48 protein-coding genes and 1 tRNA gene (2 of these 49 running past the window's edge) are annotated in these 56,737 nt (G+C 68.2%); 35 read left to right on the top strand and 14 right to left on the bottom strand.

All coding sequences use genetic code 11. The annotated features are described in order from the left end of the window. The 6 genes from cobN to JC881_RS20440 form a co-directional block, all read left to right on the top strand. Nucleotides 1–3,061 carry the 3' portion of a cobaltochelatase subunit CobN gene (gene cobN, locus JC881_RS20415; RefSeq protein WP_198787522.1) on the top strand. 965 nt of this gene lie to the left of the window's left edge, so the window shows 3,061 of its 4,026 coding nt (coding positions 966–4,026); its start codon lies off the left edge, out of view; the stop codon is at nt 3,059–3,061. Between the two features lie 21 nt (nt 3,062–3,082). After that, complete coding sequence (cbiB, locus tag JC881_RS20420) at nt 3,083–4,060, top strand: adenosylcobinamide-phosphate synthase CbiB (RefSeq protein WP_198787523.1); 978 nt, start codon at nt 3,083–3,085, stop codon at nt 4,058–4,060. Further along, nucleotides 4,057–5,067, top strand: coding sequence for an aminotransferase class I/II-fold pyridoxal phosphate-dependent enzyme (locus tag JC881_RS20425; RefSeq protein ID WP_198787524.1), 1,011 nt, complete (start codon nt 4,057–4,059; stop codon nt 5,065–5,067). The genes cbiB and JC881_RS20425 overlap by 4 nt, the downstream gene beginning before the upstream one ends. A gap of 4 nt (nt 5,068–5,071) precedes the next feature. After that, nucleotides 5,072–5,425, top strand: coding sequence for a CidA/LrgA family protein (locus tag JC881_RS20430; protein WP_198787525.1), 354 nt, complete (start codon nt 5,072–5,074; stop codon nt 5,423–5,425). Then, nucleotides 5,422–6,150 carry an LrgB family protein gene (locus tag JC881_RS20435; RefSeq protein WP_198787526.1) on the top strand — a complete coding sequence of 243 codons (729 nt, stop codon included), beginning with the start codon at nt 5,422–5,424 and terminating at the stop codon, nt 6,148–6,150. The genes JC881_RS20430 and JC881_RS20435 overlap by 4 nt, the downstream gene beginning before the upstream one ends. Nucleotides 6,151–6,226: 76 nt before the next feature. Continuing rightward, the gene (locus JC881_RS20440) at nt 6,227–6,703 is read left to right on the top strand and encodes an OsmC family protein (protein ID WP_198787527.1); all 477 of its coding nucleotides are present in this window, start codon (nt 6,227–6,229) and stop codon (nt 6,701–6,703) included. A gap of 53 nt (nt 6,704–6,756) precedes the next feature. Here the strand turns inward: JC881_RS20440 and JC881_RS20445 are convergent, their stop codons facing one another. Beyond that, complete coding sequence (locus JC881_RS20445; RefSeq protein ID WP_198787528.1) at nt 6,757–7,065, bottom strand: DUF3175 domain-containing protein; 309 nt, start codon at nt 7,063–7,065, stop codon at nt 6,757–6,759. Nucleotides 7,066–7,335: 270 nt separating this feature from the next. On the opposite strand from JC881_RS20445, the gene JC881_RS20450 reads away from it, so the two are divergent. From JC881_RS20450 to JC881_RS20460, 3 genes are all read left to right on the top strand, one after another. Next, nucleotides 7,336–10,296, top strand: a complete 2,961-nt coding sequence (locus JC881_RS20450; protein ID WP_332875262.1) for a type VI secretion system Vgr family protein — start codon at nt 7,336–7,338, stop codon at nt 10,294–10,296. Between the two features lie 90 nt (nt 10,297–10,386). After that, nucleotides 10,387–15,411, top strand: a complete 5,025-nt coding sequence (locus tag JC881_RS20455) for an RHS repeat-associated core domain-containing protein (protein ID WP_198787529.1) — start codon at nt 10,387–10,389, stop codon at nt 15,409–15,411. Further along, entirely contained in the window at nt 15,408–15,884 is a 477-nt protein-coding gene (locus JC881_RS20460; protein ID WP_198787530.1) for a hypothetical protein, read from the top strand. The genes JC881_RS20455 and JC881_RS20460 overlap by 4 nt, the downstream gene beginning before the upstream one ends. Nucleotides 15,885–15,947: 63 nt before the next feature. On the opposite strand, the gene JC881_RS20465 is transcribed toward JC881_RS20460, so the two are convergent. Then, a complete protein-coding gene (locus JC881_RS20465; protein ID WP_198787531.1) occupies nt 15,948–16,862 on the bottom strand; it encodes a LysR family transcriptional regulator in 915 nt (304 codons plus the stop codon). Nucleotides 16,863–17,043: 181 nt separating this feature from the next. Here JC881_RS20465 and JC881_RS20470 point away from each other — a divergent pair, with 181 nt between their 5' ends. The 4 genes from JC881_RS20470 (at nt 17,044) to JC881_RS20485 (ending at nt 24,177) form a co-directional block, all read left to right on the top strand. After that, complete coding sequence (locus JC881_RS20470) at nt 17,044–17,922, top strand: alpha/beta hydrolase (RefSeq protein WP_198787532.1); 879 nt, start codon at nt 17,044–17,046, stop codon at nt 17,920–17,922. Nucleotides 17,923–18,074: 152 nt separating this feature from the next. Beyond that, nucleotides 18,075–19,331 carry an efflux RND transporter periplasmic adaptor subunit gene (locus tag JC881_RS20475; RefSeq protein ID WP_198787533.1) on the top strand — a complete coding sequence of 419 codons (1,257 nt, stop codon included), beginning with the start codon at nt 18,075–18,077 and terminating at the stop codon, nt 19,329–19,331. Between the two features lie 40 nt (nt 19,332–19,371). After that, complete coding sequence (locus JC881_RS20480) at nt 19,372–22,656, top strand: efflux RND transporter permease subunit (protein WP_198787534.1); 3,285 nt, start codon at nt 19,372–19,374, stop codon at nt 22,654–22,656. Nucleotides 22,657–22,686: 30 nt separating this feature from the next. Then, complete coding sequence (locus tag JC881_RS20485) at nt 22,687–24,177, top strand: efflux transporter outer membrane subunit (RefSeq protein WP_198787535.1); 1,491 nt, start codon at nt 22,687–22,689, stop codon at nt 24,175–24,177. On the opposite strand, the gene JC881_RS20490 is transcribed toward JC881_RS20485, so the two are convergent. After that, nucleotides 24,140–24,388 carry a hypothetical protein gene (locus JC881_RS20490; RefSeq protein WP_198787536.1) on the bottom strand — a complete coding sequence of 83 codons (249 nt, stop codon included), beginning with the start codon at nt 24,386–24,388 and terminating at the stop codon, nt 24,140–24,142. The two genes, JC881_RS20485 and JC881_RS20490, sit on opposite strands and share 38 nt — an antisense overlap. Nucleotides 24,389–24,544: 156 nt before the next feature. Here JC881_RS20490 and JC881_RS20495 point away from each other — a divergent pair, with 156 nt between their 5' ends. The 4 genes from JC881_RS20495 to JC881_RS20510 are packed head-to-tail and all read left to right on the top strand — an operon-like array spanning nt 24,545 to nt 28,418. Further along, nucleotides 24,545–26,011 (top strand): cobyric acid synthase, encoded by a 1,467-nt coding sequence (locus JC881_RS20495; RefSeq protein ID WP_233101924.1) that lies wholly within the window; start codon nt 24,545–24,547, stop codon nt 26,009–26,011. Continuing rightward, nucleotides 26,008–27,057, top strand: coding sequence for a nicotinate-nucleotide--dimethylbenzimidazole phosphoribosyltransferase (cobT, locus tag JC881_RS20500; protein WP_198787537.1), 1,050 nt, complete (start codon nt 26,008–26,010; stop codon nt 27,055–27,057). The genes JC881_RS20495 and cobT overlap by 4 nt, the downstream gene beginning before the upstream one ends. A gap of 6 nt (nt 27,058–27,063) precedes the next feature. After that, nucleotides 27,064–27,858 (top strand): adenosylcobinamide-GDP ribazoletransferase, encoded by a 795-nt coding sequence (locus tag JC881_RS20505; protein WP_198787538.1) that lies wholly within the window; start codon nt 27,064–27,066, stop codon nt 27,856–27,858. Continuing rightward, entirely contained in the window at nt 27,855–28,418 is a 564-nt protein-coding gene (locus JC881_RS20510; protein WP_198787539.1) for a histidine phosphatase family protein, read from the top strand. The genes JC881_RS20505 and JC881_RS20510 overlap by 4 nt, the downstream gene beginning before the upstream one ends. 3 nt (nt 28,419–28,421) lie before the next feature. Here the strand turns inward: JC881_RS20510 and JC881_RS20515 are convergent, their stop codons facing one another. The 3 genes from JC881_RS20515 to nth all read right to left on the bottom strand — a co-directional run bounded on the left by JC881_RS20515 (nt 28,422) and on the right by nth (nt 30,960). Continuing rightward, nucleotides 28,422–29,333, bottom strand: a complete 912-nt coding sequence (locus JC881_RS20515) for a hypothetical protein (protein WP_198787540.1) — start codon at nt 29,331–29,333, stop codon at nt 28,422–28,424. Between the two features lie 120 nt (nt 29,334–29,453). Further along, nucleotides 29,454–30,302 (bottom strand): Ivy family c-type lysozyme inhibitor, encoded by an 849-nt coding sequence (locus JC881_RS20520; protein ID WP_198787541.1) that lies wholly within the window; start codon nt 30,300–30,302, stop codon nt 29,454–29,456. A 10-nt stretch (nt 30,303–30,312) separates the two neighbouring features. Beyond that, nucleotides 30,313–30,960 carry an endonuclease III gene (gene nth / locus JC881_RS20525; RefSeq protein WP_198787542.1) on the bottom strand — a complete coding sequence of 216 codons (648 nt, stop codon included), beginning with the start codon at nt 30,958–30,960 and terminating at the stop codon, nt 30,313–30,315. A 139-nt stretch (nt 30,961–31,099) separates the two neighbouring features. Between nth and JC881_RS20530 the strand changes: the two genes are divergently transcribed. Further along, nucleotides 31,100–32,287, top strand: a complete 1,188-nt coding sequence (locus JC881_RS20530) for an aminotransferase-like domain-containing protein (RefSeq protein ID WP_198787543.1) — start codon at nt 31,100–31,102, stop codon at nt 32,285–32,287. A gap of 4 nt (nt 32,288–32,291) precedes the next feature. On the opposite strand, the gene JC881_RS20535 is transcribed toward JC881_RS20530, so the two are convergent. Further along, the gene (locus JC881_RS20535; RefSeq protein ID WP_124461569.1) at nt 32,292–32,519 is read right to left on the bottom strand and encodes a hypothetical protein; all 228 of its coding nucleotides are present in this window, start codon (nt 32,517–32,519) and stop codon (nt 32,292–32,294) included. A gap of 74 nt (nt 32,520–32,593) precedes the next feature. On the opposite strand from JC881_RS20535, the gene JC881_RS20540 reads away from it, so the two are divergent. Beyond that, nucleotides 32,594–32,917 (top strand): DUF6172 family protein, encoded by a 324-nt coding sequence (locus tag JC881_RS20540; RefSeq protein WP_198787544.1) that lies wholly within the window; start codon nt 32,594–32,596, stop codon nt 32,915–32,917. 4 nt (nt 32,918–32,921) lie between these two features. On the opposite strand, the gene JC881_RS20545 is transcribed toward JC881_RS20540, so the two are convergent. Together JC881_RS20545 and JC881_RS20550 are read right to left on the bottom strand one after the other, a co-directional pair. After that, complete coding sequence (locus tag JC881_RS20545) at nt 32,922–33,986, bottom strand: Ldh family oxidoreductase (protein ID WP_198787545.1); 1,065 nt, start codon at nt 33,984–33,986, stop codon at nt 32,922–32,924. Between the two features lie 14 nt (nt 33,987–34,000). Continuing rightward, the gene (locus tag JC881_RS20550) at nt 34,001–34,966 is read right to left on the bottom strand and encodes a Bug family tripartite tricarboxylate transporter substrate binding protein (RefSeq protein ID WP_198787546.1); all 966 of its coding nucleotides are present in this window, start codon (nt 34,964–34,966) and stop codon (nt 34,001–34,003) included. A 144-nt stretch (nt 34,967–35,110) separates the two neighbouring features. Here JC881_RS20550 and JC881_RS20555 point away from each other — a divergent pair, with 144 nt between their 5' ends. From JC881_RS20555 to JC881_RS20585, 7 genes are all read left to right on the top strand, one after another. Beyond that, complete coding sequence (locus JC881_RS20555) at nt 35,111–35,914, top strand: enoyl-CoA hydratase/isomerase family protein (RefSeq protein WP_198787547.1); 804 nt, start codon at nt 35,111–35,113, stop codon at nt 35,912–35,914. A 23-nt stretch (nt 35,915–35,937) separates the two neighbouring features. Then, complete coding sequence (locus JC881_RS20560) at nt 35,938–37,032, top strand: acyl-CoA dehydrogenase family protein (protein WP_198787548.1); 1,095 nt, start codon at nt 35,938–35,940, stop codon at nt 37,030–37,032. A gap of 2 nt (nt 37,033–37,034) precedes the next feature. Next, entirely contained in the window at nt 37,035–38,231 is a 1,197-nt protein-coding gene (locus JC881_RS20565) for an acyl-CoA dehydrogenase family protein (protein WP_198787549.1), read from the top strand. 48 nt (nt 38,232–38,279) lie between these two features. Continuing rightward, nucleotides 38,280–39,497 (top strand): CaiB/BaiF CoA transferase family protein, encoded by a 1,218-nt coding sequence (locus JC881_RS20570; protein WP_198787550.1) that lies wholly within the window; start codon nt 38,280–38,282, stop codon nt 39,495–39,497. Nucleotides 39,498–39,516: 19 nt separating this feature from the next. Next, nucleotides 39,517–40,686, top strand: a complete 1,170-nt coding sequence (locus tag JC881_RS20575) for an acyl-CoA dehydrogenase family protein (RefSeq protein ID WP_198787551.1) — start codon at nt 39,517–39,519, stop codon at nt 40,684–40,686. A gap of 23 nt (nt 40,687–40,709) precedes the next feature. Next, nucleotides 40,710–41,738 (top strand): Bug family tripartite tricarboxylate transporter substrate binding protein, encoded by a 1,029-nt coding sequence (locus JC881_RS20580; protein ID WP_198787552.1) that lies wholly within the window; start codon nt 40,710–40,712, stop codon nt 41,736–41,738. A gap of 66 nt (nt 41,739–41,804) precedes the next feature. After that, the gene (locus JC881_RS20585; RefSeq protein ID WP_198787553.1) at nt 41,805–42,590 is read left to right on the top strand and encodes an IclR family transcriptional regulator; all 786 of its coding nucleotides are present in this window, start codon (nt 41,805–41,807) and stop codon (nt 42,588–42,590) included. 38 nt (nt 42,591–42,628) lie between these two features. Here the strand turns inward: JC881_RS20585 and serB are convergent, their stop codons facing one another. Next, a complete protein-coding gene (gene serB, locus JC881_RS20590) occupies nt 42,629–43,342 on the bottom strand; it encodes a phosphoserine phosphatase SerB (protein WP_198787554.1) in 714 nt (237 codons plus the stop codon). Then, nucleotides 43,339–46,833, bottom strand: coding sequence for a transcription-repair coupling factor (gene mfd, locus JC881_RS20595; RefSeq protein WP_198787555.1), 3,495 nt, complete (start codon nt 46,831–46,833; stop codon nt 43,339–43,341). The genes serB and mfd overlap by 4 nt, the downstream gene beginning before the upstream one ends. A gap of 114 nt (nt 46,834–46,947) precedes the next feature. On the opposite strand from mfd, the gene ispD reads away from it, so the two are divergent. Beyond that, nucleotides 46,948–47,661: a 2-C-methyl-D-erythritol 4-phosphate cytidylyltransferase gene (gene ispD, locus JC881_RS20600; RefSeq protein WP_198787556.1), complete on the top strand. Its 714-nt coding sequence runs from the start codon at nt 46,948–46,950 to the stop codon at nt 47,659–47,661. Then, a complete protein-coding gene (gene ispF, locus JC881_RS20605) occupies nt 47,658–48,152 on the top strand; it encodes a 2-C-methyl-D-erythritol 2,4-cyclodiphosphate synthase (RefSeq protein WP_198787557.1) in 495 nt (164 codons plus the stop codon). The genes ispD and ispF overlap by 4 nt, the downstream gene beginning before the upstream one ends. Before the next feature lie 18 nt (nt 48,153–48,170). Here ispF and JC881_RS20610 read toward each other — a convergent pair whose 3' ends face one another. Next, complete coding sequence (locus JC881_RS20610; protein ID WP_198787558.1) at nt 48,171–49,583, bottom strand: sensor histidine kinase; 1,413 nt, start codon at nt 49,581–49,583, stop codon at nt 48,171–48,173. A 74-nt stretch (nt 49,584–49,657) separates the two neighbouring features. Beyond that, nucleotides 49,658–50,389 (bottom strand): osmolarity response regulator transcription factor OmpR, encoded by a 732-nt coding sequence (gene ompR / locus JC881_RS20615; protein WP_007837017.1) that lies wholly within the window; start codon nt 50,387–50,389, stop codon nt 49,658–49,660. 172 nt (nt 50,390–50,561) lie between these two features. Here ompR and JC881_RS20620 point away from each other — a divergent pair, with 172 nt between their 5' ends. Together JC881_RS20620 and JC881_RS20625 are read left to right on the top strand one after the other, a co-directional pair. Then, nucleotides 50,562–50,918: a hypothetical protein gene (locus JC881_RS20620; protein ID WP_198787559.1), complete on the top strand. Its 357-nt coding sequence runs from the start codon at nt 50,562–50,564 to the stop codon at nt 50,916–50,918. Between the two features lie 59 nt (nt 50,919–50,977). Beyond that, nucleotides 50,978–51,679, top strand: a complete 702-nt coding sequence (locus JC881_RS20625; protein ID WP_198787560.1) for an SIMPL domain-containing protein — start codon at nt 50,978–50,980, stop codon at nt 51,677–51,679. 110 nt (nt 51,680–51,789) lie between these two features. Here the strand turns inward: JC881_RS20625 and JC881_RS20630 are convergent, their stop codons facing one another. Further along, nucleotides 51,790–52,560 (bottom strand): 3-hydroxybutyrate dehydrogenase, encoded by a 771-nt coding sequence (locus tag JC881_RS20630; protein WP_198787561.1) that lies wholly within the window; start codon nt 52,558–52,560, stop codon nt 51,790–51,792. 26 nt (nt 52,561–52,586) lie between these two features. Between JC881_RS20630 and JC881_RS20635 the strand changes: the two genes are divergently transcribed. The 5 genes from JC881_RS20635 to phaR all read left to right on the top strand — a co-directional run. Continuing rightward, entirely contained in the window at nt 52,587–53,582 is a 996-nt protein-coding gene (locus JC881_RS20635) for an alpha/beta fold hydrolase (RefSeq protein ID WP_198787562.1), read from the top strand. A 14-nt stretch (nt 53,583–53,596) separates the two neighbouring features. Further along, nucleotides 53,597–55,837, top strand: coding sequence for a RelA/SpoT family protein (locus JC881_RS20640; protein WP_198787563.1), 2,241 nt, complete (start codon nt 53,597–53,599; stop codon nt 55,835–55,837). 48 nt (nt 55,838–55,885) lie between these two features. Further along, a tRNA-Val gene (locus JC881_RS20645) sits at nt 55,886–55,962 on the top strand. A 171-nt stretch (nt 55,963–56,133) separates the two neighbouring features. Then, nucleotides 56,134–56,502, top strand: coding sequence for a hypothetical protein (locus JC881_RS20650; protein ID WP_198787564.1), 369 nt, complete (start codon nt 56,134–56,136; stop codon nt 56,500–56,502). A gap of 70 nt (nt 56,503–56,572) precedes the next feature. Next, on the top strand, nt 56,573–56,737 hold the 5' portion of the coding sequence (gene phaR, locus JC881_RS20655; protein WP_093433111.1) for a polyhydroxyalkanoate synthesis repressor PhaR. It continues 396 nt past the right edge of the window; only the first 165 of its 561 coding nucleotides appear in the window; it begins with the start codon at nt 56,573–56,575; the stop codon falls past the right edge of the window.

The following is a 56,737-nucleotide window of genomic DNA, read 5'->3' on the forward strand; positions in this document are numbered from 1 at the left end:
CCCGAGCGAACTGGCCGGCATGACCGACCCGATGCTCGTGAGCGCGCGCGATGCCGCCAGCGGCACGCTGCAGCCGCTGCCTGCGCAGATCGATGCGGTGGCCGGCAAAGCGGCCGCGCTGCTGCGCCTGCAGCGCACGCCGCCCGCGGACCGGCGCGTCGCGATGCTGGTCTACAACTACCCGCCGGGCGAGGCGAATTTCGGTGCGTCGTTTCTCAACGTGCCGCGCAGCGTGAGCAACATGCTCGCGGCGATGCAGTCGGCGGGCTACCGCACCGAGATACCCGGCGCGGACGCGCTCATCGCGCAGGTGCAGGCAACGATGAAGGCGTACTACCCGGTCGATGGCGGCGATGCGTTGCAGCCGCTGCTCGGCAAGGGGCTGGCCGATTCGCTGCCGCTCGCGCGCTATGTCGCGTGGTTTCGCTCATTGCCTGCCGAGACGCAGCGCCGCATCGAGACCTACTGGGGACCGCCCGAGAAATCGACCATGCTGCGGCCCGTCGCGGGCGAACCAGCTTTCATCATTCCGCGCGTGCAGTTCGGCAATGTCGTCGTGCTGCGCCAGCCGCCGCGTTTCGAGCCGGGGACGCAGGTGATCGGCAAAGCGGAGCAGGTCTACCACCGCTCGGCCATTCCGCTGAGCCACGGCTATCTGGCGACGTACCTCTGGCTGCGCACGCAGTTCGGTGCGAGCGCGGTCGTGCATGTGGGCACGCACGGCACGGTCGAATGGTCGGCCGGCAAGGAGCGCGGGCTCTCGGTGCAGGACGATCCGCTGCTGGCGCTCGGCGACCTGCCCAACGTCTACCCGTACATCATGGACAACCTCGGCGAAGCCACCACTGCGAAGCGCCGCGGCCGCGCGACGATGGTGAGCCATTCGACACCGATGTTCGCGCCCGCGGGCTTTCGCCCCGGCGTGCAAGCGATGCACGAGCGCATGCACGACTGGGAAACGCTGTCGCCCGGGCCGGTGAAGCGCGCGATGGAAAAGCAGCTCGCGGCGGAGTTCGTCGAACAGCGCTACGACCGCGACCTGAAATGGACGCCTGCACGGATTCGCGCCGACTTCGCGGGCTTCATCGCGGTGCTGCATCCGTACCTCGATGAACTCGCGCAGACCGCGCAGCCGCTGGGCCTTGCGACCTTCGGGCAGGCGCCCGATGCCGAGCGGCGGCGCATGACGATCCTGCAGATCCTCGGCAAGCCCTTGGCCGAAGCGTTGGGCGAAGACGTCGACGAGGCCTTCCTGATCGATGCGAAGAACATCGCGGCTTCGCGCCTCGCACGATGGGTCGAGGTGGCGGTCAAGGACGCCGATGCCGCGAGCGCAATGGGCGCGGATGCCAAGGCGCTGCGAACCATGGCCCTGCGCGCGCAAAAGATCGACACCGCGCTCGCTAACAACGAAGAAATCGAAGGCCTGCTCACCGCGCTCGACGGCCGCTACCTCAAGGCCAGCTACGGCGGCGACCCGGTGCGCAACCCCGACAGCCTGCCGGCCGGCCGCAACCTCTACGGCTTCGACCCGAGCCGCGTGCCGACGCGCGCCGCGTGGGACATCGGCGTCGCTGCGATGGACGCGTGGATCGCCGAGCACGCCAAGGCCCATGCCGGCAAGCCGCCAGAAAAAATCGCCTTCACCCTCTGGGCCGGCGAGGCCTCGCGCCACCAGGGCGTGCTGGAGAGCCAGGCCTTCTACGCCATGGGCGTGAAGCCGCGCTGGGACGAGGCGGGGCGCATCGCCGGCATCGAGGTCCTGCCCGCATCGGTGCTGAAGCGGCCGCGCATGGATGTGCTGGTCAGCGTCACGGGCTCGTACCGCGACCAGTTCCCGAACGTGATGCGCTGGCTCGACGAGGCGGTGCAGCAGGTCGCGGCGCTGGACGAACCGGGCAATGCGGTCGCGCAGCACAGCGCGGCGCTGGCCCGCAAGCTGCGCGCGGAAGGCGCCACGCCGGCCGAGGCCAGGCGCTGGTCGACCGCGCGCGTGTTCTCGAACGAGCAGGGCAGCTACGGTGCCGGGCTCGAAGAAGCTGCGCTCGCGAGCGACGTGTGGACTTCGCAGCGCCGCGGTGGCGGCGATGCGCAGATGGCGCAGCTCTACATGGACCGCATGGGTCATGCGTATGGCCAGGGACTCGACGGCGCGGCGCGCCCCGGTGCCTTCGCGGGCAATCTCGCGCAGGTCGATGCGGCGCTGATGGCACGCACGTCGAATCTCTACGGCGTGCTCACCAACGACGATCCGTTCCAGTACTTGGGCGGCATCGCACAGGCCGTGCGCCAGCTCACGGGCAAGGACCCGGCGCTCTACGTGCAGAACCTGCGCGACGCCGGCGCTGTGCGCACCGACACCGCAGCCGGCGCCATCGCGCGCGAAATGCAGACGCGCTACCTGCACCCGCAATGGATCGAAGCGCAGAAAGCCGAGGGCTACAGCGGCACGCTGCAGGTGCTCAAGACCGCGCAGTTCCTCTGGGGGTGGCAGGTCACCGCGCCCGCGGCGGTGCGGCAGGACCAGTGGCAATCGCTGCACGACGTGTACGTGCGCGACAAGTACCGGATCGGCACACGCGAATGGCTGGAGGGCGACAACCGCGCCGCCTTCGCGCAGACGCTGGAGCGCATGCTCGATGCGGTGCGGCTGGACTACTGGAGGCCCGATGCCGCGACGCGGCGCGAACTCGCGAAGGCCTACGACGAGGCGGTGCGCGCCACCGGGCTGCGCGAGCGCAACGCCGGGGTGCAGCGCTTCGTGCAGGCCGAGCTGGCGCCGCGGGCTGCCGCGCCGGTCGAGGTGCGAAGGGCGCCAGCCGCGGCGCCGGTCGAAGCGAGTGCCGCACAAGTGCCCGAAAAGGCAGCGGAGGCGCCCGCACAGGAAGGCACGCAGCCCGTGACCGGCCTCAAGCTCGAACCCACGCCCGACGAAGCGCCGCCGCCGAAGGCCGAGGCGGGCGCGCTGCGATTTTGGGTCGCGCTCGGCGCCGCCATGCTGGTCGCACTCGGCGCGCTGGCGCAGTGGCGGCGCGGCCGAGCATCGCCGGCCCATGCCTGATTCGCGAGAATGACGGCCCCGATGCCAGCCCTTTCCCTCGCTCACGCCCTCATCGCCGTTGCGGCGCTGTGGCTCGCGCTGGCCATTGATCGCTGGTTCGGCGAGCCCACGGCGCGCCTGCATCCGGTGGTGTGGATGGGCGCCTACCTCGGCTGGATCGGCTCGCGCGTCGCGCCCAAGGCATGGCAGGCCATGGCGCGCGACCTGCCGCTCTTCTTCATCGGTGCGTTGACGTGGTGCCTCGGCGGCATGGCGGTCTGGTGCGTGGCGTTGCTGCTGCAATCGCTCGTCACGCTGCACCTGCCCGCATGGGCCGCGGCCGTGCTGCTGGGGCTGCTGCTCAAGCCGCTCTTCGCATGGCGGATGCTGCGCGACGAAGTGCTCGCGGTCGAGGCGGCGCTGGCCGTCTCGCTCGACGCGGGCCGCGCGCAGCTGGCCCGGCTCGTGAGCCGCGACGTCGCCGAGCTCAGCGAGCGCGAGGTGCGCGAGAGCGCGATCGAGTCGCTGGCCGAGAACCTCAACGATTCGCTGGTGGCGCCGCTGTTCTGGTTCGTACTGCTCGGCCTGCCGGGCGCGGCGCTCTACCGCTTTGCGAACACGGCCGACGCGATGTGGGGCTACCGCGGCGAGCGCAAGGGCCTCGACTGGACATGGCTCGGCAAATGGGCGGCGCGCGCGGACGACGTGCTCTCCTGGGTGCCGGCGCGCCTCACCGCGCTGCTGCTGGCGCTTGCCGCGTGGCAATGGCCAGGAGGCCTAGGGGAGGAAGCGCGCCGCACGCCATCGCCCAACAGCGGCTGGCCGATGGCGGCGATGGCGCTGCTGCTCGGCGTGCGGCTGGCCAAGCCGGGCGTTTACGCGCTGAATGCCGAGGCGCGGCGCGCCGCCACGGAGGACACGCAGCGCACGGCGGTGCTGGCGGGCAGGGCGGTGCTGGCGGCGGCCGTGTGCGCATCGCTGGCGATCGCGGGCATCGCGGCATGGGTGAGGTGGCCATGAGCATCGCCAGTCTTCTCCACGGCGGCCCCGACGAGACCGGTGCTGCGCCACATGACTTTTCGACGAACGGCAACGCCCTGGGCGCGTGCCCGGCGGCAGTGGCCGCGGTGCGCGCGGCCGACGCGACGCACTATCCCGATCCGCGCTACACGGCGCTGCGCGAACGGCTCGCGGCATTTCATGGCGTGGATGCCGGACGCATCGTGATCGCGGCGAGCGCGAGCGAATTCATCCACCGCATCAGCGCCGCTGTCTCACGCGACGGAGGCCGGAAGGTCTGGCTGCCCATGCACAGCTACGGCGATTACGAGCGCGCCGCGCAAGCCTGGGGCCTGCAGGTGTCGCGCGCGCCCGCGCCGCACGACGGCGCGGCGCTGCACTGGTGCTGCGAGCCCTCGAGTCCGCTGGGGCAGGCGCAGGACGATCTCGCGCTGCATGCGCAAGTCGGCAGCACCTGCGTGCTCGACATGGCCTACGCGCCGCTGCGCCTCGAAGGCCGTGCTTCGCTCGATGCCGCGCAGCGCGACCGCGTCTGGCAACTGTGGACGCCGAACAAAGCCATGGGCCTCACCGGCATTCGTGCCGCTTACGCGATCGCGCCCGACGACGCGGCCGCCGCGCCGCTGATGCAGCGCCTCGAACAACTCGCACCGTCATGGCCTCTCGGCACGCACGGCGTGGCACTGCTCGAAACCTGGACGGGCGACGAAGCGCAAGCCTGGCTCGCCCAGAGCCTGCAGACCCTGCGCATCTGGAAGTCGCAGCAGCGCGCGCTCTGCGAGTCGTTGGGCTGGCAGTGCCTTCCCAGCGACGCCAATTTCTTCTGCGCCCGCACCGACATCCCGTACCCCAGATTGGCAACCGCCTTGCGCGCCGACGGCATCAAGCTGCGCGACTGCGCCTCCTTCGGCCTGCCGGGCCACGTGCGCCTCGGTGTGCTGCCGCCGCAGAGCCAGCAGGCGCTCAAGCAAGCCTGGACACGCGCCGCCGCTTGCACCGAAGATTGAAACCATGCTCTACGCCATCACCTCGCTTTTCCTTTGCCAATTGGCCGGCGAACTGCTCGTGCAGTGGCTGGGCCTGCCGATTCCGGGGCCGCTGATCGGCATGGTGCTGCTCTTCATCGCGCTGCTGGTGCGCGGCGGCGTGCCGCAGGCGCTGGCCGACACCTCGGGCCACCTGCTGCGCAACCTGATGCTGCTGTTCATTCCCGCCGTGACCGGCGTCATGCTGCATTTCGAGCGGGTGGGGCGCGAGTGGCTGCCGTTCCTGGCGGCCGGCATCGTCGGTGCGGCCTTCACCATGACCGTCACCGCGCTCACCTTCCGCTGGATGATCCGCATCACCGGAAAGAACGCCGAATGAGCGCGCCCGCCAAGCTCTCCGAGATCTGGGTCTTTCTTGCCCAGTCGCCGCTGCTGTGGCTCTCGCTCACGCTGCTCGCGTACCTGGGCGCGCTGTGGCTGCACCGGCGCAGCGGCGCGAACCCGATGGTCAATCCGGTGCTGATTTCCGTCGTGGTCATCGTCACCGTGCTGCTCCTCACGCGCACGCCCTACGACACGTATTTCGAAGGCGCGAAGTTCGTGCATTTCCTGATCGGCCCGGCGACCGTGGCGTTGGCCGTGCCGCTCTATGGGCAGATCGCGCGGCTGCGCAGGCTATGGCTGCCGATCGGCGTGGCGCTGCTGATGGGGTCGGTGGCGGCCATCGTCTCGGCCATCGGCATCGCGTGGGCGCTGGGTGGTTCGCACGAACTGATCATGTCGCTCGCATCGAAGTCGGCCACGATGCCCATCGCGATGGGCGTGGCCGAGAAGATCGGCGGCCTGCCATCGCTCGCTGCGGTGGCCGCCGCCGTTGCGGGCATCTCGGGCGCGATCATGGCGACCGGTCTTTTGAACCTGCTGCGCATCAAGGAGCCCGCGGTGCGCGGCTTCGCGGTCGGCATGGCGGCGCATGGCATCGGCACGGCGCGGGCCATCCAGGTGAACGAAACCGCGGGCGCGTTTTCTGCCCTCGCGATGGGGCTGAACGGCATCGCGACGGCGCTGCTGGTGCCGTTGCTGGTCAAATTGCTGGGTGCCTGACGCGCGCACCGGCGCCAGTCCATGCGAAGGCGACAGTCGGCCGCACCATCGAATCACTCTCACGGAGAACGAAGACATGTCCGAATACACCGCGCAAGTGCTCTGGCAACGAGGCGAGCAGGACTTCCTGGCCAACACCTACAGCCGAAGGCACTCGCTGCGCTTCGACGGCGGCGCGGAATGGGCGGGCTCGTCGTCGCCGCACGTGGTGCCGCTGCCGTTTTCCGATGCGTCGGCGGTCGATCCGGAAGAGGCCTTCGTCGCATCGCTGTCGAGCTGCCACATGCTCTGGTTCCTCACGATGGCGGTGAAGCGCAAGTTCTGCGTTGACCGCTACTTCGATGCGGCCAGTGGCGTCATGGAAAAGAACGCGGACGGCAAGATGGCCATGACCGTCGTCACGCTGCGGCCCGAGGTCACGTTCTCGGGCGAGAGCCTGCCCACGCGCGAGCAGATCGCGCATATGCACCACCGGGCGCACGAGGAGTGCTTCATCGCCAATTCGGTGAAGACCGATGTGCGCTGCGAGCCGGTGTACGGCGCGGGCGGGTGAGGCCCTGAAGCCTCGGGACTGCGGGCTGCGGAGCGGCGACCCGGCGTGGATTTTCAGTGCTTCGCGTGGGCCGGCTGCCGCGGCCGGCCGAACAGGTCGCGCAGTTCGTCCTTCGCGGCCTCCAGGCGGCTGCGCCGCCTGCGCGGCAGCGTGTCGCCGGCGCGGTTGAGATAGAAGGTCAGCATCGACATCGCCGAGCGGTACGGGTCGCTCTTGCGCCGTTCGCTGTGTTCGGCCGAGCGCTTGAGCGAGCGCGCGATCTTGTGCGGATCGGTGCCGGCGAAGACGCCTTTCTTCAGGTCGAGCGCATCGCTTTTCTCGGTGACGCGTTGGGACCACTTGTGGGAGGCGGTGGTGGGCATGGGGTCATCTCCTTCGAACGAGCCATCGATGCATTCAAGCTAGATGAGGGGCGCGGCGGCTGCGTCAGCCGGCTGTGGGCTCCTGTGTAGGCGCAGTCAACGGGGCCACGGTGCGGCAGAACGCCAGGCGCTTTCAGGCGCGCATTGCGTGAATTTGTCGCAATCTTTTTGAGCGTCTGCCACTACGCGGGGCGTTTGACCATTGTTTGCAACAGTGCTTGCTGCACCGGGCCGAGACTGGCCGGACCGTCGTTCATCCAGGTCCAGCGCGTGCCTCAAACCCTCACCGTCAACAGTCCCGCCATTCCAGATTCGCTCGAGCCCGTGCGCCTGTCGGGGCACGAAGGCATCAACACGCTCTTCGCGTACGAGCTGCTGCTGAAGACCCCCGATGCGCTCAACTTCAGCTTCGGCGCGGCGGCGGACATCGATCTCGACAGCTTCATCGGCTGCGAGGCCAGTTGTGCGATCGAGCTCGATGGTGCGGGCGAAATTGCGAGCGGCCAGGGCGGCGTCGGCGCGGGCGTGCGACAGATCAACGGCCTTGTCACCGACGCGCAGCTGTGGGGCGAGGAGGGGCGTCACGTCCAGTACAAGCTGACCCTTCGTCCCTGGCTGCACCTGGCCACGCTCAACAGCGACTGCCGCATTTACCAGAACATGACGGTGGTGCAGATCCTCGACGAATTGCTCGCGGACTATGGCTTCCCCGTCGACAAGCACCTCATCGAAACCTATCCGCCGCGCGACTTCCAGACGCAGTTCAACGAGAGCGACTTCGCATTCTTCGAGCGCCTGTGCCAGGAGTGGGGCATCAACTATCACTTCGCGCACGGCGATGGCAAGCACCGCCTCGTGCTCGCCGACCACATGGGCGCGCATCCGCCGATGGAGAGCGCCGCGTATCGCAATGTCGACTATCACGCGCCCGGCTGGAAGCCCGATGCCGAATACATCCACAGCTTCGTGCCGCACCACCGGCTCACCAGCGGCCGCTACGCCACGCGCGACTACGACTACACCCGGCCCAAGGCCGACCTGGGCGCGAGGCAGGCCGACCCGCGCCCGACCGGGAACGCGAACCAGGAGGTGTACCAGTGGCACGACGGCCAGGCCGGCAGCCACTGTGCGCAGCCGCGTGCCGGCACAGGCGTCAACGAGCCGCAGGCCGAAGGCCGGCGCCTTGCACTGCTGCGCATGCAGGCGCTGCGCACCGGCGGCGCGAGGGCCAAGGCCAGCGGCCATCTGCGCGGCATGGTGGCCGGCTGCACCTTCCAGCTGCACAGGCACCCGCGCGAGTCGGCCAACGCGCAGTACCTCGTGCTGGACACCCGGCTCCTGATCGAGAACATCGCGCAGGAAAGCCAGGGCCCGGATGCCGCGGCACATCGCAAGCAGCAGTGGCGCGTCGAGGTCGATTTCACGGTCCATCCGCTCACCGAACCGCTGCGCCCGGAGCTGCTGCGGCACAAACCGCACACCCAAGGGCCGCAGGTCGCACTGGTCGTCGGGCCCGAAGGCGAGAACCTGTGGACCGACGAACTGGCGCGCATCAAGGTGCAGTTTCCGTGGGACCGCCTCGGGCAGAAGAACCAGCATTCGACCTGCTGGCTGCGCGTGAGCTCGCCGTGGGCGGGCAACCAACTCGGCGGCGTGCAGGTGCCGCGCATCGGGCAGGAGGTCATCGTCGATTTCATCGGCGGCGATCCGGACCTGCCGATCTGCACGGGGCGGGTACACAACCAGCTCAACATGCCGCCCTGGCGCCTGCCGGGGCAAGCGGCGCTCTCGGGCTTTCGAAGCCGCGAACTCGTGAAGGAAGGCGGCAACAGCGCGGGCGGCCGTTCCAACCATCTCGTCCTGGACGACACGGACCAGAAGATCCAGGCGCAGCTCAAGAGCGATCATCAAAGCAGTTCGTTGAGCCTGGGCCACATCACGCGCATCGACGGCAACGCGGGGCGGCAGGATGCGCGCGGCGAAGGGTTCGAGCTGCGCACCGATGCGCACGGCGCCATCCGCGCGCGGCAGGGGCTGCTCATCACGACCGAGGCGCGCACCAACGCGCAGGCTCACCTGCTCGACAGCGGCGAGACCCGGCAGCGTCTGACCGAGGCGCGTGACCTGCACGATGCGGGCGCGCAGGCGGCGCAGAAGAACAAGGCCCAGGAAGGCGGTGACCAGGCCGAGGTCGCAAAGTCCCTCAAGGCGCAGAACGATGCGATCAAAGGCGAAGGCGCAGGCAACCCGGCCGAGGGACAGTTCCCGGAGCTGGCGCAACCGCACCTGGTGCTGGCTTCGCCCGCCGGCATCGAGACCACCAGCCAGTCGAGCACGCACGTCGCCAGCGCCGAGCACACCGCCATCACCAGCGGCAGGCACACCAGCATCACGAGCGGCGACAGCCTGCTGGGCGTGGCGCTGCAGGCCATCAAGCTCTTCGCGGCGCAGAAGGGCATCCAGGTCGTCGCGGCCCAGGCGGACATCGACATCCAGGCGCTCAACGCCTGCATCCATCTGCTGGCCAAGGACGAGATCACCCTCCGTGCGGACACGATCAGGATCGAAGCCAAGACCGAACTGCTGGTCAGCGGCGGCGGAAGCTACATGCGATGGACGGGCGGTCGCATCGAGAGCGGGACCAGCGGCCCTCATGTGCAGCACGCCGGCGTTCACAGCATGGTCGGCCCCGACAGCCGGAGCAGGCCCGGCTTGCCGGAGGGGCGCAAGCCGGGCAAGGGGCAGCTCGAGCTCACCCACCGCTATGCCAATGCGCACGGCTTGAAGGGCGCGGACTACAAGGTCACCGACTCGGCGGGGCAGGTCAAGACCGGCCAGCTCGATGGCAAGGGCTTCGCCGCCGTCTCGGGACTCGCGCCGGGCTGCGCGTTCGTGGACTTCGGCAAGGACCCGGCCGATCCGTGGGATCGCGCGAGCTATTTCGGAAAGCCTGCGTGGCCGCCCGATGCGTCAGCCGACACGGGCGCGTCGGCTGCTGCTGCCAACGACATGTTCGATGGACTCATGACGCGGGCTGCCGAAAAGGCGGCTGGCGCGATCGATTCCATCTTCCGCGGACGAAGCATGGGTGCGCCGGTCGGAGAGGTCGTCAGCGGCTTGGCAGGCGCAGCGCTGGGCGATGGTGCGCTCGCCGATCTACCAGGCGGCATGTCCAGGCCGACGGCCCTGCGCCTGCCTCCAGGCGTCATCCCGTTGCGCATCACCGCCTAGGTCAATCAGAAGAAGCAAAACAGTTCAGGGAGTTCAAAAAATGATGCGAAAGACACGGCGCGACGATGCGCCGCAGGGAAGGCGTGCGCCATGAGCGGCTACACGCCCCCACCCCATGCCACGCCTGCACAGATCGAGCAGAAGGCGGCCGAAAAAGAGACGGCCGTCCTTCCGCTCAGTGCGGTGGCCGTCGAGGACCTCGGCAGGGCGGCCCAGGTCATCGACGACTGGCTGCGCAGCATCAGCCACGACTTCGTCACGCTGGAAGTGATCAAGAACGTCGCGGGCTCGCTGCCGGTGGTCGGCAACATCATGGCGCTGCTCGATGTGCTGAGCGACATCGTCACGATCCTGACCAGCAAGGCGACGGATGGCGTCGAGGCCTTCTTCAACTGGGTGAGCCTCGGGATCAACCTGCTGGGCGTGGTTCCGCTGCCGCCTTCGATGGCGGCAGCGCGCATGAGCCTGCGGCCGACCCTGCACCTGGTGCGGCAGGAGCTTCGCACCGCGGCGCACGACATCGGCGAAGCCATCGTCGTCATGCTGGTGAACCACCTCAACGCGACGATCGCCGGCGAGTTGGACAAGTTTGTCGACGAGGCCATCGACCTGCTGCCGGGCCTGCTGGACGATGCCGCCGCCAAGTGCGAAGCGATGCTCGGCAGCTGGAGCGACGGCTTGCGCAAGCTGGCGGCCGGCGATGTCCTCGCTGTCGATGTTCCCGCGGAGCGGCCTCGCTACGACCCCAACGCCACGTACGCGAACTTTTTCGCCGCGGCCTGGGGCGCTACCAAGAACACCGCGAGGAAGGCGACCAACTCCGGGCTGGGCTTCGCGATCCGCACCAGCGGGGCCGACAGGCTGCTCATCGGCAATGCCGAGCTGATGAAAACCCTGGCCGCGAAGGTCAGGGACCAGTTGAAGAAGCAGGCCAACAAGGAGGCCGAGAAATCCATTGCCTGGATCCTGCAGAAGCTCAAGCAGGCCGTGCTGCGCGCGATCGGCAAGCGCAGGCTGGGCAGGCCGACGATCAGTTCCTCGAACACCGCGACAAGCCAGCAGCAGCGCCCGGCGGAGCAACTGGCCGCCCAGTCCGGTGGACAGCTGCCGGCCAAGGGCGACCCCGATCGCTGCAAGGATTGCGCCGGCGCAGCCACGCCGAACCCCGGCTCCATCAGCTTCGCCACGGGCAGCGAGACCTTCACGCACACCGACTTCGCCTTGCCCGGGCTCATGCCCATCGTCTGGCGCCGCACCTACCATTCGCGGCTCGGCGCCTACGACCATCCGGTGCACCCCGCGAACGCATGTGCCACGCCCGCCTACATGGGCGCGCGCTGGACCGGGCCCTACACCACACGCATCGAGCAGGCGCAGGACGGCAGCCTCTGCTACTTCGCGGCCGATGGCCGGGCGCATCGCTTTCCGAAGCTCGCAGCGCCGTCCCGCGAGAGGATCGGCAGGACCGGCCAGACACATCACGACCCGATCGAGAACCTGACGCTCGGGCGCGGCGACGAGGGCCTGCTGATCCTCGGCCACGGCCGCGACTACGTCGAGACATTCGAGCGCGTGCCCGGCGAGCCTTCGATCCGGCAAAAGGCTGCGTGCTATCGCCTGGTCAGCCAACGTACGCGCGCAGGGCACACCACCGAGTTGGCCTATCGCCACCCGGACGGCCAGCTCTCGGACATCGTCAGCGGCGACACCCGCGTCAGCACCGCCCTCGACGAACAGGGGCGCATCCAGAGCCTGTGGCTGGTGCAGGACGGTCAGGCCGTGCGGCAACTGGCGGCCTATGGCTACGAGGTGCAGCCTGACGGCAGCAGCGACCTCGTGAGCGCGCAGGACGAGAACGAAGACACCTGGCGCTACGACTACCTGGCCGTCGACGGCAAGACAGGTTCATCTGGCGGCAAAGCCAGCACGCACCTGATCAGCCGCTACACCGACCGCACCGGACGCGGCATCCATCTGCGATGGATGCACGAGGACGGTTTTTCGGCGGCGCTGCACCCGTTCAACAGCGCGCGTGCCAAGGCGTACCACGAGCGTGCGGACGACGGCAGTTTCGACACCACGCTCGTCTGGAACAAGCACATCCGCATGACCACCGTCATCGACGCGCTGGGCGGCGAGACCGCGTACTACTGCGACATCCTCGGCTACACCTACCGCATCGTCCATCCCGAGGTGCGCGGCGCGGATGGAAAGCTGTACCAGCACAACGAATGGTTCATGCGCGATGCCGGCAAGAACATCGTTCGCCACGTCCACGCCGACGGCAGCCAGGACAGCTACGCGTACGACGCCCGCGGCAACCTGTCGAGCCACACGCGCGCCGACAGCAGCACCGTCCATTTCGCCTACGATCAGATGGACAACCTCACCGGCATCCGCGATGCAGAGGGCCACGCCTGGAAGCGGGCCTACGAAGGCGTCAATCTGGTGGAGGAAACCGATCCGTTGGGGCACAAGACCCGCTACGCCTACAACGATGCCGGACTGCCCATCGAGATCACCGATGCCAAGGGCGGCAAGAAGCAACTGGCGTACAGCGCGGCCGGTTTCCTGACGGCGTACACCGACTGCTCCGGCAAGACCAGCCACTGGACGCACGACGAGCGAGGCCGGCTGCTCAAGCAAGTCAATGCGGCGGGAGAGACCACCGAGTACCACTACGCGCGCGGCCAGTTGGCACGCGTCACGAACCCGGACGGCGCCCAAGAGCATCTGGAGCACGACGCGGAAGGGCGCTTGCTCGTGCACCGCGATCCGCTGCAGCGCGAGACCCGCTACGAATTCACCACGGCAGGCCAGGTGAGCCGGCGCATCGACGCCAACGGACACACCATCGACTACCAGTGGGATCGCCTCGGGCGCCTGAGCGCCCTGCGCAACGAGAACGGCAGGACGCACAGTTTCAGCCACGACCCGATGGGGCGGCTGCTGGCCGAGGTGCACTTCGACGGCATCGCGACCCGCTATGACTACACCGCATCGACCGGCGTGCTGCGCCAGGTCACGGAAGGCGGTGCTGTCACGCAACTGGACTTCGATCCGATGGGACGGCTCGCGAGGCGCAGTGCGCGGCTGCTGAACAACCTTGACGCCGATGAAGGTCGGCTCGCGGGGCAGGAGCGAAACTCCCTGCAGGCGCCGGAGGAGCACTACGCCTATGACGGCAACGGCCGCCTGATCGAGGCGAAGAACGACGACATCCGGCTGCAGTGGTTCCACGATGCGTCGGGCAATGTGCGCGCCGAACATCATCACTACCTGCTCGACGACGAGGGCCGTCGCACGGCGTCTCCCATGACGGCCGTCTGGCAGCACGGCTACGACGAACTCGGCCATCGCACGCAGACCGTGCGCCCCGACGGGCACAGGACGACGTGGCTGACCTACGGCGCAGGCCACGTGCACGGCCTGATGCTCGATGGCGTCGAGGCCTTGCAGATCGAGCGTGACGACCTGCACCGGGAGATCCGGAGAACGCAGGGCAATCAGGTTTCAGAGGAGCGCAAATACGATGCCGCGGGACGTCTCGAGTCGCAAGTCCTACGACGGGCAGAGAGGCTGAGCCACACCTCAGACGCACCCGTACCGAACGGCGATGCGTTCGGCATCGCCCGCAAGTACAGCTACGACCGGGCCGGCCAGCTCACCGACATCGGCGACACCCGCCGCGGCAACCTGAGCTATCGCTACGACCCGGTGGGCCGGCTGCTGCAGGCGCACAGCCGCCTGGGCACGGAGACCTTCGCGTTCGATCCGGCGAGCAACATCCTGGACCCGATGGCATCGGCCGCGCGGGACGCGGGGACGATTCGAAACACCCCGGCCATCCTCGACAACCTGGTCAAGGACTACGCCGGCACGCACTACACGTACGACACCAGGGGCAACATGGTTCGCCGGCTGCACAACGGCCAGAGCACGCGCTTTTCATGGGACGCGCTGGGGCGCCTGACCGAGGCGCGCACCCAGGACACGCGCACCACATTCGCCTACGACCCGCTCGGCCGCCGCATCGCAAAGCGCAGCGAACCCATCGTCATCGCCAGTGCGATGGATGGCAGTCAATACCAGGAGGCCGAGTACCGGCGGCAGATGCGCGAACGCGGGCTGGGCACGGTGCTGTTCGGCTGGGATGGCGACCAGATGGTGTGGGAGTCGGACAGCGCACGCCAACGCACGGTGCACTACGTGTTCGAGCCTGAAAGCTTCGTGCCGGTCTTGCAGGCGAGCGTTGGGAGACGGATGACGGGCAGCCTGCTGAAGCGGCCGGTCAGTGCAACGAGTGTGTACGTCGATGCGGAAGGCAACTACGACCTGGATCGGGATCCGCTCTACAACGGCGTGTACGAGCCCGGGTCGGATGAGAGCGGAAAGGAGCCGTCGCCGCTGGAAAGCATTCACTACTACCAGTGCGATCACCTGGGCACGCCGATGGAAATGACCGATGAGGGCGGCGGTATTGCGTGGGAGGCGAACTACAGGGCGTGGGGAGAAGCGAAGGTCACGATGAGCGAAGCCGCCAGGAAATCGGGACTGAAGAATCCGATCAGATTTCAAGGTCAGTATCTGGACGAAGAAATCGGACTGCATTTCAACCGGTTCAGGTACTACGATCCCGTTGCCGGACGGTTTGTCTCCAAGGACCCGATCGGCCTTCTCGGCGGCTTTAACTCTCTTCAGTTTGCCGTCAATCCGGTTGAATGGATCGATCCACTGGGACTTGCTCGACTCAAAGGGATTACTCCGAACAACCAGGGCACTCGGACTACGATTGAAGGCGGAAATCTTTCAAAGCCTGTGGTCGGATATAGCATCAAAGCGGGTGGGCAGGGCCCGCAACACCCAGTGGTCAAGCAAATGTACGACGACGTTCCGATGGGCGAGCGATCCATTACGCACGCGTGGTGCGGCGAGCCCGATGCGCTCAGCAGAGTAGCCCATGTTCACAACGTGTCCAATGTTGACGAACTCGGTGGCGTTGTTCGAGGGGGCACCTCGACAACATTGCGAAATGATGGGAAGCCATTGATATTCTGTGATTCATGCCGCATCGTCATGGGGCGGTTAAGTGTTTGTGACGGAGCTAAAAAATGATTGGGCCCTATAGCCAAGATGAAGAAGAAAGCCTTGACGCTTTAGAGGCGCAACTGATGGACAGGCAGGTGCCTTTTAGTTGCATGATGAAGATGTACGCGGCGTATCTGCGAGACCGCATCGTTGCTGGCACGTTTGACAATACTGTTTCTTCTGAGCAATTGAACCTTATCGTCACGTACCTTCAAAAAGCGATTGCCAGTTTCGACGCAGACAACGGTGATGCATTACGTAAGCCAGGCAGACTCGTGCTCTGGTCGCTCCACGATCGCTCCAGAGAGGAAAATCCAACGCTGGCTGCATTGAGTAGGTGCGCTGTTTGCTGCTTCTACAAGGAATTTGGGTGGGATCCGGACAACGAAGAAAGCCCGACGCCAATTCCGTTCTATCTTCTTCTTCTCAAGCAACTTGATTCCGATATGGGCATGGGATTCTTGACCTACGCGCACACATATCTACTCGCTTCTCGCTAGGAGCCCAAGTTCAAAGCGGGCCATCCGCAGTATTTGGTTTTTTACCGCGTAGGCCCCACGACTTCACCGCCGCTGCAACCGCGGATTCTTCGCAAACAACTCCGCCGCCCAATCCACAAACGCCCGCACTTTCGCGCTCAAATGCCGGTTCGGCGGATACACCACATGAATCGGCAGCGGATCGCGGCTCCAGTCGGCCAGCACCTCTACCAGCTCCCCGCTTTCCAGATGCGGCTCCGCCATGAAGGTGATGCACTGCGAAATGCCGAATCCCCCGAGCACCGCCGCGATGTGCGCGTTGCTCTCGTTCACCGACACCCGGTAGGGCCCGTTCAGCTCGATGCGCTCGTCGCCCTTGTGGAACTCGTGCGGGTAGATGCGCCGCGTGGTGCCCGAGAAATAGCTCACCACCGTGTGGCGTTTCTCGATGTCGTTCGGATGCTGCGGCGCGCCGTAGCGCTTGATGTACGCGGGCGAGGCCACCGTCACGAAATGCAGGGTGCCGATGCGGCGGGCCACCAGTGACTGGTCGCTCAGTTCGCCGGCGCGGATCACGCAGTCGACGTTGTCGCTGATCAGGTCGACGGTGCGGTCGCTCACGCCCAGGTCGACCTGGATGTCGGGGTAGCGGTCGCAGAAGCTGGCCAGGTTGGGCAGGATGATCTGCCGGGCGACCGAGGTGCCGACGTCGATGCGCAGCCGCCCCGTGGGGCTGGCCTGCGCATTGGTCATGCTGGCTTCCATGTCGTCGAAGTCGTTCAAGAGGCGCGCGGCGCGCTCGAAGTACGCGGCGCCGTCGGGCGTGACCGTCACGCGGCGCGTGGTGCGGTTCAGGAGCTTCACGCGCAGGCGCGATTCCAGCGCCTGGATCTGCTTGGTGACCGTGCCCTTGGGCAGGGCGAGCGAGTCCGCGGCCCGGGTGAAAGTGCCGGCCTCCACGACGCGGACGAAGATGCGCATGGCCTGGATTTGATCCATCGAATGCCTGTTCTGGTGCCCGGCCCACGCCGGAGGGAGGCGGATTCTCACACAAGGCGGCCAACCCCCCGTGGCATACGGATTGTTAGCCGTTTGGAAACAGAGTGGGGTCAGCTTGCCTGTTTCATGTCACACACGGCGCCTTATATTTCAACCATCGCCCATCCCCCTGAGGTCGCCCATGTCACCCGTTCCATCGTCCCGTTCTGCCGAAGCCGCCGCCGCAGCCGCTGCGGTGCAAGGCGTGGAAGCCGATCTGTCGATCGAGTTGCCCGGTCGCGAACCGGTGGCCGCGCGCATCTACGGACAGCGCGCCAAGGGCGACACGGCGCCGCTGGTGCTGCATTTCCATGGCGGCACCTTCGTGTGCGGCGGCCTGGACAACGGGCGCAACGTGGCGCGGCTTTTGGCCGGCTCGGGCGCCGTGGTGGTGTCGCTGGCCTATCCGCTGGTGCCGTTTCCGGAGCCCATCGAGGTCGGCTATGCCGCGCTCGAATGGCTCTACAAGCAGCGCACCAAGCTGGGCGGCAAGGGCGCGCTGGTCTACCTGGCCGGCGAGGAAGCCGGTGGCAACCTGGCCGCCGCCGTGGCGCTGATCGCCCGTGACCGGGCCCATCCGCCGCTGGCAGGCCAGATCCTGCTGTCGCCGATGCTCGACCCGTGCGCAGGCACCGCGTCGCTGCGCAAGGCCACCAACGACGCCCCCGAATGCCGCTGGGCCAGCGGTTGGGAAAAGTACCTGAGCTGCCCGTCGAACGCGACGCACCCCTATGCGGTGCCGAGCGGGTCGCTGCGCCTCTCCGCCCTGGCACCCGCGCTGGTGCTGGTGGGGCAGGACGACGCGATGCGCGACGAAGCCATGACCTTCGCGGGGCGCCTGCGTGCGGCCGGCATCGAGGTCACCAGCAGCGTGCTGCCCGGCGCGGCGAACTGGCCCAAGGCGCTGTACGACCCTGACAACGAAGGTTGTCGGGACTGCGCGGCCAACGTGCAGCAGCACTTTCGCGAGTTCTTCAGCGCCACGACGCCGCCACCTCCGGCGGCGCCCGAGCCCAGCTAGACCCGCAAGAGTCAGCACCGCCCACTGACAGCCGCCGCCTCCCCTCGAGGCGGGCGTCCGGCCCCTCTTTTCCCTGAAATCCGCCTCCTGGTGCCAAAAGCACCGGGGTGGCCTGTTGCATCCCAAAAAGTCATCGAGAAGGACGAAACATCATGTCGAACAACGAACAACAAAAGCTGTCTTCCGCCGCCCGCAAGGGCCTGTGGCCCGCCGTGACCGGCCTCACCGCACTGCTGGCGGTGGCCGCCGCGGTGGTGGGCATGTACAGCTTCAAGGCCGAGGCCACCGCGCCTGTGGCTGCGCAACAGGGCACGCCGGTGTCGGTCGCGGTCGTCGCGTCGAGCGAGATCAACGCGTGGGACGAGTTCTCCGGCCGCCTCGAAGCGGTCGAGCGCGTCGACGTGCGATCCCGCGTGGCGGGCGCCGTGCAGGCGGTGCACTTCCGCGAAGGCGCGCTCGTGAAGCAGGGCGACCTGCTGATCACCATCGACCCCGCGCCGTACGCCGCCGAGGTGGAACGCGCCGAAGCACAGGTCGCCTCGGCGCAGGCCCGCCAGGCCTTCAGCCGCAGCGAGCAGGAACGCGCCAGGCGCCTGTGGGACGAGCAGGCCATCGCCCAGCGCGAACTGGACGAGCGCGTGAACGCCGGCCGCGAAGCCGAAGCCAACCTGCGCGCCGCGCAGGCCTCGCTGCAGACCGCACGCCTGAGCCTGGGCTACACCCAGGTGCGCGCGCCGGTGTCCGGCCGCATCGGCAAGCTCGAAGTGACGGTGGGCAACCTCGTCGCCGCGGGCCCCGGCGCGCCGGTGCTGACCACGCTGGTGTCGGTGAGCCCGATCTACGCGAGCTTCGATGCCGACGAGCAGGTCATCACCCGCGCCCTGAAGGACCTGCCGGCCAACGCCGGCGCCCGGGGCCAGATCGACACGATCCCCGTGCAGATGGGCACCGCCGGCCTGGACGGCACGCCCTTCACCGGCAAGCTGCAGCTGATCGACAACCAGGTCGACGCCCGCAGCGGCACCGTGCGTGTCCGTGCTTCCTTCGACAACAAGGACGGCGCGCTCATCCCCGGCCAGTTCGCCCGCATCCGGATGGGCCAGGCGCGCAACGACACGGCGCTGCTGGTGAGCGAACGCGCCATCGGCACCGACCAGAACAAGAAGTTCGTGATGGTCGTGGGCGAGGACAGCAAGGCGGTCTACCGGGAAGTGGCCCTGGGCGCTTCGATCAACGGGCTGCGCGTCGTGAGCAAGGGCCTGAAGGCCGGCGATCGCGTCGTGGTCAACGGCCTGCAGCACATTCGCCCGGGCGCGCTGCTGGCGCCGCAGAACGTGACGATGGACGCCAAAGCGGACGCCGCCAAGCAACAACAACCGGAACGCGTGGCCGAGGCCGCGAAGTCCTGATTTCGGAGGAGGGCGCCTTGGCGTCCGCCGGAGAACCAACATGAATCTCTCTAAATTCTTCATCGACCGGCCGATCTTTGCCGGCGTGCTGTCGCTCTTGATGCTGATAGCCGGCCTGATCGCGCTGCGGGGGCTCCCGATCTCGGAGTACCCGGAAGTCGCGCCGCCTTCGGTGGTGGTGCGCGCCCAGTACCCGGGCGCCAACCCCAAGGTGATCGCCGAAACCGTGGCCACGCCGCTGGAAGAGCAGATCAACGGCGTCGAAGGCATGCTCTACATGGGCAGCCAGGCCACGACCGACGGCGTGCTCACGCTGACCGTCACGTTCCGCCTGGGCACCGACCCGGACAAGGCCCAGCAGCTGGTGCAGAACCGCGTCTCGCAAGCCGAGCCGCGCCTGCCCGAGGAAGTGCGGCGCCTGGGCATCACGACCGTCAAGAGCGCGCCTGACTTGACGATGGTGGTCCACCTCGTGTCGCCGAACAACCGCTACGACATCAACTACCTGCGCAACTACGCGGTACTGAACGTGAAGGACCCGCTCGCACGCATCGAAGGCGTGGGCCAGGTGCAGATCTTCGGCGGCGGCGATTACTCGATGCGCGTCTGGCTCGACCCGCAGAAGGTCGCGCAGCGCGGCCTCTCGGCCAGCGACGTGGTGGCTGCCATCCGCGGCCAGAACGTGCAGGCCGCGGCCGGCGTGGTCGGCGCATCGCCGGGCCTCTCGGGCGTGGACATGCAGCTGTCGATCAATGCGCAAGGGCGCCTGCAGAGCGAAGAAGAATTCGGCGACATCATCGTCAAGAGCGGCACCGACGGCGCCGTGACGCGCCTTCGCGACATCGGCCGCCTGGAGATGGGCGCCGCCGACTACTCGCTGCGCTCGCTCTTGAACAACGACCCGGCCGTCGGCATGGGCGTGTTCCAGGCGCCGGGCTCCAACGCGCTCGACATTTCGTCCAACGTTCGCAAGACGATGGCCGAGCTCAACAAGAACATGCCCGAGGGCCTGGAATACCGCATCGCCTACGACCCGACGCAGTTCGTGCGCGCATCGATCGAGTCGGTGATCCACACGCTGCTCGAGGCCATCATGCTGGTGGTGCTGGTGGTGATCCTGTTCCTGCAGACGTGGCGCGCGTCGATCATTCCGCTCTTGGCCGTGCCGGTGTCGGTGATCGGTACCTTCGCGGTGCTGCACATCCTCGGTTTCTCGATCAATGCGCTCAGTCTCTTCGGGCTGGTGCTGGCGATCGGCATCGTGGTGGACGACGCCATCGTGGTGGTGGAAAACGTCGAGCGGAACATCGAAGCCGGATTGACGCCGCGCGAGGCGACCTACCGCGCGATGCGCGAAGTGTCCGGGCCCATCATCGCGATCGCGCTGGTGCTGGTGGCCGTGTTCGTGCCGCTCGCATTCATCAGCGGTCTCACGGGCCAGTTCTATCGTCAGTTCGCGGTGACCATCGCGATCTCGACGGTGATCTCGGCGATCAATTCGCTCACGCTCTCGCCGGCGCTCGCAGCCCTCTTGCTGCGCGGCCACGACCAGCCGAAGGACGCATTGACGCGCGGCATGGACAAGGCCTTCGGCTGGCTTTTCCGCGGCTTCAACAAGCTGTTCCATCGCGGTTCGGAGGCCTACAGCGGCGGCGTGAAGAACGTCATCTCGCGCAAGGCCCTGATGCTGGCGGTCTACGTCGCGCTGATCGCGGTGACCTTCGGCCTCTTCAAGGCGGTGCCCGGCGGGTTCGTTCCGGCGCAGGACAAGCAGTACCTCATCGGCTTTGCCCAACTGCCCGACGGTGCCACGCTCGACCGCACCGACGAAGTGATCCAGCGCATGGGCGAGATCATGAAGAAGAACCCGAACGTGGAAGACGCCATCGCCTTCCCGGGCCTGTCGATCAACGGCTTCACCAACAGCTCCAACTCGGGCATCGTGTTCGCCACGCTCAAGCCCTTCGACCAGCGCAAGCGCGCCGATCAAAGCGGCGGTGCGGTGGCGGGCCAGCTCAATGGCGCGTTCTCCAGCATCCAGGACGCATTCATCGTGATGTTCCCGCCGCCGCCGGTGGCGGGCTTGGGCACCACGGGCGGCTTCAAGCTGCAGATCGAAGACCGCGCCTCGGTCGGCTACGACCAGATGGACCAGGCAGTGAAGGCCTTCATGGCCAAGGCACAGGCCGCGCCCGAGCTCACGGGCATGTTCACGAGCTGGCAGGTCAACGTGCCGCAGCTGTACGCGGACATCGACCGCACCAAGGCGCGCCAGCTCGGCGTGCCGGTGACGGACATCTTCGACACGATGCAGATCTACCTGGGCAGCCTGTACGCCAACGACTTCAACAAGTTCGGCCGCACGTATTCCGTGCGCGTCCAGGCCGATGCGCCTTACCGCGCCCGTGCCGAAGACGTGGGCCTCTTGAAGGTGCGCTCGACCTCGGGCGAGATGGTGCCGCTGGCCGCGTTGATGAAGGTGAATTCGACCTTCGGACCGGAACGCGCCATGCGCTACAACGGCTACCTCGCCGCCGACATCAACGGCGGCCCGGCACCCGGCTATTCGTCGGGCCAGGCGCAAGACGTGATCACCAAGATCGCGGCCGAGACGCTGCCCAAGGGCGTGAGCTTCGAGTGGACCGAGTTGACGTACCAGGAAATCCTGGCGGGCAACTCCGCCTTCCTGGTGTTCCCGCTGGCCATCCTGCTGGTGTTCCTGGTGCTGGCCGCCCAGTACGAGAGCCTGACGCTGCCGATCGCGATCATCCTGATCGTGCCCATGGGCATCATGGCCGCGATGGCGGGCGTATGGATATCGGGGGGTGACAACAACGTCTTCACGCAGATCGGGCTGATCGTGCTGGTGGGGTTGAGTGCGAAGAACGCGATCCTGATCGTGGAGTTCGCACGGGAGCTCGAGTTCGCCGGACGCACGCCCATCCAGGCCGCGATCGAAGCGAGCCGCCTGCGCCTGCGCCCGATCCTGATGACCTCGCTGGCCTTCGTGATGGGTGTGCTGCCCCTGGTGCTCTCGACCGGCGCGGGCTCGGAGATGCGCAAGGCCATGGGCGTGGCGGTGTTCGCCGGGATGATCGGGGTGACGGCCTTCGGCCTGTTCTTGACGCCCGTGTTCTACGTGCTGCTGCGCCGCCTGGCAGGCAACAAGCCGCTCAAGCTGCATGGCGAAGTGCCGCATGGCGAGGAGTTCGTCTCGGCGGGGCACCCGGCCGCACCGGCCCCGTCTTCGCACGGTGGTTCGGGCGGTGGCGGTCTGCACCCGGTGCCGGCGTCGCCGCGTCCCTCGCACGGGTCGCATGACTGATCGCATCAACGATCAAGAAGAAAGTTCATCATGAAATTCGCATTCCAACCTTTGGTTCGCAACGCCTTGCTGCCGCTGGTCGCCGCCCTGGCGCTGGCCGGTTGCGCGACGGTGCCCTCCGGCGTGCCGGAGATCCAGACCACGGCGCAGTTCAAGGAGCAGGGCGCCACGCCGCCGGCCGGCTTCACGAAGGCGCTGCCTTCGGAAGCGCAGGCGCGCGGCGCCTGGTGGCTGGCGTTCAACGACCCGGTGCTCAATGCGCTGGTCGAGAAGGCCGATGTCAACAACAACAACATCCAGGCCGCCGCGGCCCGGCTGGCCGAGGCCCGCGCGCTCGCGCGCAGCGCCAACGCCGACCGGCTGCCGCAGATCGGCCTGGGCGCGGGTGCCAACCGCGGCGCGGGCCTGGACAAGGCCACGGCCAGCGTTTCGCCGGGCACCATGACCAACATCGGCGCCACGTTCTCGTACGAAGTGGATTTGTTCGGCCGCCTCTCGGGCGCCAGCAACGCGGCCAAGCTCGATGCCGCCGGCCGCGAAGGCCTGCTGCAGAGCACGCGTCTCGCGGTACAGGCCGAAGTGGCGCAGACCTACCTGCAGCTGCGCGCGCTCGACGCCGAACGCGCACTGATGCGCGAGACGGTCGACGCCTACAGCGACACGCTGCGCCTTACGCAGCGCCGCCAGGCGGCCGGTGACATCGCCGAGCTCGATGTGGCGCGGGTGCAGACCGAGGTGTCGTCCACCGAATCCGATGCGCTGGCGCTCGACCGCCAACGCGCCCAGGTCGAGCATGCGCTCGCGGTGCTGGTGGGCGATTCGGCCTCCAGCTTCGGCGTGCGTACCGACGAATGGGCGACAGCGCTGCCGGCCATTCCGCCCGGCGTGCCCGGCACGGTGCTCACGCGCCGGCCCGATGTGTCGGCCGCGCAGAACGCGGTGCTCGCGGCGCAGGCCCGCGTCGGCGTGGCACAGACCGCATGGTTCCCGGACATCTCGCTGACCGGCGCCGCCGGCTACGCCTCGCCCGAGATCGGCGACCTCTTCAAGTGGTCGGCCCGCTCGTGGGGCGTGGGTGCGCTGCTGTCGCTGCCGATCTTCGACGGCGGCCGCCGCGAGGCCGGCCTGCAGGGCGCCAACGCCCAGCTCGACGGCGCGCTGGCCAGCTACCGCACGCAGGTGCTGGTGGCGTTCCAGGAGGTCGAAGACCAGCTGGCCGCCATCCGCATCCTGCAGGAACAGTCGGTGGTGCAGGCCAAGGCGGTGTCGTCGGCCCAGCGGGCGACGAGCCTGTCGGACACGCGCTATCGCAATGGCTACATCAGCCAGCTCGACCTGCTCGACGCACGCCGGAGCGAATTGCGCAACCGTCGCCAGGCGCTGCAGGTGAAGTCGGCGCAGTACCAGGCCGCCGTGGGCCTGATCCGCGCGATCGGCGGGACGTGGGAAGTGCCGGCGGCAACCGCTTCGGCTGCCCCGGCCGCTACCCCTGCTGCTGCGCAGAAGGTGGCGACGCGCTGATCTTCTGGAGCTCCGCGACGCCCAGTGCCAGGGCGTTGGAGTAGGTGGCCTGCGGCTTGGCGGCCGAGCGGAACACCCGATAGTCGAGGGTGTCGCGGGTGTCGTGAAGGTCTGAGTGGCCGCTGTTGTCGAGGGCTTCGAGCAGGGTCCAGTAGAACTGGCCCGGCTCGCGTTCCTCGACCGTGAGCGCCAGGTCGTTGAGAGCGGGCATGGGTCCGTGGTGGCAAGGCATTGAGGTGTCTTGTATACGGACAAACGACGCCCCCGGATTCAAAACGCAACTGCATCCCCGGCCGCCTGCGTGAAAGATGCCGCATTTCGGCCGCCCGATTCGGGGGCGCGCCGGCGCTCAACGACAATCCGGCCCATGAGTTCAACGGCGAAAAGCAGGCCGGCGCGGTGCGTCATGGTCCTGGGCACCACCAGCGGCGCCGGCAAGAGCTGGCTGGCCACGGCGCTGTGCCGCTGGTACGCGCGGCAGGGGCTGAAAGTGGCGCCCTTCAAGGCGCAGAACATGAGCAACAACGCCCGCGTGGTCGATGGCGGCGAGATCGGCAGCGCCCAGTACTTCCAGGCGCTGGCGGCCAACGCCGTGCCCAACGTGCGCATGAACCCGCTGCTGCTCAAGCCCGAGCGCGACACCCACAGCCAGGTCGTCCTGATGGGGCAGGTGAGCGAGGCGCTCTCTGCCTTGCCCTGGCGCGGGCGCAGCGAGCGCGTGTGGCCGCAGATCGCCGGGGCGCTCGACGCACTGCGGGCCGAGAACGACGTGGTGGTGATCGAGGGTGCGGGCTCGCCGGCCGAGATCAACCTCATGGCCAGCGACATCGTGAACCTGCGCGTCGCCCGCTACGCCGAGGCCCGCTGCCTGCTCGCGACCGACATCGACCGGGGCGGCGCCTTCGCGCACCTCTACGGCACCTGGGCGCTCTTGCCCGAGGCCGACCGGTCTCTGTTGCATGGCTTCGTGCTCAACAAGTTTCGCGGCGACGCCTCGCTGCTGTCGCCCGCGCCCGAGAAGCTGCAGGCGCTGACCGGCGTGCCCACGGTCGCGACGCTGCCGATGTGGTGGCAGCACGGCCTGCCCGAAGAAGACGGCGTGTTCGACGACCGCAGCCGCGCGAGCGGCAAGGTGACGAAGACCGTGGCCGTCGTCGCCTACCCGCGCATCAGCAACCTCGACGAATTCCAGTCGCTCAAGAACGTGCCCGGCGTGCGGCTGGTCTGGGCGCGCACGCCCGCCGACGTGGCCGGCGCCGACTGGATCGTGCTGCCCGGCTCCAAGCACACGAGCGGCGACCTCGCGTGGCTGCGCGCGCAGGGGCTGGACAGCGCCGTGGCCACGCATGCATCGCGGGGCGGCGTGGTGCTGGGCATCTGCGGCGGGCTGCAGATGCTGGGCGAGGCGCTGGTCGATCCGCACGGCATCGACGGCAACGCACCCGGCCTCGGCCTGCTGCCGCTGGTGACGGTGTTCGAGCGCGAGAAGACCGTGCGCCATCGCAGCGCCACCTTCGGCGCGCTGACCGGCGACTGGGCCGCGCTCTCGGGCGTGCCGATGGCCGGCTACGAGATCCACCACGGCCAGACCGCCGCGCACCCGCAGATGGCGCAGGACGGCCACGCGGTGATGCCCGAAAGCCTCGCCTGGCAGAACGCGCGCGGCAATGTGCTCGGGCTGTACCTTCACGGCCTCTTCGAGGATGCGGCGGTGCTGCATGCGCTCTTCGGCGCGGCGGCGCCCACGCTGGACAGCACCTTCGACGGCCTGGCCGATTTCATCGACACCCATTTCGACGCCGGCGTGCTTGCCGGCCTGATTGAATCCGCATGAACGACACGATTCCCTCTATTCCCACCCTTTCCGACATCACCGATGCCGCGCTGGCAGCCAGGCTGCAGCACGCGATCGACAACAAGACCAAGCCGCTCGGCGCGCTGGGCCGGCTGGAGACGCTGGCCCTGCGGATCGGCGCGATCCTGGGCGGCGAAACGCCGGTGCTCGAAGCGCCGCAGATGCTGGTCTGCGCGGGCGACCATGGGCTCGCGGCGCGCGGCGTCTCGGCGTATCCGAGCGACGTGACCTGGCAGATGGTCGAGAACTTCCTCGCGGGCGGCGCGGCGGTGAGCGTGCTCGCGCGGCAGCATGGGCTCGCGCTGACGGTGGTCGATTGCGGCGTGCGGCGGGACTTTCAGGCCCGTCCGGGGCTGGTGTCGCGGCGGATCGCCGCCGGGACGGCGGATGCGTCGGCCGGCCCAGCCATGACCGCCGCGCAGTGCGCGCAGGCCATCGCCAATGGGCGCGAGGTGGTGCGCGTGCTGCCGGGCAATGCCTTGTTGCTGGGCGAGATGGGCATCGGAAACAGCTCGTCGGCGGCGCTGCTGCTGACGCGGCTCGCGGGGCTGGACATCGGCGCCTGCACGGGGTCGGGCACCGGTCTCGACGCGGCGGGGCTCGCACGCAAGCGCGAGGTGCTGGGCGAAGTGCTCGCGCTGCACAAGGGCGCGACTGCGCCGCTCGACGCGCTGGCCGCATTCGGCGGTTTCGAGGTCGCCACGCTCGTCGGCGCCGTGTTGCAGGCGGCGGAAGAGCGCCGCGTGATCGTTGTCGACGGCTTCATCGCCAGTGCCGCGGTGCTCGTCGCACAAGCGCTGCAGCCGCATGTGACGCAGCGCTGCGTGGCCGCGCACAGCTCGGCGGAGCCGGGGCATGCGTTGCTGCTGAAGCACCTAGGGCTGGAGCCGCTGCTGAACCTCGATCTGCGCCTGGGCGAAGGCTCGGGCGGCGCGCTGGCCTGGCCGCTGCTCGAATCGGCCTGCCGCATCCTGCGCGAGATGGCGAGCTTCGAGGCGGCGGGCGTGTCGCGCAAGGACGCCTGAGCTTTGATGAAAGGCCTTCGTCATTTCCTGCTCGCGCTGCAGTTCTTCACCCGCGTGCCGGTGACGGGGACGCTCGCGGCATGGGTCGGGTTCAGTCCGCAGATGCTGCGGGCGAGCGCGGCGCATCTGCCCGGCATCGGGTGGCTCGTGGGCGGTGTGGCGGCGCTGGTCTTCGTGGCCGTGGGTATCGGACTGCAGAGCGTGGCGGGCGCATTCGCCGCGGCGGTGCTGAGCACCGTCGCCACCGTGATGCTGACCGGCGCCTTCCATGAAGACGGCCTCGCCGACGTCGCCGATGGCCTGGGCGGTTCGGCCAACCGCGAGCGCGCACTGGAGATCATGAAGGACTCGCGCATCGGCGCCTTCGGTGCCGTCGCGCTCGTGCTCGCGCTGGGCCTGAAATTCGCGCTGCTCGCCACGCTGGCCGGGCGCGGGCTGGAGGCGGTGGCCGTGGCGATCGTCGGGGCGCACGTGCTGTCGCGGCTCGCGCCGCTGTTCCTGATCCGCTGGCTGCCCTATGCCGGCGACAGCGGGGCGAGCAAGGCGAAGCCGCTGGCCGATGCGATCGGCGGCGGGGCGCTGGTCATCGCGGTGCTGTGGTCGGTGCCTGCCGTGGCGCTGCTGCTGTGCGCGCATGACGTGGTGCATGTCGTCGCTGCGCTGCTGGCTGTCGTGGTTGCGGCAGGCTGGATGGCGCGTCTCTTTATCCGCCGCTTGCAGGGCTTCACGGGCGACGGGCTGGGTGCGACGCAGCAGGTCTGCGAACTCGCGATCTATCTCGCGCTGGCCTGGCAGGCATGAGAAAGCTCTGGCTGCTGCGGCATGCGCCCGTGATCGCGGCACCCGGCCTCTGCTACGGCGCGACCGACCTCGAAGCGGGAGCCGAAGCCACGCTGGCCGCCGCGCAACGCATCGCGCCCTTGCTGCCGGCCGGCATCGCGCTGCGCAGTTCGCCGCTGCGGCGTTGCGTCGCGTTGGCCGATGCCATCGCGGCGCTGCGCCCGGACCTGGCCGTGCAGCACGACGCCCGCCTCGCCGAGATGAGCTTCGGCGCGTGGGAAGGGCAGCCGTGGTCCGCCATCGCGCGCGAGGAGTTCGAGGCCTGGACCGGCAATTTCGCCGACGGCATCGCCGGCGCGAGCGGCGAGAGCGTGCGCGCCTTCATGCAGCGCGCGGCCGAAGCGCACGACGAATGGCTGTCGGGCGAGGGCGATGCGCTGTGGGTCACGCACGCCGGTGTGCTGCGCGCAGTGACGCTGCTGCAGCGCGGCATCCGCTGCCCCGCAAACGCCGCCGACTGGCCCGCGGGTGAACTCGCGTTCGGCAGCTGGCTCACTTTCGAACACCCTCCAGTCGGCTGATAACTACGCCCGCGCGAACCACAGCTCGAAGTGGTTGAAGCGCACGTTGTTGCACAGCTTCGATGCCAGCTCGGTCATGGCCGGCGCCGGCATCACCTGGCTCGCCGTCGCCGTCCGCACCCGGTCCAGCGCCGCGGGCGAGACCTTGTCCTTGCAGTAGCGCACGCTGTTCTGTTTCGGCGTGTTCTGCGCGGGCACGAGCTCGATGCCGGGCACGATCATCCCGGCCTGCCGCAACCCCTCCGACGCCTTGGTCGCGGCCGGCCAGTCGGCCCGGTCGCCCACCTGCAGGTAGATGCGGATCGGCAGCGACGCGCTGTCCAGCGCCGCCGCCACGAGGCTGGGCGCGGCGGCCGCCGGCGCCGGCTCGGCCGCGACGCTCGCCGCGGCCGGCGTGCCCCAGGCCTGCATCGCGGAGTGTCCCGCCTTGTCGAAGAAGCTGTAGATCGCCTGGCTCGCCACGCGCTCCTCGGGCGTGGCGTTGGGCCGGTTGCCGGCCTCGGCGGTGCTGCGGAACAGCGCGACGATCTGCCCCGACACCTGCTTGTCGATGCCGTCGCCGGCCGAGAGGCTGTTGAGCAGCACGATCGCCATGTCCACCTGCGGGCGCTTGTCGGAGGTGAGCAGCGGGCCGAGCTTGAGCAGCATGTCCGCATCGCGGCGGCTCCGCTCGGCGAGTTCGCGGCGGGCGATGTCTTCCTGGTCGACGTAGCGCTGCAGCTTGGTGAAGCCGGTGGCGACGAGGCCCGCGAGCACGGTCGTCAAAAGCCAGAAGCCGACCTTGGAATCGCCGAAGGCCGAGAGGCGGTCCATGAGCGAGGGCGGGCCCTTCGGTGCGGCGAGGGATTTGCGCACTTCCATCCGGAAGAACTCCTCCTCGCGGATGTCCTGCTGCTGCTCGGGCGTGAGTGCCATGGCGTCTGCCTCCTCCACGGGTGGTGGTGGCGTGCAGTGTCTGCCTCCCGCGGCGGTTGCACATCCATCGTTGGAGGTAGACGGCGTAGTGCGTTGGGGGGCGGCCGGGTGCCGGTCAGCTCAGTTCTTTTGCCGCCACTGTTCGCGCCAGAGCTTGTCCAGCTGCGGCGCGAGCGCCTGCGGCGGCGCGCCCACGAGGGTGTTCTTTCCGTTGCGCTGCACCAGCCCGTAGATGCGGCCCGAGCCCTGGTCGTAGAGCGCGATGGCGTTGTTGTCATGGCAGTCGTGCGGCTTGCAGAAGGCGTGCAGCACATAGCGCGTGCCGTCCACGGTGACCCATTGCGGCTCGGGCGCCGGGCCTTCGCGGCGCACCAGCCAGCGATCGTTTTCCTTGGCGCCGAGCGCGGCGCGCCAGGCCTTCTGCATCGCGGGGCCCTGTGCCAGCGCTGCCGGGCTGCCTGTCGGCGGAGCGGGCTGCTTCGTGGCAGCCGGTTCCATGGGCGGCGTCGCGGCGCGGGCCGAGCCGTCGCATCGCCAGTAGCGCAGCTTCATCAGCTCGGGGCCCAGTTGGCCTGCCACCGGCTTCGCGGCATTCAGCGTGATGGACTGGCCGCGTGTTTCGCGAAAGACCAGGAAGGTCAGGGCGCCGGCCTTGTCCACCTCGCTCATCAGCGCGACGTCGAAACGCGCGGGCGGCTGGCTGTTGCCGAAGAAGCTGTGCGCCGTTTCGGGCGACTGGCCGACCACGCGGCGCTTGCCGCTCTCGACGATCAGTTGGTCTTCGCGCACCTGCAGCGTGGGCGCGGACGCATCGGCGCACGCGGTCGACCAGCGCCCGCCGTAGGCCGCCATGGCGTCGGGCGGCAGGCCCTTGCCGCCTTGCTGCGACCAGGCCGCGGCCGGCAGGAAAGCGGCTGCCGAGAGCAGCGCGGTGGCGAGGAGGGTGCCGTGAGTCTTCGGAATCGTCATGCGTGGAGTGTCAGGCGGTTTTGGGGGCCGGCGTCTTGGGCTTGTAGTCGCAGTAGGGCGTCACCGCGCACTCCCAGCAGCGCGGCTTGCGCGCCACGCAGATGTAGCGGCCGTGCAGGATGAGCCAGTGGTGCGCGTGCAGCCGGTATTCCGGTGGGACGCGCTTCTCCAGCTTGAGTTCCACCTCCAGCGGCGTCTTGCCTGGCGCGAGCCCGGTGCGGTTGCCCACACGGAAGATGTGCGTGTCGACCGCCATGGTCGGCTCGCCGAAGGCCACGTTGAGCACCACGTTGGCGGTCTTTCGGCCGACGCCGGGGAGGGCCTCGAGTTCGGCGCGCGTCTTCGGCACCTCGCCGCCGTGCAGCTCGACCAGCATGCGGGAGGCTTCGATCAGGTGCTTCGCCTTGCTGCGATAGAGCCCGATGGTCTTGATGTAGGCCTCCAGCCCCTCGACCCCCAGGTCGTAGATGGCCTGCGGCGTGTTGGCCACCGGAAAGAGCTTGCGCGTCGCCTTGTTCACGCCCACGTCGGTGGCCTGCGCCGAGAGCAGCACGGCGGCCAGCAGCTCGAAGGGGGTGTCGTATTCGAGCTCGGTCTCGGGTGTGGGGTTGGCCGCCTGCAGAATGGCGAAGAAGAGGGGGATGTTGTCTTTTTTCATGGGGCTCGAAGGCGCCGCGCGCATTTGCCGGGGGCGCAGGGCGGCGACAGGCGCAATATATCGTTGAAAGACGATAGCCTTACGCAGCATTCATGCACCCGCCTTTCGCGACAATGGCGCCCAGAAAGTGAGACTGACCATGCAATTCGCCTCCCGCCTCGACAACGTCGAAACCTCCGCCATCCGCGAACTCTTCAAGCTGCTCGGCAAGCCCGGCATCATCAGTTTTGCGGGCGGTTTCCCGGACAGCGCGATGTTCGACGTCGAGGGCCTGAAGGAAGCGAGCCAGAAGGCACTCACCGAGGAGCCCGGCGGCGCATTGCAATACGGCGCCACCGAAGGCTACGAGCCGCTGCGCAGCCAGCTCAGCGCCTTCATGAAGACCAAGGGCGTCGACGTGGACCCGAGCGGCCTCATCGTCACCACCGGCAGCCAGCAGGCGCTGGACCTCCTGGGCAAGACCATGATTTCCCCCGGCGACAAGGTGATCGTCGAAGGCCCGACCTTCCTGGCCACCATCCAGTGCTTTCGCCTCTACGGCGCGCAGCTCATCAGCGCGCCGATCGACGCCAACGGCGTGAAGACCGATGAGCTGGAGAAGCTCATCGCCGAGCACAAGCCCAAGTTCGTCTACCTGATCCCGACCTTCGGCAACCCCAGCGGCGCGATGCTGACGCTGGAGCGCCGCAAGAAGGTGCTCGAACTTGCCGTGAAGTACCAGACGCTGATCGTCGAGGACGACCCCTACGGCGACCTCTATTTCGGCGAAGCGCCGCCGCTTTCGATCCTCGCATTGAGCAAGGACGTTCCGGGCAGCCGCGAACTGCTCGCGCACTGCGGGAGCCTGAGCAAGGTGCTGAGCCCGGGCCTGCGCATCGGCTGGATGATCGCGCCGGCCGAGCTGCTCGCCAAGGCGACGATGTGCAAGCAGTTCAGCGACGCGCACACCAGCACCTTCTCGCAGGCCACGGCCGCGCAATATCTCAAGAGCGGCCGCATGCCCGCGACGCTCGCGCATGTGCGCGAGGTCTACGGCCAGCGCGCGCAGGCGATGGGCGCGGCATTGAAGCGCGAACTGGGCGATGCGGTGAGCTTCACGCAGCCCAACGGCGGTCTGTTCTTCTGGGCGCGCCTGACGGGTGCCAACGGCAAGCTGGCCGATGCAAATGAATTGGCCAAGCGCGCGATCGAGAAGCTCGTGGCCTTCGTGCCCGGCGCGCCGTTCTTCGCCGAGAAGCCCGATGTGGCGACGCTGCGTTTGAGCTTTGCGACCGCCGATGTGGCCAAGATCGAAGAGGGCGTCAAGCGACTCGGTCAGGCCCTATAAACAATCAGGGCGAGCGATGCAGGCGGGGCGCCGCCAGCAGGTCCAGGTTGTCCGCAATGGCCGCATCCACGTTCGGATAGCGGCCTTTCATTTTCGAGAGCGTCATGATGGTCTGTAGCGCCTTCAGGTCCTTGACCGAGGGCGCGACCTTGATCTGCGCGATGGCCGCAGAGGCGTTGCCGCCGTTCACCAATGCCATCACCTTGCTTGCCCAGTCGTTCGCGCGCGCCATGTCTTCACCTGCTTTCCATTGAACCGCCGACTGTACACAGCGCGGCACTCCCCACCAGGGGGTTACGATCACCCATGAGAAAAACCTTTCAGCTCCAGGTCGAGGGCAAGCACCCCGACCGTCTCGTCGAAGCCATCAAGCACGAGATCGCCAAGTACATCAAGCGCGAACGCCGCCGCGATCTGCCCGAGGGCAGCGACTTCTGGGACTTCGATTGCAAGTTCGGCGCGTCGGCGGAAACCGCCGAAGTCACCCAGGTGCCGGCCATCAACAAGCTGATCGACGGCATCGTCAAAGATGCCGGCAAGCAGTTCTATATCGAGCTCCTTGCCAAGCCCGGCAAGCGCACGCCGCGTCCCGCCGGGGAGCGGACCGAAGCGCCGCCCGAGGAAGACTGAACCTCTAGATCAGCGCCTTCGCCAGCTGCAGCCCGTGGCGCTGCTCCGCGTCCTGCAGCGAGCGCGCGATCGACGGGTGCAGACGCACCCCGTTCCTCGATTGCGCATCCCGTCGTTTCAACCCGCCTTCGCCCGGCAACCGGACCGGCTTCGCAGCATCGATCGGCGTGTTGTCCCGGCACTGGGCCGCGACATGGTCCATCTGGCGCAGGAATGCCTCCTTGCCGCCGAACGCATGCAGGTCGTGCAGCGTGATGTGCACCGTCGCGCCCCAGCCTTCTTTCGGGTCGACCCGGCCGAAGCCCGCCAGTCCCGCCGTCAGCGTTTCCACCAGCAGCGCCATGCCATAGCCCTTGTGGCCGTGGCTCAAGCCGCCCACGGGCAGCAGCGTGCCGGGCGGCTGGTCGAACAGCACCTGCGGGTCGTTGGTCGGCTGGCCGGCCGCGTCGATGAGCCATTCCTCGGCAAAGGTCTCGCCGGCCGCGCGCTTGCGGTTGCTCATGCCGTTGGTGGTGATCGAGGCCGAGATGTCGACCATCACGCCGCCCTGCGAGAGCGGAAAACCCATCGCCAGCGGATTCGGCGTGAACAGCGCCTCCGTGCCGCCGAAGGGCGCGACGCTTGCGGTGTTTGGGTCGGAGCAGGCCAGGAGCATCAGCATGTCTTCCTGCAGCGCGCGCAGCATGTAGACGGCCAGGCACGCGATGTGGTGGCTGCGGCGGATCACGAGCGAAGCGGTACCGAGCTCGCGCGCACGCGGCACCAGCAGGTCCATGCCCTGGTCCATGAGCCAGGGGCCGGGGAGGCGCTTGCCGTCCCAGAGCACGGCGGCGGGGCGGTCCGACAGCACCTGGGGCGCGCCGTCGCGGGTCATGCCGCCCGATTCGACTTCCTTCACATAGCCGGCCAGGAGCGCCAGGCCGTGCGTGTCGTGGCCCAGCAGGTCGCCTTCGACGAGGGTGCGCCCGACGCTGTCGGCCATCGATGCGGCGAGGCCGGCTTTCTGCAGCAGGGCGCTCGCGTAGTCCTTGAGTGCATCGGCGCGGTAGAGCGGGGAGATGTCGTTCATGCCCCCATTCTGGTTCACTCGGGCTTGATGTTGGCGATGGCCGCGATCTTGCGAAAGCGCGCGATTTCCTCGAGGTGAAAGCGCTGCATCTTCTCGGGCGGATAGGGCATCAGCTCGCCGCCGGTCTTGCGCACGAAGGCGCGCGCCTCGTCGGTGGCGAGCGTCTTTTGCAGCGCATCGGCGAGTTTGGTGGTGATGTCGTCGGGCGTCTGCGAGCGCAGGTAGAACGACACCCAGCTGTACTGCACGTACTCGTTGAACCCCTTCTCGCGGATCGTCGGCACGTTGGGCACGTCGGGGTTGCGCGCTTCGCCGGACACCGCGAGCGCCTTGAGCTTGCCCGACTTGATGAGCTGCATCGCCCCGCCCAGGTCGACCAGCGCGAAGTCCAGCTGGTTGCCGATCACGTCCGTCATGATCGGCGCCTGCCCCTTGTAGGGCACATTGGTGAACTCACAGCCGGCCACGTTGGCCAGCCACGCCGCCGCCAGCTGGTAGCCGGCCGAATAGGTGCCCACGTTCAGGGGCTTGGTCTTTGCCGCCGCCAACAGCGCCTCCAGCGTTGCGAAGCGCGAGTCGTTCGACACCACGATCACGTTCATGCCGCGCGTGAGGCCCGAGACGGGCTTGAAGTCCTTGACCGAGTCGTAGCCCAGGTCCTTGATCACCAGCGGGTTCACCGCCATCGGTGAGTTGCTCGCCAGCAGCAGCATGTAGCCGTCGGCCGGCGCGTTCTTGACCGACTGCAACGCGATGATGCCGTTGGCCCCCGGCTTGTTCTCCACCACCACCGCCTGGCCGATCTGCGCGGCGAGCTGGTCGCCGAAGTAGCGCGCGGAGTTGTCCGAGCCGCTCCCGGGCGTGAACGGCACCACGATGCGGATCGGCCGCGTGGGAAAGGCATTCGCCTGCGCGAAGCCCTTGCCCGCGACCGCCGAGCCTGCCAATGCCAGCAGCAGCTGGCGCCTGTTTGTCTCCATCTTTTTTGCTCCTGATTCCGTGATTGAACCGGTCGTTCGGGCTGCGTGCCCGTTTTTCGGGCCGGTCCAAATAATAATACATATGTGCTTTTAAAAACTACGTATCTGTTATATCTTCGAAAAAGACAGAACGACAGGAGCCACATGACCGCTGAAGCGAACCCCACCGGAAACGATCCGGCCACGCCCGACCTCGCGATCCATCGCACCGGCCACACGGCCACGGTGGAGATGCGCCGGCCGCCCCACAACTTCTTCGACCTAGCGTTGATCTCCGCGCTGGCCGACGCCTTCGAGGCGCTGCAGGCCGACCCCGAGTGCCGTGCCATCGTGCTGGCCGCGCAGGGCCGCTCGTTCTGCGCCGGTGCCGACTTCTCCGCGCCCGCGCCGCCCGCGGGCGAGCGCCGCGATCCGGCCGAGCTCTACCGCCAGGCCGTGCGCCTGTTCGCCGTCACCAAGCCGGTGATCGCCGCGGTGCAGGGCCCGGCGGTGGGCGGCGGCCTCGGGCTGGCGCTGGTGGCCGACTTCCGCATCACCTGCGCCGAGGCGCGCTTCAGCGCGAACTTCGCGCGGCTGGGCTTTCACCCCGGCTTTGCCTTGAGCTACACGCTGCCGCGGCTCATCGGTCCGCAGAAGGCGGCGCTGCTGCTGTACACCGGCCGCCGGCTGGACGGCGAGGAGGCGGTGCGCATCGGGCTGGCCGACGAACTGGTGGCGCAGGACGCGGTGCGAAGCCGCGCCCAGGCGCTGGCCGAAGAGATCGCCGTGTCGGCCCCGATCGCCGTCGAGTCGACCCGCGCGAGCCTGCGCGCCGGGCTGGTCGAATCGGTGCGCGCCGCCGTCGAGCGCGAGGCCGGCGAGCAGCGCCAGCACTTCCAGACCAGCGATTTCCGCGAAGGCGTGGCCGCGATGGCGCAGCGCCGCGAGCCCGTCTTCGGGCGCCGCTGAGCAGAGCGAAGCCGGAGCACACGATGATCGACTTCTCCCTTGGTGAAGACCTCGCGCTGGTGGCCGAGACGGCCCAGCGCTTTTCCGACGAGCAGCTGCTGCCGTCGCAACGCGATTTCGAAGCGCGGCGCGCGGTGGCGGATGCGGTGCTGCGCGAAGCCCGCGACATCGGTTTCGACCGCATCGACTGGCCCGAGGCCAGCGGCGGCGCCGGCATGGGCGCGGTGGCGCGCGCGCTGGTCCTGGAGCGCCTGGCCGCCGGATGCCCGGGCGCGGCGATCGCCCTGCAGCCGCTGGGCAGCGTTGCGCATGCCTTGCTTGCGTTCGGCGGCGACGCGGCATTGCGGCGCTGCGCCGCGCCGCTCGACGCGCCCGGCCTGCGCGCGGTGCTGGTGTTCGATCACCGGGATGCGTGGCAGGGCGATGCGGACACGCTGACCGGCAGCGCGCCGTGGCTGCCCGCCGATCGCGTGGACCTCCTGGCGGTGTTGAGCCGCACGGGGCTGAAGATCGTCACGCGCGGAATCCGCGTGACGCCCGTGCCAGGCGCGGGCCTGCGCGCGGCGGGGGCTGGCGAGATCCGCGTGGACCGTGTGCCGGTCGATGCGGCCTGGACCGATCCCGCGGCTGCCGCGCTGGCGCTGGCGCATGCGCGCGTTCACCTGTCGGCGCTCATCGTGGGCCAGATGCACGCCGCGGCCGAGTACTCGCGCAAGTACGCGCTGGAGCGGGTGGCTTTCGGCCGTCCGATCGCGCACCACCAGGCGCTGGCTTTCCTGATCGTCGATATGCACAGCGCGGTGGACGCCGCGCGCCAGTTGCTGCACGAGGCCGCGTGGCGGCTCGATGCCGCGCAACCCGCGACGGCGGCCGCGGCAACGGCGCTCGTCGAGGCGGCTGAGAACGCCGTCTTCATCGGCTCGAACGCGGTGCAGATCCTCGGCGGCGCGGGCTTCATGCGCGACTACCCGGTGGAAAAGCACATGCGCGAACTGCGCGCGCTGGGCCTGCTGCTCGGCGGCGCGGATGCGGCGCGCGACGACGCGCTGGGTGATGCACTGAGTGATGCACCGCTCGCACCCTTTTCTTTTCTCGCCGCCGGCGCACTGGGAGCCTGACCATGGATTTTTCGATTGCCCCAGAAGACCAGCAACGGCTGCAGACCTTGCACCGGCTCGGCCGCGAGGAGATGCGCCCCGCCGGCTGGCGCGCCGACCGCGCCGGCGCACCGCTGCCGGTGGACGATCCGTTCTTCGTGCGCATGCTCGCCGAGGGCTTCGGCCGCACGCGCTGGCGCCCGCCCGGGGCGGATGCGAGCAGCGAAGAGACACAGGCCGCGCCCAACAAGGCCAGCTCGGCCGTGGCGCAGGTGCTGCTCGCCGAAGAGGGCGCCTACTGGGACCGCGGCATCGGCGTCGCGCTGCCGGGCCCGGGCCTGGGCGAACCGCCGATCCTCTCGATGGGCACGCCCGAGCAGAAGGAACGCTTTCTCTCGCCGTTCGTGAATCCCGCGCGGCCGATCTGGGGCGCGTTCGCGATGACCGAGCCTTCGGGCGGCTCCGACGTGGCCAACATCAAGACCCGCGCGCGGCGCGAGGGCGACCACTGGGTGCTCGACGGCGCGAAGTCGTTCTCGGGCAATTCGGGCCGCGCCGAGTGGATCGTGGTGTTCGCCACCATCGACCCCGCGCTCGGCCGCGCGGGCCACCGCGCCTTCGTCATCGAGCGCGGCACGCCCGGTCTGGCCGACTTTCGCATCGAGAAGAAGATGGGCCTGAAGGCGTACGAGTCGACCTCGTTCTTCCTTGCGGACTGCCGCGTGCCGGCGGCCAACATGCTCGGCGGCGAGGCCTATTACACGCAGCGCTCGGGCGGCTTCAAGGGCGCGATGAACACCTTCAACGCGGGCCGTCCCGCCATCGCGGGCATGGCCGTGGGCATCGGTCGCGCCGCGCTCGACGAGGCCGCGGCGTTCATGCAGGCCCATGGCCTCGCGTCGGACCTGCGGCTGCGCGACCGCCTCGAGCGCTCGCGCCGCAAGCTCAAGGCGGCGCTGCTGCTGGCGCTGCGCGCGGCTTGGTTGGCCGACCAGCGCCAGCCGAACATGGTCGAGGCCTCGGCCTCGAAGGCGCTCGCGCCGCCCGCGGCCTTCGAGGCCGCGAGCTTCGCGATGGAGGTGATGGGGCTCGCGGCGGGCCGCGGCGACCACCTGATCGAGAAGCTCTTTCGCGACGTGAAGGCGCTCGACATCGTCGAGGGCACGGGGCAGATCCAGCGCGTCGTGATGGCGCGGCATCTGGTGGGCCTGCCGAACTGAGGCCGCGCTCCGGCCGGCTGAACTTTCCATTTCTTCTTTTTTTTCTCCATGACCGATACGACTTCCAACGCGGCCTGCGGGCCGCTCAAGGGCATCCGCGTGCTCGACCTCACGGCCGTGGTGCTCGGCCCGCTGGCCACCCAGACGCTGGCGGACTACGGCGCCGACGTGATCAAGGTGGAGCCGCCCGAGGGCGACATGATGCGGGCCAACGGCATCTCGCAGAACCCGGGCATGAGCTCGATCTTTTTGGCCGTCAACCGCAACAAGCGCTCGCTGGCGGTGGACCTGAAATCGCCCGAGGGCATCGCGGCGCTGCGCGCGCTGATCCCCACGGTCGACGTGGTGGTGCACAACATGCGCGTGGCGGCCATCGAGCGCCTGGGCCTGGGCTACGAGGCGGTCTCGCGCCTGAACCCGCGCATCGTGTACTGCGCCGCGACCGGCTTCGGGCAGGACGGCCCGCACCGCGACAAGCCGGCCTTCGACGACATCATCCAGGCCGCCTGCGGCCTGGTGGGCGTGGGCTCTGCAGGCCGCGAGCAGCCCGACTACACGCCCAGCCTGATCGCCGACAAGACCACGGGCCTGGCCGTCTGCAACGCGGTGCTGGCGGCGCTGCTGCACCGCGAGCGCAACGGCGCGGGGCAGTACGTGGAGGTGCCGATGCTCGAGACCATGACCGCCTTCGTGCTGGCCGAGCACATGGGCGGCATGACCTTCCAGGGCTCCGCGGTGAAGGCCGGCTATCCGCGGCTGCTCGAGGGCGGGCGCAAGCCCGCGCGCACGCGCGACGGCTGGATCAGCATGCTGCCCTACACCGAGCGCCACTGGCAGGCGTTCTTCGTGGAGGTCGGGCAGCCCGAGCTGGCCGAGCGCTACAGCATCGCCAACCGGCAGGAGCGCAACACGCACGTGAAGGCGCTGTACGGGCACCTGCGCGAGCTCACGCCGCTGAAGACGACCGCCGAATGGATGGCGCTGTGCGAGAAGCTCGACATTCCCGCCACGCCGATCTACACGCTCGACGAACTGCCGGCGCATCCGCACCTGAAAGCCGTCGGCCTGTTCGAGGACGCGGTGCATCCCACCGAGGGGCCGATCCGGCAGGTGCGCCCGACCGCGCGCTTCTCGGCCACGCCGACGCGGGTCTATCGCCAGGCGCCCACGGTCGGGCAGCACACGAGCGAGATCCTGCGCGAAGCAGGGCTCGCGGAAGAGGACATCGCGCGCCTGAAGGACCGGCGTGCGGTCGCCGGCCAATGAAGAAGCAACGGAACACCCCATGAACTTCGAACTCGACGACGAGCACCGCATGCTCAAGGAACTGGTCGCGCGCTTCGTGCGCGACGAACTGCTGCCGCTGGAGCCGGCGGTGCTCAAGAGGGAGGCCGAGGGCGGCCGCCTCATGCTGATGCCCGAGGAGCACGCGCGGCTCGATGCGCTGTCGCGCGACCTCGGCCTCTGGGGACTCGACGCCCCGGGCGAGCTCGGCGGCTCCGACCTGCCGGTGACGGCGATGGTGGGCGTCAACGAGGAGCTGGGCAAGACCATCACGCCCTACGACCTGCCGCCCGATTCGCCCAACCTGCGCATGCTGCTCAAGACCGCCGACGCGGCGCAGACCGAGCGCTACCTCGCGCCGTATGCGCGCGGCGAAACCGTCTCGGCCATCGCCATCTCCGAGCCCGGCGCGGGCGCCGACCCTTCGGCGATGAGCACCCGCGCCGTGCGCCAGGCCGATGGCGGCTGGGTGCTCAACGGCCGCAAGATCTGGATCAGCCGCGCCGAGCGCGCCGACTGGACCATCGTGATGGCGGTGACCGACAAGGCGCTGGGTTCGCGCGGCGGCATCTCGGCGTTCATCGTGGACAAGGACACGCCGGGCTTCGTGGTGGAGCGCCGCATCCCGATGCTGGGCGGCACATCGACCTACGAGATCAGCCTGGAGGACTGCCGCGTCGGCGCGGGCCAGTTGCTGGGCGCCGAGGGCCAGGGCTTCGCGCCGATGCAGGCGCGGCTGTCGAGCCGCCGCGTGCAGATGGCCGCCTGGTGCATCGGCCGCGCACAGCGCGCGCTGGACATGGTGTGCGAGTACGCGCCGATGCGAAAGACCTTTGGCGCGATGCTCTCCGAGCGCCAGAGCGTGCAGTGGAGCGTGGCCGACGCCGCCACCCGCATCCACGCCTGCCGCCTCATGACCTACGAGGCGGCCGCGCGCATCGACCGCGGCGAGGAGGCGCGCGCGCAGGTTTCGATGATCAAGGTCTTTGCCACAGAGATGGCCTGGGACGTGGTCGACATGGCCATGCAGGTCTTCGGCGCCATGGGCATGACCAAGGAAATGCCGCTGCAGCAGATGGCCAACGAAACCCGGCTGATGCGGATCTACGAAGGCCCCAGCGAAGTGCATCGCTGGGTGGTGGCGCGCGAGCTGCTCGGCTCGCGCCGCTGATGGAAAAACAAGGAGACAGACCCATGAAAGACAAGACACATGCACGCCCGCAACAGGCGGGCATCGGCCGGCGCAGGCTCCTGCAGCTGGGCGGCGGCGCCGCGCTGATGGGCGCGGGCGGCTTGCCCGTGCTCGCGCATGCACAGGGACAGGCGCAGGCATTCCCGTCGCACGCCATGCGCTTCATCGTGCCGTTCCCGCCCGGCAGCGGCACGGACATCACGGCGCGGCTCTTTGCCAAGGGCATCGGCGATCTCACGGGCCAGCCGGTGACGGTGGAGAACAAGCCCGGGGGCAACGGCTTCATCGGCGTGCAGACCGCGCTGAACCCGCCGCACGACGGGCACACGGTGTTCATCGGCAGCAACTCGACGCTCACGACCAATGCCGCCACCTTCCGCAAGTTGCCCTACGACCCGATCGCCGACTTCGCGCCGATCACGCTGCTGTCGCGCGGCGCGTGCCTGTTCATCGTGCCAGCGAGCTCCGCCTACCGCACGCTGGACCAGCTGGTGGCCGACGCGCGCAAGCGCCCGGGCAAGCTCAACTACGCGAGCGGCTCCATGTCGTACACGCTCTATTCGGAGTGGTTCAACGAGATGGCGAAGATCAAGACCGCCGGCATCAACTACAAGGGCGCCGGCGAGGCGGTGAACGCGGTGATGACGGGCGAGGTCGACTTCGCCGTGGTCGATGCCACCGGCGCCAACGAACTCGCGCGCTCGGGCCGCGTGCGCGCGCTGGCCTTCACCGCGCCCCAGCGCTCCATCGTGCTGCCCGACGTGCCGGCCATCGGCGAGGCCGGCTGGCCCGACTACCTGGCGGTGAACTGGGTGGCTGCCGCGGTGTCGTCCAGGACGCCGCCCGCTGCCGTCGAGCGGCTCGGCGCGCTCTTCGCCAAGGCCGCGCAGACGCCGGAGATCCAGGCGTACTACCGCAAGCAGGGCACCGAGCTCATCATGTCGTCGGCGGCCGAACTGCGCCGCTACCAGACCGAAGAGATCGGCCGCTGGAAGCGGCTGGTGGGCATCACGGGCATCGAGTTGCAGTAGCATCGCCCGCGGTCCGGCCGCGGTGCGTTTTGGGGAGGCGCCGGCCCGGGACCGTGGAGAAAACAAGTGGAGCAATCGGTCATCAAGACGGCGGGGCGGGTGTTTCAGGTGCTGGAGTACCTGAGGGAGACGAGGCGGCCGGTCACCGTGCGCGAAATCTCCGAACGCCTGGGCTATCCGCTGTCCAGCGCGCAGGTGCTGCTCAAGAGCATCGCCACGCTGGGCTACCTGCGCTACGACTCGTCGCTGCGCGCCTACCTCGCGACACCGCGCCTGGCCTCGATCGGCGACTGGGTGATGGACTCGATGTTCCAGGGCGGGCAACTGCTCACGGTGCTCGGCGACATCGCGCGCGAGACCGGCTTCACCGCGATCCTGGCGGTGGAGAACGACATCTACGCGCAGTACGTGCACGTCATCTTCGGCAGCCGCGCGATCCAGTTCAACGTGCAGCCGGGCACGCGCCGGCTCCTGTGCATGTCGGGCACCGGCTGGGCGCTGCTGGCGGCCAGCAGCGACGACCACGTGGCGCGCACCATTCATCGCAGCAACATCCGCCTGAAGCCCGGCGGCCAGACGGTCGATGCCGACTACGTGAAGGCGCGCGTGCAGGAGTCGCGCGAGCGCGGCTACGCGTTCTCGCGCGGCGTGGTGACCGAGGGCATCGGCATCATCGCGCTCGGCTCGGCGTCGAGCGCATCGGGTGCACGTTTCGCCGTGGGGGTGGGCGGCCTCGTCGAGCAGCTGGAGCGCGCGGCGGACACGGTGGTGCCTGCGATGCGGGAGCGCCTTCTGGGTGCGGCCGCCAAGGCGCCCGCCACGGAGGCCGGCGCGGCGGACAGTCCCGCCTGAGCGGCGGCTTCGGGCTTCGGAACGGCCGCCGGTCCTGTTCAGGGCCGGACGATTTCCAGCAGGCGGTCGAGCCCGCCTTCGTTGATGGCGACCATCGCCTGCTCGCGCACCTTCGGCTTGGCGTGATAGGCCACCGAGAGGCCGGCTTCGCCCATCATCGGCAGGTCGTTCGCGCCGTCGCCGACGGCGATGGTCTCCTGCGGCGAAATGCCCATGAGCGACGCCACTTCGAGCAGCGTGCGGCGTTTTTCGGCGCCGTCGCAGATGTCGCCCCAGCTCTGCACCACGACCTGGCCGGTGAGCTTGCCGCCGGCCTCGTCGAGCAGGTTGGAGCGCGCAAAGTCGATGCCCAGCCGGTCCTTCACGCGGTTCGCGAAGAAGGTGAAGCCGCCCGACACCAGCAGTACCTTCAGGCCCGCCTTCTTGCAGGCCGCGACCAGCTCGGCCGCACCCGGGTTGAGCTTCAGCCGCTCGTCGTACACCTGCTGCAGCGCTTCGACCGGCACGCCCTGCAGCAGCGCGACGCGGCGGCGCAGGCTCTCCTTGAAGTCCTTGATCTCGCCGCGCATCGTGGCCTCGGTGATCGCGGCCACCTCGGCCTTCTTGCCGACGGCATCGGCGATCTCGTCGATGCATTCGATGTTGATGAGCGTCGAGTCCATGTCGAACGCGATCAGCTTGAAGTCGGCCAGCGCCAGCGGCGGCTTCACGCGCTGGAGAACGAGACCGGGGGAGATTTCTGTAGCGCTCATGCGGGGGCGATTTCCTTGACGAGGGGTTGACCGAGGCTGCGCAGCACGTCGCGCACCATCTGCGCACGCTCCTTCGGCTCTTTCAGTGCGCGCTCGATGCGCAGCTTTTCGTTGCCGGCGAGCTTGATGTGCTTGTTCTTCTGCACCAGCTGGATGATGGCCATGCCGTCGACCGGCGCGTCCTTCTTGAAAGTGATGTTGATGATGCCCGGCGCCGCATCGACCTTCACCACGCCGTAGGGCCGCGCGAGCACGCGCAGGCGGTGCGTGTCGATGAGCGTCTGCGCCTGCGGCGGCAGCTTGCCGAAGCGGTCGACGATTTCTTCGAGCAGCGTGTCGATCTGGTCGGGCGTCTTCGCGGTCGCCAGCTTCTTGTAGAACGACAGGCGCAGGTGCACGTCGCCGCAGTAGTCGTCGGGCAGGAGGGCGGGGGCGTGCAGGTTGATCTCGGTCGTGACCGAGAGCGGCGACAGCAGATCGGGCTCCTGCCCGGCCTTGAGCGCGCGCACGGCTTCGCTCAGCATCTCGTTGTAGAGCTGGAAGCCGATCTCCATCATGTTGCCGCTCTGGTTTTCGCCGAGCACTTCGCCGGTGCCGCGGATTTCCAGGTCGTGCATCGCGAGGTAGAAACCCGAGCCCAGCTCTTCCATCTGCTGGATGGCGTCCAGGCGCTGGGCCGCGTGCTTGGTGAGGCCCTCGGTGTCCGGCACCATGAGGTACGCATAGGCTTGGTGATGCGAGCGCCCGACGCGGCCGCGCAGCTGGTGCAGCTGCGCGAGGCCGAACTTGTCGGCGCGGCTCATCACGATGGTGTTGGCGGTGGGCACGTCGATGCCGGTCTCGATGATGGTCGAGCACAGCAAGAGGTTGTAGCGCTGCGCCACGAAGTCGCGCATCACGCGCTCCAGTTCGCGCTCGGGCATCTGGCCGTGGGCCACCGCGATGCGGGCCTCGGGCAATATTTCCTCGAGCTTCTGGCGGCGGTTCTCGATGGTCTCGACCTCGTTGTGCAGGAAGTAGACCTGCCCGCCGCGCTTCAATTCGCGCAGCACAGCTTCGCGGATGACGCCCGTACCCTCGTTGCGCACGAACGTCTTGATGGCCAGGCGCCGCTGCGGCGCGGTGGCGATCACGCTCAGGTCGCGCAGGCCCTCCAGCGCCATGCCCAGCGTGCGCGGAATCGGCGTGGCGGTGAGCGTGAGCACGTCGACCTCGGCGCGCATCGCCTTCATCGCCTCCTTGTGGCGCACGCCGAAGCGGTGCTCCTCGTCGATGATGAGCAGGCCCAGGTTCTTGAACTTGACCGACTGCGAGAGCAGCTTGTGCGTGCCCACCACGATGTCGATCTGGCCTTCGGCCAACCCCTTCGCGGCGGCCGTGATTTCCTTGGCCGAGCGGAAGCGGCTCATCTCCGCCACCTTCACCGGCCACTTGGCGAAGCGGTCCACCAGCGTCTGGTAGTGCTGCTCGGCCAGCAGCGTCGTGGGCGCGAGGAACGCCACCTGCTTGCCGCCGGTGATCGCGATGAAGGCGGCGCGCAGCGCCACTTCGGTCTTGCCGAAGCCCACGTCGCCGCAGACCAGTCGGTCCATCGGCTGGGGCGAGATCATGTCCTGCACCACGGCGTGGATTGCGGCCTTCTGGTCGGCGGTTTCCTGGAAACCGAAGTCGTTGGCGAACACCTCGTAGTCGGCGGCCGAGTAGCGGAAGGCGTGGCCCTGGCGCGCGGCGCGGCGCGCGTAGATGTTGAGCAACTCGGCGGCCGAGTCGCGCACCTGTTCGGCGGCCTTGCGCTTGGCCTTTTCCCACTGGCCGGAGCCCAGCCGGTGCAGCGGGGCCTCGTCGGCGCTCACGCCGGTGTAGCGGCTGATCTGGTGCAGCTGGCTCACGGGCACGTAGAGCGTGGCCTTGTCGGCGTACTCCAGGTGCAGCATTTCCTGCAGCAGGGGCTTGCCTTCGGCGTCGACGCCCTGGCCCAGGTCCATGTGCATGAGCCCGCGGTAGCGGCCGATGCCGTGCGCGGTGTGCACCACCGGGTCGCCGACGTTGAGCTCCGAGAGGTCCTTGATCAACGCCTCGACGTCGCTGACCTGTTCCTGCTTCTTGTTGCGACGGCGCGTGGTCGGCGCGGTGGCGAAGAGCTCGGTCTCGGTGACCAGGTCGATGCCCTGTTCGCGCCATGCGAAGCCCGAGGCCAGCGCGGCGGTGACGATGCCGATCTTCTCGTCGGTGGACGCCTCGAATTCAGCGAGTGAATCGAAGGCCGGCGGGCTCACGCCGCTCGCGCGGAGGAAGTCGAGCAGGCTCTCGCGGCGGCCGTCGCTCTCGGCGATCAGCAGCACGCGGTGCGGCGTGGCGGCGATGTGGAGCTTGAGGCCCACCAGCGGGTCTTCGGCGCCGCGCACCACGGCGAAGGGCGGCAGCCTGTCGAACTCGGCGTAGGGCGTGTCGGTGGCGATGTCGCCGCCTGCATTTCCTCGAATGGCCAGTTGCGCGTGCGGCTTGGCGCGCTGGTAGAACTGCTCGGCGTTCAGGAACAGCGCCTCGGGCGGCAGCGCGGGGCGCTCGGGGTCGCCGCGCACGAGCCGGTAGCGCTCGTTCGTGTCCTGCCAGAAATGCTGGAACGCGGGTTCGAGATCGCCGTGCAGCACGATGGTGGCGTCGGGGCCCAGGTAGTCGAACACCGTGGCCGTCTCGTCGAAGAAGAGGGGCAGGTAGTACTCGATGCCGGCGGTGGCCACGCCGTTGCCCATGTCCTTGTAGATGCGGCTCTTGGTCGGGTCGCCCTCGAGCAGTTCGCGCCAGCGGCTGCGAAAGCGCGCGCGGGCGTCGTCGTCCATCGGGAACTCGCGGCCGGGCAGCAGGCGCACCTCGGGCACGGGGTAGAGGCTGCGCTGGGTGTCGGGGTCGAAGGTGCGGATGGAGTCGATCTCGTCGTCGAACAGGTCGACGCGAAACGGCACCAGCGAGCCCATCGGGAAGAGGTCGATCAGCCCGCCGCGCACCGCGTATTCGCCCGGGCTCACCACCTGTGTCACGTGGCTGTAGCCGGCCAGCGTGAGCTGGGCCTTGAGCCTGGATTCCTCCAGCTTCTGCTTGGCCTTGAAGTGGAAGGTGTAGCCGGCCAGGAACGAGGGCGGCGCCAGGCGGTAGAGCGCGGTGGTGGCGGGCACCAGCACCACGTCGGCCTCTTTCTGGCTGATGCGCCAGAGGGTGGCCAGGCGCTCGCTGATGAGGTCCTGGTGCGGCGAGAAGCTGTCGTAGGGCAGCGTCTCCCAGTCGGGAAAGAGGGCGCAGCGCAGGTCGGGCGCGAAGAAGGCGATCTCGTCGATGAGGCGCTGCGCATCGTTGGCGTCGGCCGTGAACATCGCGGTGGCGCGGCCGGCGGCCTTCTCGCGCATCCCCAGCTGCGCGAGCAGCAGGGCATCGGCCGACAAGGGGGGGCGCGGCAGCGTGAAACGCTTGCCCGCCGTGAGGTGGGGGAGGTCCATGGAACGCTTGGAAAAATGCACAACACCCCGCGCCGGCTGGCGAGGGGTGTGCAGAGGCAATTCTAGAATGGCGGCCCTTTCCCCGCTTGTCGGCCATCGGCCCGTGCTGCACCTATGTCTTCCTCCCGATTCTTCGTGCTGATTCCCTGTGCCGGCTCCGGCCACCGCGCGGGCGGCGTGCAGCCCAAGCAGTACCAGCGGCTCGCGGGGGCGTCGATGGTGGCGCACACGGTGGAGGCCTTTCGCGCGCTGGCCGGCCGTTTTGCCGGGCTGGCGGTGGTGGTGTCGCCGGACGACCGCGAGGTGCAGGCCGCGCTGCCGCGCTTTCCGGGCAACGACGAGTACCTGCTGCAGGTCGGCGGCCTGACCCGGGCGGCCACGGTGCGCAACGGCCTCGTGGCACTGCGACAGAAGGGCGCCGGCGCGCACGACTGGGTGCTGGTGCACGACGCGGCGCGTTGCCTCGTCACCTCCAGCCAGATCGAGGCGCTGATCGCCGCCTGCGAGCACGACGCCGTCGGCGGCCTGCTGGCGCACCGGCTGGCCGATACGCTGAAGGTGTCCTCGACCGACAGCCGCGTCTCCCAGACCCTTTCGCGGGCCGACAAGTGGCTCGCCCAGACGCCGCAGATGTTCCGCATCGGCATGCTGCTCGACGCCCTGGAGCGTGTGGGCGACGCGGTGACCGACGAGGCCAGCGCCATCGAGGCGATCGGCCTGGCGCCGCTCTTGGTACCGGGCAGCGCCCAGAATTTCAAGATCACCTTTCCCGAAGATTTCGCACTGGCCGAAGCGGTTTTGCTCAGCCGCAAGAAAGCCATCGCATGACGACTGCAAAGCCCTTCAACATCCGCGTCGGCGAGGGCTGGGACGTTCACCAGCTCGTGGCGGGGCGCAAGCTCATCCTGGGCGGCGTCGAGGTACCCCACACCACGGGCCTCTTGGGGCATTCGGACGCCGACGTGCTGCTGCACGCGATCACCGATGCGCTGCTGGGCGGCGCGGGGCTGGGCGATATCGGCCGGCATTTCCCCGACACCGACGCGCAGTTCCGCGGTGCCGATTCGGCCGTGCTGCTGGCCGAGGCGGCGCGCCGCGTGCGGGCCGCCGGCTGGGAGATCGGCAACGTCGACAGCACCGTGATCGCGCAGGCGCCCAAGCTCGCGCCGCACATTCCGGGCATGTGCCAGCGCATCGCGGACACGCTGGGCATCGCGCTCGATAAGGTCAACGTGAAGGCCAAGACGGCCGAGAAGCTCGGCCCGGTGGGCGAGGGCCGCGCGATGGAAGCGCGCGCGGCGGTGCTGCTGCACCGCTGAGCGGCCGCAAAGATCGCGTCAGGCGGGCTTCTTGCCGCCCGGCACTTCGCCCGGCTTGGGCGTCGGCATGGCGCGCGGCATGCGGATGTGGGCCGCGAGCCCACGCCCCGGCGTGCTGGTGAGCGCGAAGGTGCCGCCCATGCGCTCGATGTTCTTTGCCACGATCGAGAGGCCCAGGCCCGCGCCCGCCGCCGAGGTGCGCGCCGCGTCGCCGCGAAAGAACGGCTTGGTCAGCTGCGAGAGCAGGGCGGGCTCGACGCCCGCGCCGTGGTCGCGCACCTTGATCAGCACCGCGTCGTTGTTCGCCTGCGCCTGGATCGTGACGTCCGCGACGCCGGTGGCTGGCGTCTTGCCGTAGCGCCGGGCGTTCTCGACCAGGTTGGAGATCACGCGCGTGAGCTCGACCTCGTCGCCCAGCACCCGCAGGTCGGGCGGGACCTCGACCTTGATGTTCATCTCCTCGTAGTCCTGCACGGCGTAGGTGCAGGCATCGACCACGTCGCGCAGCAGCACGGGCCGCGGATCGACATGGTCGGGGCGCGCGTAGTCCAGGAACTTGTCGATGATCGCGTCGAGTTGGGCGATGTCGGCGGCCATGTGGTCGCGCGCGTCCTCGTCGGCCACGCTCATCTCGGTTTCCAGGCGCAGGCGTGCGAGCGGCGTGCGCAGGTCGTGCGAGATGCCGGCCAGCATGATCGCGCGGTCCTGCTCGATCTTGGCGAGCTGGTCGGCCATGCGGTTGAAGCCGATGTTGACCGCGCGGATCTCGTTGGTGCGGGCGCGCTCGTCGAGCCGGTGCGCCTCGTATTCGCCCTCGCGCACCTGCATGGTCGCGCGCGACAGCTGCTTGAGCGGGAGGTTGATGAGCCGCGTGATCAGCGCCGCGCCGGCCAGCGACAGCGCCATGGCGGTGCTGAGCCAGACCAGCCAGGTGCGGCCGCCCACGCGGCTGAAGCGCGTGGGGTCCAGCAGCAGCCAGTAGGTGTCGCTCTCGATGGTGAAGCCGATCCACAGGCCCGCCTCGTCGTTCACGCGGCTGGCCACGGTGGTGCCTTCGCCGAGCTGGTCGATCAGCTCCTCGGTCACGCGCAGGTCGAGCGCGCCGCTGGTGTAGGGCTGGAAGCGGTCGTTGGGCTCGCGCGGCAGGATGCGCACGCCCTCCTGGTCGGCCAGCGTCTTGATCAGCGAGACGCGGGTGATGGCGTCCGAATACACCAGCGCCGCGCGCGTGAGGTTCACGAGCGAGGCGATCTGGTGGGCCGTTTGAATGGCGCGCGGCTCGTATTCGAGCGAGCGAAAGGTCTGCAGCCAGGCGACCGTACAGCCGATCAGCAGCAGCGCGAGCAGGAAGAAAGTGCGCCAGAAAAGGCTGAAGCCCAGCTTGAGGCCGGGGCGGCGGTCACGTTGGGAGCCCTCCAGCGGGCTCGGCATCGTGACCTGTGCGCCGTCCTCCTGCTGGGAGCCGGGTCTGGCGGATTGGCCGATGGCCACCCCTCAACGGCGCGTCAGGCCGTGCCGTCCGGCACGAACACGTAGCCCACGCCCCAGACGGTCTGGATGTAGCGAGGCGCCGCGGCGTCCGACTCGACCAGCTTGCGCAGGCGCGAGATCTGCACGTCCAGGCTGCGGTCGAAGGGCTCGAATTCGCGGCCGCGGGCCAGCTGGGCGAGCTTTTCGCGCGACAGCGGCTGGCGGGGGTGGCGCACCAGCGCCTTGAGCATCGCGAATTCGCCGGTGGTCAGCGAGAGCTCTTCGCCGTCCTTCTTGAGCGTGCGCGAGCCCAGGTCGAAGGCGAACGGGCCGAAGGTGACGGTCTCGTTCTCGGTGGAGGGGGCGCCGGGCGCCTCCAGCGGCGGGCGGCGGCGCAGCACGGCGTGCACGCGGGCCAGCAGTTCGCGGGGGTTGAAGGGCTTGCCCAGGTAGTCGTCGGCGCCGACTTCCAGGCCGACGATGCGGTCCACGTCTTCACCCTTGGCGGTGAGCATGATGATCGGCGTGCGATCGTTGGCGGCGCGCAGGCGCCGGCAGACCGAGAGGCCGTCTTCGCCGGGCATCATCAGGTCGAGCACGATCAGGTCGACCGTGTCGCGCAACAGGATGCGGTTGAGCGCCTTGCCGTCCTCGGCCACGATCACTTCGAAGCCTTCCTGGGTCAGGTAGCGGCGAAGCAGGTCACGGATGCGGGCGTCGTCATCGACGATCACGATCTTGTCAGTGCGAGCGGGAACTTGAGTCATTTCTACAACGTTGAATTTGTAACAGCGCCGATTCTGAAGGCGTTAGCACCCCATCGAGCCAGATTTACTTATGGTTTGACACTAAGTTACAAAACTTGCGGACGCTCGCCCTCTGGTCATCCGACGTTAGCTTGACGGTGGCAAAGTCCCTCTGCCTTATGACAAATGCTCAATGAGACTTCCTTTTCCAGCACTTCCATTGCTTCTTGCCTGCGCCTGTGGTCCGACATGGGCGGTTTCGGGTGATTTTTTCAGGGTCGGCGAGGTACGCCGCAGCGAAGTGCGGGATGCAGTGGCCGCCCACCGGGCGGCGCAGCGAGAGGAAATCCGCCGCGAGGAGGCCGCCGCCGGCCGGCGCCTGACAGCCGCCGAGCTGTTCGAGCTGCGGCAGCAGGTGCGAGGCCAGTGGACGCCGCCCAGCGTGGGTGCCCTGGCGAATTCGGCAGAATCGCAGCCAGCCGAGCGCATCTCGCCGGCCCCGGTGCCCGCCGCCCGTTCGCTCACCGCGCCGCGCAGCCAGCGCCATTGACGCCCGACGCGCCACCGCGCGCGGGTGTTCCTGCCAACAAACCTAGGGAGTCCCTTGTCTTGAAAAAAATCAAATTGCTCGCCGTCTGCGCCGCCCTGGCCGCCGCCGGTTCCGCGCTCGCCCAGAACGTGGTCGCCCCGGCACCGCAGAACGTGCTGCAACTGACCGCCTCCGGCACGGTAGAGGTCCAGCAGGACCTCTTGAGCATGACGCTCGTGACCACCCGCGACGCGACCGATGCGGCCACCGTGCAGACCCAGCTGAAGGCCGCGCTCGACGCCGCACTGACCGAAGCCAAGAAGAACGCGCAGACCGGGCAGCTCGACGTGCGCACCGGCAACTTCAGCCTGTCGCCGCGCTACACCAAGGACGGCAAGATCAACGGCTGGCAGGGCTCGACCGAGCTGGTGCTCGAGGGGCGCGACTTTCCGCGCATCACGCAGACGGCCGGCCGCATCACCACGCTCAGCGTGGGCAACGTTGGCTTCGGCCTGAGCCGCGAGCAACGCGCCAAGACCGAGGCCGAAGCGCAGAACATCGCAATCGAGAACTTCAAGCAGAAGGCCAACGAATTGGCCAAGGGCTTCGGCTTCGTGGGCTATACGCTGCGCGAGGTGTCGGTGAACGCGAACGACGGCGGCCCGCGTCCGAGGGTGATGGCGATGCAGGCCAAGTCGTTCTCGGCCGATTCGGCCGTGCCGGTCGAAGCCGGCAAGACCAGCGTGATCGTGAACGTGTCGGGGTCGGTGCAGCTCAAGTAAGCGCCGCGTTCGGCGGGTGCCGCCGGGCCGCCCCAAGGCAGCCCGCGCCTCCTCCTCGGGAGGTGGCGAATTTCATGCCGCGCAGCGGCATGAAAAGCCGGGAGGCCTGATTACTGCGCCGTCCAGCCGCCGTCCATTTGCCAGGCCACGCCGCGCACTTGGTCGGCCGCCGGCGAGCACAGGAAGACCGCCAGGCCGCCGAGCTGCTCGACCGTCGTGAACTGCAGCGAAGGCTGCTTCTCTCCCAGCAGATCGTTCTGTGCCTGCGTGGCCGAGATGCCTTCGCGCGCCGCACGGTCGTCGATCTGCTTCTGCACGAGTTGCGTCAGCACCCAGCCGGGGCAGATCGCGTTGCTGGTGATGCCGGTGGTCGCGGTCTCGAGCGCGACGGACTTGGTGAAGCCGACGATGCCGTGCTTTGCCGCCACGTAGGCCGACTTCTGCGCCGAGGCAACGAGGCCGTGGGCCGATGCGACGTTGATGACGCGGCCCCAGTTGGCCTCGCGCATCGCGGGAATCGCCAGGCGCGTCGTATGGAAGGCGCTGGTGAGGTTGATGGCGATGATTGCGTCCCAACGTTCGACCGGAAAGTCCTCGACCTTGGCGACGTGCTGGATGCCGGCGTTGTTCACGAGGATGTCGACACGGCCGAATTTCGACGCGGCGAACTTCATCATGTCCTCGATCTCGCCGGGCTTGCTCATGTCGGCGCCGTGGTACTCGGCGCGAACGCCGAGCGCTTCGATCTGGGATTTGGGCGTTTCGGCATCGCCGAAACCGTTGAGCACGATGTGCGCGCCTTGCTGGGCAAGCGACTTGGCAATGGCGAAGCCAATGCCGCTGGTGGACCCCGTGACAAGCGCGGTTTTGCCTTTGAGCATGAAGATCAATCTCCGGATGAATTAGGATGCAACGAGACCATTATCCGCACCACGACTTCCCCGTTTTCATGACCGAACCGACGCTTCATTACGTGGCATGCGACGACGCCCAGGGCGGCCATCGCATGGCCTATTGGCAATGGGGCGACGAGCGCAGCGCGCATGTCGTGGTCTGCGTGCACGGGCTCACCCGGCAAGGCCGCGACTTCGACGTGCTGGCGCAGGCCATCGTCGCGCGCGCGGGCGGCGATGTGCGGGTGATCTGCCCGGACGTCGTGGGACGCGGGCGCAGCGACTGGCTGCGCGATCCGGCCTTCTACCAAGTGCCCGTTTATGCGGCCGACATGGTCGCGCTGATCGCCCAGTTGCAGCGCGAACAGGCCATCGACACGCTCGACTATTTCGGCACCAGCATGGGCGGGCTGATCGGCTTCGTGCTGGCGGGCCACAAGGAACTGCCGCTCGCGCGGCCGGTGCGCCGCTTCATCGCGAACGATGTCGGCCCGACGATCGAGGCTGTCGCACTGCAGCGCATCGCAGCGTATGTGGGGCAGGGCGGTCGCTACGGCAGCGTGAAGGAAGCGGCCGATGCGATGTGGGCGATCTCCACCAGCTTCGGGCCGCACACGCCCGAGCAATGGCTCGCGCTGTCGCAGCACATGGTGGTGCCCGAGTCGCAGCGCACGGCCGATGGCGCGGCCAAGATCCAAACCGGCGGTGATGCCGGCGATGGCACGTGGATGCTTCACTACGACCCGGCCATCGCCGTGGCGCTGCGCGCGATCACGCCCGAAGCGGCGGCGCAGGGCGGCGCGATCATGTGGAGCCTGTACGACGCCATCCAGGCGCGCACGCTGGTGACGCGCGGCGCCGTGTCGGACCTGCTCTCGCGCGAGACGGCCATGGCCATGACAGAGCGCGGGCCGAAGGCGGCGCTGGTCGAGTTCGAAGGCGTAGGCCATGCGCCGACGTTCGTCGATCCCGCGCAGGTCGCCGTCGTCACTTCCTTCCTGTTCGATTGATGGGGTGAAGCAGCGTGAAGCGCGAGTCCTCGAGCCTGCAGACGGCACCCCTGTCCGATACCGCCGTGGTCGACTATCCGTTGTCCGCGGCCACGGCCGACCGCACCCCGGTGATCGAGAACATGCTCGCCCGCGCCCGTGCGTTCGCCGAGCCGCTGATCGCCGATGAAAAGCTCGACACCGGCGAGAACACGCTGGCGCACGCCGATGCGGTCGCTGCCATCGTCGCCAAGATGGGCGGCTCCGAGGCCATGCAGGCGGCGAGCTATCTGGTCTATTCGTGCCAGCACCTGAACCGCCCGCAGGAGGTGATCGCCAAGGTCTTCGGCGACAACTTCGCGGCGCTCGCGGTCGAGACCACCAAGCTGGTGCGCGTGCAGGAGCAGGCCCGCTCGGCGTCGCAAGGCCATCACATCGAAGGCGCCGGTGCGCAGACCGAGAACGTGCGCAAGATGCTGCTGGCGTTTTCGCGCGACCTGCGCGTCGTGATGCTGCGGCTTGCCTCGCGCCTGCAGACCTTGCGCCATGCGGCGGCCAGCAAGCAGCCGGCACCCGAGAGCGTGGCGCGCGAGTCGCTGCAGGTGTTTGCGCCGCTGGCCAATCGCCTGGGCATCTGGCAGGTGAAGTGGGAGATCGAGGACCTTTCGTTCCGCTTCATCGAGCCCGAAACCTACAAGCTGATTGCGCGCCTGCTCGACGAGAAGCGCATCGAGCGCGAAGGCCACGTCGAGCAATTGCGCTCGGAGCTCGAGCGCGAACTGCAGGCCGAGGGCGTGCACGCCGCGGTGCAGGGGCGGCCCAAGAACATCTACAGCATCGTGAAGAAGATGCGCGGCAAGTCGCTCGACTTCGCGCAGGTGTTCGACATCCTCGCGCTGCGCGTGGTGGTGGCGGACGTGAAGGACTGCTACGCGGCGCTCGCCTGGGTGCACACGCATTTCCAGCCGATTGACGAAGAGTTCGACGACTACATCGCGCGGCCCAAGCCGAACGGCTACCAGTCGCTGCACACCGTGGTGCGCGAACTGGTCGATGGCAAGCCGGGCAAGCCGATCGAGATCCAGATCCGCACTGAGGAAATGCATGACCACGCCGAGCATGGCGTGGCGGCGCACTGGGCCTACAAGGAAGCGGGGCACAAGGGCTACGCGGGCGTCTGGGCCAGCGGCGAGTACGACGCGAAGATCGCGGTGCTGCGCCAGCTGCTGGCCTGGGAGCGCGATCTCTCGGGCGGCTTGCAGGGGCAGGGCCTGTTCGACGACCGCATCTATGTGCTGACGCCCGATGCGGCCATCGTCGAATTGCCGCAGGGCGCGACGCCGGTGGACTTTGCCTACACGGTGCACACCACGCTGGGCCATCGCTGCCGCGGTGCGCGCGTCGATGGCGCGATGGTGCCGCTCAACACGCCGCTGTCGAACGGGCAGACGGTGGAGATCATTGCGGCGAAGGAGGGTGGTCCTTCGCGCGATTGGCTCAATGCCGAGCTGGGCTATCTGGCGAGTCACCGTGCGCGCGCGAAGGTGCGCGCATGGTTCAACGCGCAGATCACGCACGAGACCGTCGCGCGCGGACGCGAAGCGGTCGAGAAGCTGCTGCAGCGCGAAGGCAAGACGGCCATGCGGCTGGAGGACCTGGCCTCGCAGCTCGGCTTCAAGTCAGCGGACCATCTGTTCGAGGTGGTGGGCAAGGACGAGTTTTCCCTCCGCAACATCGAGACGCTGCTGCGTCCGCCGGAGCCGGCGCCCAATCCCGACGACGGCGTGCAGATCAAGAAGGCGCGCGGCAGCGAGAAGTCCGGCAAGGGTGGCGTGCTGGTGGTGGGCGTGTCGTCGCTGATGACGCAGCTGGCCAAGTGCTGCAAGCCGGCGCCGCCCGATGCCATCAGCGGCTTCGTCACGCGCGGCCATGGCGTCAGCGTGCACCGCTCGGATTGCAGCAACTTCCGCACGATGTCGTCGCGCGATGGCGAGCGCGTGATCGATGTCGAATGGGGCGCGACGAAGAAGGGTGGCGATGCGCCGGTCTATGCGGTCGACGTGGCTGTCGAAGCAGCCGATCGCCAGGGGCTGCTGCGCGACATCTCCGATGTGTTCGCACGGGAAAAGATGAACGTGATCGGCGTGCAGACGCAGTCGGTGAAGGGCACGGCGTGGATGACGTTCACTGTGGAAATCGCCGATGCGGCGCGGCTGACGCAGGTGCTCGGCATCGTCACTGCAGTTGTTGGTGTGCGATCTGCACGTCGCCGCTAAAAAGCGTGTTTTCTCCTGCTACAATAGCTGCTTCTCGGACACATCCTTAGGCGCGTAGCTCAGCTGGTTAGAGCACCACCTTGACATGGTGGGGGTCGTTGGTTCGAGTCCAATCGCGCCTACCAATTTCTGTTCCAACTTCCGGCCAACCACCGGGTCTGTTGGACAGAGCTTTCACCGGGTTCCCCGGTGTTCCAATCGTCCCTTGTGGTGATGCAGAAAAAGACCATGGCCATGTTGTTGTGCTACCTTGGCCGTTCTGCAAATCCCTTCCCAATTTCTTGACAAGCGATCCGATGAATACGCGATCAACGCTGGTTGATCGGACTCATGCCGACACGCGCGTTGCCGCGCTGTTGCGGCAGGCGCCCATCGAGTTTGCGCGCGCGGTCTACGGCATCAACGACCATGCGGGCGGCCGCACCGACACCATGGCAGCGCGCGAAGTGGCAAGAGCCCTGCGACAAGGCGTGGCGGTGACCGAGGAGCGCGCCGAACAGCGCGCCCGCGCCTATCTGCCGACCGCGGGGCAGGAGCACTGCCCGCGTTGCTGGGTGGTCTACGGTCACAAGAGCCCGCTTCGCTTTCGCGAAGCGACTGAAGAGCGCCCCGAAACAGCCGCCTGTCATGCATGCGGTGCCGAGTACGCGACATCGCAGGGCTGAAGTGCAGCGCGCGGTCAGGGTAAACCTTGTCGCGATGCAGCAAAACCGCTCCCTAGAATCATCCGATGACATGGGCGTCCATGTGAAGGAGTCCGCAGTGCAGAGCAAGAAGTCCGGGGTCAAACCGGTACAGCGTGTGATCAAGAAGTACCCCAACCGAAGGCTCTACGACACCGAGACATCCACGTACATCACGCTGACCGAGGTGAAGCTGCTGGTCATCCAGAATGCCCAG

Source organism: Variovorax sp. IB41, assembly GCF_016405905.1.
Lineage (GTDB): Bacteria > Pseudomonadota > Gammaproteobacteria > Burkholderiales > Burkholderiaceae_C > Variovorax.

What these genes read in the sequence shown, in the direction of transcription:
- cbiB (WP_198787523.1), top strand. Translation starts at nt 3,083, where the DNA reads ATGCCAGCCCTTTCCCTCGCTCACGCCCTCATCGCCGTTGCGGCGCTG.
- JC881_RS20425 (WP_198787524.1), top strand. Translation starts at nt 4,057, where the DNA reads ATGAGCATCGCCAGTCTTCTCCACGGCGGCCCCGACGAGACCGGTGCT.
- JC881_RS20430 (WP_198787525.1), top strand. Translation starts at nt 5,072, where the DNA reads ATGCTCTACGCCATCACCTCGCTTTTCCTTTGCCAATTGGCCGGCGAA.
- JC881_RS20435 (WP_198787526.1), top strand. Translation starts at nt 5,422, where the DNA reads ATGAGCGCGCCCGCCAAGCTCTCCGAGATCTGGGTCTTTCTTGCCCAG.
- JC881_RS20440 (WP_198787527.1), top strand. Translation starts at nt 6,227, where the DNA reads ATGTCCGAATACACCGCGCAAGTGCTCTGGCAACGAGGCGAGCAGGAC.
- JC881_RS20445 (WP_198787528.1), bottom strand. Translation starts at nt 7,065, where the DNA reads ATGCCCACCACCGCCTCCCACAAGTGGTCCCAACGCGTCACCGAGAAA.
- JC881_RS20455 (WP_198787529.1), top strand. Translation starts at nt 10,387, where the DNA reads ATGAGCGGCTACACGCCCCCACCCCATGCCACGCCTGCACAGATCGAG.
- JC881_RS20460 (WP_198787530.1), top strand. Translation starts at nt 15,408, where the DNA reads ATGATTGGGCCCTATAGCCAAGATGAAGAAGAAAGCCTTGACGCTTTA.
- JC881_RS20465 (WP_198787531.1), bottom strand. Translation starts at nt 16,862, where the DNA reads ATGGATCAAATCCAGGCCATGCGCATCTTCGTCCGCGTCGTGGAGGCC.
- JC881_RS20470 (WP_198787532.1), top strand. Translation starts at nt 17,044, where the DNA reads ATGTCACCCGTTCCATCGTCCCGTTCTGCCGAAGCCGCCGCCGCAGCC.
- JC881_RS20475 (WP_198787533.1), top strand. Translation starts at nt 18,075, where the DNA reads ATGTCGAACAACGAACAACAAAAGCTGTCTTCCGCCGCCCGCAAGGGC.
- JC881_RS20480 (WP_198787534.1), top strand. Translation starts at nt 19,372, where the DNA reads ATGAATCTCTCTAAATTCTTCATCGACCGGCCGATCTTTGCCGGCGTG.
- JC881_RS20485 (WP_198787535.1), top strand. Translation starts at nt 22,687, where the DNA reads ATGAAATTCGCATTCCAACCTTTGGTTCGCAACGCCTTGCTGCCGCTG.
- JC881_RS20490 (WP_198787536.1), bottom strand. Translation starts at nt 24,388, where the DNA reads ATGCCCGCTCTCAACGACCTGGCGCTCACGGTCGAGGAACGCGAGCCG.
- JC881_RS20495 (WP_233101924.1), top strand. Translation starts at nt 24,545, where the DNA reads ATGAGTTCAACGGCGAAAAGCAGGCCGGCGCGGTGCGTCATGGTCCTG.
- cobT (WP_198787537.1), top strand. Translation starts at nt 26,008, where the DNA reads ATGAACGACACGATTCCCTCTATTCCCACCCTTTCCGACATCACCGAT.
- JC881_RS20505 (WP_198787538.1), top strand. Translation starts at nt 27,064, where the DNA reads ATGAAAGGCCTTCGTCATTTCCTGCTCGCGCTGCAGTTCTTCACCCGC.
- JC881_RS20510 (WP_198787539.1), top strand. Translation starts at nt 27,855, where the DNA reads ATGAGAAAGCTCTGGCTGCTGCGGCATGCGCCCGTGATCGCGGCACCC.
- JC881_RS20515 (WP_198787540.1), bottom strand. Translation starts at nt 29,333, where the DNA reads ATGGCACTCACGCCCGAGCAGCAGCAGGACATCCGCGAGGAGGAGTTC.
- JC881_RS20520 (WP_198787541.1), bottom strand. Translation starts at nt 30,302, where the DNA reads ATGACGATTCCGAAGACTCACGGCACCCTCCTCGCCACCGCGCTGCTC.
- nth (WP_198787542.1), bottom strand. Translation starts at nt 30,960, where the DNA reads ATGAAAAAAGACAACATCCCCCTCTTCTTCGCCATTCTGCAGGCGGCC.
- JC881_RS20530 (WP_198787543.1), top strand. Translation starts at nt 31,100, where the DNA reads ATGCAATTCGCCTCCCGCCTCGACAACGTCGAAACCTCCGCCATCCGC.
- JC881_RS20535 (WP_124461569.1), bottom strand. Translation starts at nt 32,519, where the DNA reads ATGGCGCGCGCGAACGACTGGGCAAGCAAGGTGATGGCATTGGTGAAC.
- JC881_RS20540 (WP_198787544.1), top strand. Translation starts at nt 32,594, where the DNA reads ATGAGAAAAACCTTTCAGCTCCAGGTCGAGGGCAAGCACCCCGACCGT.
- JC881_RS20545 (WP_198787545.1), bottom strand. Translation starts at nt 33,986, where the DNA reads ATGAACGACATCTCCCCGCTCTACCGCGCCGATGCACTCAAGGACTAC.
- JC881_RS20550 (WP_198787546.1), bottom strand. Translation starts at nt 34,966, where the DNA reads ATGGAGACAAACAGGCGCCAGCTGCTGCTGGCATTGGCAGGCTCGGCG.
- JC881_RS20555 (WP_198787547.1), top strand. Translation starts at nt 35,111, where the DNA reads ATGACCGCTGAAGCGAACCCCACCGGAAACGATCCGGCCACGCCCGAC.
- JC881_RS20560 (WP_198787548.1), top strand. Translation starts at nt 35,938, where the DNA reads ATGATCGACTTCTCCCTTGGTGAAGACCTCGCGCTGGTGGCCGAGACG.
- JC881_RS20565 (WP_198787549.1), top strand. Translation starts at nt 37,035, where the DNA reads ATGGATTTTTCGATTGCCCCAGAAGACCAGCAACGGCTGCAGACCTTG.
- JC881_RS20570 (WP_198787550.1), top strand. Translation starts at nt 38,280, where the DNA reads ATGACCGATACGACTTCCAACGCGGCCTGCGGGCCGCTCAAGGGCATC.
- JC881_RS20575 (WP_198787551.1), top strand. Translation starts at nt 39,517, where the DNA reads ATGAACTTCGAACTCGACGACGAGCACCGCATGCTCAAGGAACTGGTC.
- JC881_RS20580 (WP_198787552.1), top strand. Translation starts at nt 40,710, where the DNA reads ATGAAAGACAAGACACATGCACGCCCGCAACAGGCGGGCATCGGCCGG.
- serB (WP_198787554.1), bottom strand. Translation starts at nt 43,342, where the DNA reads ATGAGCGCTACAGAAATCTCCCCCGGTCTCGTTCTCCAGCGCGTGAAG.
- mfd (WP_198787555.1), bottom strand. Translation starts at nt 46,833, where the DNA reads ATGGACCTCCCCCACCTCACGGCGGGCAAGCGTTTCACGCTGCCGCGC.
- ispD (WP_198787556.1), top strand. Translation starts at nt 46,948, where the DNA reads ATGTCTTCCTCCCGATTCTTCGTGCTGATTCCCTGTGCCGGCTCCGGC.
- ispF (WP_198787557.1), top strand. Translation starts at nt 47,658, where the DNA reads ATGACGACTGCAAAGCCCTTCAACATCCGCGTCGGCGAGGGCTGGGAC.
- JC881_RS20610 (WP_198787558.1), bottom strand. Translation starts at nt 49,583, where the DNA reads ATGCCGAGCCCGCTGGAGGGCTCCCAACGTGACCGCCGCCCCGGCCTC.
- ompR (WP_007837017.1), bottom strand. Translation starts at nt 50,389, where the DNA reads ATGACTCAAGTTCCCGCTCGCACTGACAAGATCGTGATCGTCGATGAC.
- JC881_RS20620 (WP_198787559.1), top strand. Translation starts at nt 50,562, where the DNA reads ATGAGACTTCCTTTTCCAGCACTTCCATTGCTTCTTGCCTGCGCCTGT.
- JC881_RS20630 (WP_198787561.1), bottom strand. Translation starts at nt 52,560, where the DNA reads ATGCTCAAAGGCAAAACCGCGCTTGTCACGGGGTCCACCAGCGGCATT.
- JC881_RS20635 (WP_198787562.1), top strand. Translation starts at nt 52,587, where the DNA reads ATGCAACGAGACCATTATCCGCACCACGACTTCCCCGTTTTCATGACC.
- JC881_RS20650 (WP_198787564.1), top strand. Translation starts at nt 56,134, where the DNA reads ATGAATACGCGATCAACGCTGGTTGATCGGACTCATGCCGACACGCGC.